We start from the raw sequence: 57278 nt of genomic DNA on the forward strand, positions 1-57278 counted from the left end.
CCATGGAGCAACCCCGGGAAGTAAGTGATTAGCAAAGTCCCAATTATTATCTCCTGTATGTGCTACTCCTAAGGCATGTGCCAATTCATGTTCGATAATTTGTGTTGTTCCTTGTAAATCCTTATTAGGAATAAGTAAAGTATTGCTAAACTTAATCTCTCCTGACGTATAGGTTCCTGCCCACCACTTACTCGGCAAATCATCGGAATCTTCAAACACAATATTAATTCTACTAGCAGGTGTTGATGGAGTAGCAGCTACAAACACTCCGGGAACTTTTTTATTCCACCAATCAATTGCTGCTTGAATTTGGGGAACCAATTTTGTTTTTGAAGAATCAAGATAATAAGTAATAGTCCCATCAATGCCATATAAATTTTTAAAAGTAGGAGAGGCAGAACTAATTCCTCTGGAATCAATCCAACACCAAGTACCATTCAAATTGATATGGATAAATGTCGTTCCCTCAGAAAGAAGTACTGATTTATCAGCTAAAACAACTGTACCATGCTGAATTTTAGCTTTTTGATTTGCATTATCTGCGGTATTATCTGTCGCATAAGGGGCAGAATAAAGACCATCATTACGTCCATTTTGATCAATTGCAAAAAGAGTATTCTGAGGATAAACATTCGTTGAGCTAATCGTTCGATAAGTCTGGAGGGGGTCATCAGGACTAATACAAGGATTTTTGCTTGTATCGACTGTGATTGGCAATGTTGAACCTTTTTTGACAAGTACAAGCTGCAAGGCTTGCAATCTCAGAGATTTACTCACCGTTCCACTTGCATTTCCATCCTTAGTCCAGCCAAGCCAGCCATAATTTTCAACTTGCGTCCGATAATAAATATTATAACTGGTTGCCAAATCCCCTGTTAGTGAAACTTTAATGGTTTCCATTCGCAAGGACTTTCCAACCGTACCAGCTATTTGCCCATCACTTACCGCTGGTTGCCAACCAAGACTTTGGCTTTGAGCTTGGTAGTTAATCCCGCCTGAAACAGGCCCTGTAACCGAAATTTTCATAGCTTCCACTCTCAATGTTGTGTCAACTATTCCAAGATTCAAAATTTGATTTTCATTGACTGTTTGACTTGTCTGCCAACCACTATTTTGCATATGTGCTTGACCTGTTAAAGTTTCAGCCTTTGCTTTAATTCCTGAAACAAGCAAAACTAGAAAAGCAAGCAAGAAAAATAATTTATTTTTCTTCATAACTCTATCCTCCATAGGCATGTTATCGCTTTCTTAAACAAAGCTTACACTTTTTCTACCAAAATGTCAATATTTTTTCTTTTTGATTGCTTTTGTAATTTTAAAACAATCTATGTAAAATAAAAAAACCACTTGTTGTTTCCAACTAGTAGTTTTTTTAGGAAAATCTTATCCACGTTTTTTAGTCACATAATCCGTCAATCTTGCCATTGCTTGCTCAATCATATCCATTGAAGCCGCATAAGATAAGCGGACAAATCCTTCACCGTACTGACCAAAAGCGATACCAGGAATAATGGCAACTGCATTTTCTTTTGCAAAATCCACAGCAAATTTGAATGAATCTTGTTCTAAATCAGCTGGAATTTTTGCAAAAATGTAGAAAGCTCCATCTGGTTCAATAATTTTGAAACCAAGGTCTGACATCTTTTCAATAATGTAATCACGACGTTTAAAATATTCTTTTTTCATCGGAAGAGCATCATCAGCGCCATTTTTCAAAGCTTCAATCGCTGCAAACTGTGACTGAGTTGAAGCCGAAGTCACCAAATATTGGTGAGTCTTAATAATCTGTGCCACTAATTCACGCGCTGCAAAGATTAATCCAATCCGCCAACCAGTCATCGCATGCGATTTTGATAAACCATTAAGTACGATTGTTTGCTCAGGTGCATATTCAGCAATTGACACATGCGGTTGGTCAGTATAATTTAGTTCAGAATAAACTTCATCAGCAATCACAAATACTTCATGCTTTTTCAAAACTTCAGCTAAAGCCTTAATTTGCCCCCGATTATAAGTTACCCCTGTAGGATTTGCTGGATAATTCAAAATAACGGCCTTAACTTTTCCCTCACGCTCGACAATCGCTTGTTCAAGCATCTCAGGCGTAAGAACAAAATCATTAGCTCTTGTATCAATTTCAACCAAAGAACCGCCAGCAAGCGTAATTAATGGCTCATAACCAGGATATGCAGGCGCGGGAATCAAAACTTCATCACCAGCAACCAAAATTGATAACAAAACACTAGAAATGGCTTCCGTTACTCCAACAGTAACTAAAATTTCATCTTCTGCTGCATAAGATAAACCATATTTTTTATTCATAAATTCACTAGCTGCCTGACGTAGTTCTAGTAAACCAGCCATTCCAGTATAATGACTTTGATTATTTTCAATCGCCGCAATCCCTGCTTGTTTAACATGCTCAGGCGTATAAAAATCAGGTTCTCCCAAAGTCAACTTAATAATATCAGGAATAGATGAAACCTGTTGGTCAAACTGACGAATCAATGAAATTTCAATTTTATCTAAATTAGGGTTAAATTTTTTTAATAAATCCATAAAACATCCTCTACTTACATCCTGTTCTACTGACAGAAATCTTTTGACAATATTATACACTATTTTCAGACTATTTACTTTACTGACAGATTTCTGTCAGTAAAAAAAGCACTCTAAACTTTTAAAAATTTAGAGTGCTTTTACTATTTATGGCTCGGCAGGGGCTCGAACCCTGGACCCATAGATTAAGAGTCTACTGCTCTACCAACTGAGCTACCGGGCCAACTTACTAGCTTATTATACCGATTTATAGACCAAAATGCAAGAATTTTTATTATTTAAGTCTTAAATATTGAGTTGCTTACAAAGAGTTTTAAACTCAATTGTTACTTAGTTAAAGGCTTCTGAGTAGTGAATTACTCCTGATTTTCCTTCTAAGCCACCGTCAGTTAATTCTTTAATCATGAAGTTCTCATCAGGAACTTCAAAAGGTGCTTTGATTTGATATTGACTTGCTGGTACATAACCAAACTTAGGATAATAAGTTTCATGTCCTAAAATACTAATAAACGGATAATCCAAAATTTTTGCTCTTTTTTCAAGTTCCAATAATACTGCTGCCCCAATTCCTTTACCTTGGTAAGTAGTTAAAACATCAAGAGGAGCTAAGACCAAACCTTTGAATTTTTGTGAGTCACTTACTATCTCTACCTCACTCAAAAGACCGTGACCAACGATTTTACCATCTTCAAAAGCAACAATTTCCAAATCTTTGATATAACCTTCTTCATTACGAATTTTATCAACAAGTTCAGCCTCATTACCATAACCATGTTCTGACTGACTAAAAGATTCACGAATAAGTTCAGTAACTTCTTTATAGTTTTCCAAATTTATTGTTTTAATTATCATTATCTTCCTCTCCTAATAAAATCTCTATCATCATTTTAGCAGTTATTCTTCAATTTTTCATTAGATATTAGTAATAAATTTATTTTCTGGTTTTTTAATTACAAGAAATTTATCTAATCTTGATTTCATTTCGATTCCGATAATTATTTGATATGATTACTCATCTCTGTTATCATAGAATATTGTGATAAAAAATTAAAGGAATTATTATGATTAAACAATTTTTAGGTATTATTAACTCAGAATTCAAAGACTACAACCGACGAAAATTCTTACAAGATTTGATGGCGGGAATTACTGTAGCTGCCGTTGCACTCCCTCTGGCCCTTGCCTTCGGTGTATCAAGTGGTACAACAGCCGCAGCTGGACTCATAACAGCCATTGTTGCAGGTGTAATTATTAGCTCACTTTCTGGAGCTTTCTATCAAATTTCTGGTCCAACAGGAGCAATGGCGGCTATTTTAATTTCACTCATTGGTAAATACGGAATGAATGGAATATTTATTGCTACTTTTATGGCAGGAATCTTTCTATTACTCGCTGGTATTTTCCGTTTAGGAAATTTAATTTCACTTATTCCCTCACCAGTAATCACAGGTTTTACTTCTGGTATTGCCATCATCATTGCCAGCGGACAAATTAAAAACTTTTTCGGAATAGAACATTTTACAGGTTCTTTTTTTGATTTAATGAAATTTATCTCTGGCTTACACATTGATTATCCTTCAACAATTATTGGACTTTTAACAATCTTATTAATGATTTTCTATCCTAAATCATGGGGTAAAAAATTCCCAGCTTCATTGTTGGCTATCTTGCTGTCAACTTTAGCAGTCCTTGTCCTAAAACTAGATATTCCTTTAGTAGGAAAAATTCCAACCACCCTTATTCCCCAAGCTCATCTACGTTTGACTGAATTGAATCTTCAAGACATGAAAACTCTACTTATCCCAGCCATAAGCATTACCGTACTTGGAATGACCGAAAGTCTCCTTTGTGGTGCCTCAGCAGGTCGTGCAACCAATCACCCAATGGACAATAACCAAGAACTTGTTGCTCAAGGAATCGGAAATATTTTCATTCCTTTTTTCGGAGGAATTCCAGCAACAGCCGCAATTGCTCGAACAAGTGTAGCTATAAAAGCAGGTGCTCAAACTCGCTTAACTGGTATTATTCACGCCCTTATTCTTCTCCTCTCAATGTTTCTATTTGCACCATTTATGACTCATATTCCACTAAGTGCCCTTGCTGGTGTTCTTATCATGACCGCCGTAAGAATGAACGAGTGGGAAGCCATTCGTTTCTTATTCAAAAATAAATTAAAAAGTGGAATCATCGAATTTTTTGTAACGATGATTATCACTGTTATTTTCGATTTAAGTACTGCAATATTAGCAGGAATCATTGTTGGTTTCTTACTCTTTATCGTAAAAATTTCCCAAATTGAGATTAATAGTTCACAAATTGAACCCGAACGAATCAGTCAAAATCATCATGAAGTATTTACTGACTGGACAGTTATTTATATTTCTGGCCCGCTCTTCTTTTTAAATAGTAGCAAGTTAAAACAAGCAATTGATGAACTTCCAGCAAATACTAATGTTGTTCTTTCTCTAAGAGGTGTACCGATGATTGACGTCACTTCTATAAAACTATTGATTGATATTTACAGTATTTTTCATAAGGAAGAACGCCAAATCGTCTTCGCCTCAATGAATCCTAAATTAAAAGAATCATTTAAGAGAACTGGACTTATTAGCATGGTTGGTGAAGAAGCCATTTACCCAAGTGTCAATGAATTCCTTTTAGATTTAGTTGATAAAAATAAATAATAAAAAATAGGCCAATAATTGGTCTATTTTTTATTTATAAACTCCTAAAAGAAATTTGAGAAAGAACTCAAATAGGTGAGCTTTTATCTAGAATATCCACCATTAATAAATGTAATATCTTCAGTATCGTTGTAAGTACTATAAGCCTTGACCAAGGCTACAATCCAATCAACAAAAGACCAAATGCCAAAAGTAGCCCAGTTGAATAACAATTTACAAATTCCCACTCCAATTTGTCCTCGCATAAAACGGTCAATCCCAAATCCCCCAAATAAAAAACTTCCTAACCATACAAACAAATGTTTGTTAACTGTTTTCGTTGTCATAATAACAATACTCCTATCAGCTTTTTACGTGGCTCAGTGCCTGCACGTTATTTTAAGTTGTTAAATAAACTCAACTTTATTCAACAACTTTTTTTAAAGTAAAGTTAACAAAATTTTGCCCTCGCAAGTGTACACAGTTCTTTTTTGTTTCTTTATAGCCCATTTTTTCAAAGAAGGGCTTAGCAGTAATAGATGAATTAACCATGAAGCTAATATAATTCGAACTTTTTTCTAAATCATTTAGAAGTTTTTGCCCTACTCCCTGCCTTTGATAATCTGCACTGACATAAAATAAATCAATATATCCTTTATCATCAATGTTACCAAATCCTACTATCTGCTCATGATTAGAAATGACTCTGGCGTAGGTTTTGCCAAGATTATCATCAAATAACTTTGTGTCAACGTCAACCCAAGCTTTAATCTGTTCCAAAGTATAATCAGAAATATTTACTTCAAAAATAGTGTTTTTAAACAGATTAATAACTTCATCTAAATCTTTTGTTTCATAATTTCTAATCAGCATAAATCTTTACTCCTTTTAGATTCATATCCTTTTACAAACAAAAAACTCATAGAAGTTAAACTATGGGCTTTCAAAATCGAAAGATAGTTTGAAGTACATATCTAGGTACAAACAAAGTTAGACTGACCTTTTATTATTCGTGTAAGGTCTACACATTTGAGGTATCTTTATTCTACAAAAATTATCCAACAAATAAATTAACAAAAATTGTTAACAAATGAATGTAAAAACAAATCTAAAGCTCTAAAGCCGTTCTATTTAAATATATGGTCCCGTAGCCTAGATTTATTATTGATTTGTCTAATTTTTGATACACAAAAAAACACTGATTGAATGCCGTATGTGTAATAAGAAAAACCTTGTAAAGCATTGACACTTCTAGCTCTTAAGAGTTTAACTTTTTGAAAAAGCTAAATTTATTACGAGATTTATTACGAGTAGCATTTTTTTACTAGAAATTTGCAATTGATTCAAAGCGTTCAACTGCTTTTATTTTATTGTCAGATTCAAGGTGGCTGTATGTGTCCATAGTCATTTTTATGCTTGCGTGTCCTAAGCGTTCTTGTATCTCTTTATAGGGAACATCAGCATTAAGTAAAAGGCTAGCGTGAGAATGTCTAAAACCATGAAAACCAACTTGTGGTAGCTGGCAAGCTCTCAACCATTTTATTAAGAATGGCCTCATAGTCTGATAGTCTAATACTCCCCCTGTTCGGTTGGGAAATACCAGTTCTTGCTTTCCCTTTCCAATACTCATGAAGTATTTCGCTTGAAATAGTTTCCAATGCTTTAAGACTTCTACTGCTTTGCTGTCTATTAAAACAATCCTATTACTTTTGTCAGTCTTTGGGGTTGATTGTATGACCGCTCTAAGCGTTGTTTTACTGACAGACACAGAACCTGTCTTAAAGTCAATATCAGACCAAGACAAGGCCACAGCTTCCCCAATACGCAAACCGGAGGCAACAAGCAAACGACAAAGTCCAGTCATCAGCTCATTAGTATATTTCTCTTTGGGTAGTGCTCCAATATACTCAAAAAATATTTTCAGTTGCTCCGCTGTAAGATGTTTTACTTTCTTTTCGGTGCTTTCAAGTCTTACTTTTGGTACAATAACATTAACACAAGGGTTATCTTTAACTAGCCCAAGAGATAAGGCATGCTTAAAAATACGCTCAACGATATTAAAGTATATTTTGAAGTCTTTGCCTTTTCCTTTTGGTCTGTGGTAAGCCCCATTTAATGGTTGACTAGCATTAATCATCCATTGATTAACAATTTGCTGAAGAATAATAGAGTTTACCTTATCTATTCTATACTCTCCAAGAGCTGGCAAAACATAATTATTTAAGCGTGTCTGCATGATTTGAACTGTTCGAGGTTTTACCCCTAGCTTATAACTATCAAACCACAGCATGGCAATATCTTTAAAATCATCTACACTTACTTTTCTGACTGTTTGGCCGTTCTTTTCAAACTCATTAATAGCTCTACTTATTTTTGTATTACACATCTTTTCAGATTTAGCCGTTATAACTTTTCTTACTTGCTTACCAGTTAGAGAATCAACCCCCAGATAAACATTAGCCCGGTACACCTTTGTACCGTCTTTTTTTATATATTCTTTAATATTCATATTTTCTTCCTTTCCATTTTTGTACTAATGTCAGGCAAGGCATGTACAAGGATTGAGAAATATTGTTATTAGAGCTTATACGATTAATTAGTTAACTGGTTTATTAGTTTATAGAGTTATTAATTCTCAACTGATATAGTATATTTTACGGTATCAACGGTAACAAAGTATTATAAAGCTAGTTATATCAAGGGTTTATGCTGTTACCTTTCTCTATATTAAGAGTAACAGTAAGGTATCAAGGGTAACAAGATAATTAGAGAGGAATCCCTAAACTAGAGCCAGTACCTGGAAATGCTGGTAGAATCTCTGCAAGAGTTTTGGGCAATGTACTATAAAACTCACTTACACTTGGGGAGAGGTTACTATTTATGGCATCCAACGTAAAATTTGTCTGCATACGCCTGATGACATTGGGAATATACTCTCCTTTTTCTACTAGATTCTTTGCTTTAGTCAGCACTCTACGTTCTTCTTCTTTTATATCCTCACTAAGGATAAGATTATAAAGTGTATTTAAAAAATCTAATTTTATTTGAGATGTTTTATCATTGTCTGCCATAAATATCTCCTATCAGCTTTTAACGTGGTTCAGGTTTGCACGTATTGGGGGTAATTAAAAAAGATTCAATAATTTACTTATGGAATTTGTGGAAAAAGGGGAATTTGTTATAAACGACTATTATTTTAATGAGTCCGCAAGCGTTAGAGTTTTTCTATCAACTACTCTTATATCTTCATTTTCTAGCCGTACAATATAGCAATTGGTCAAACTCGTTGATTCATCGCCAGTAACAATTGTGGCAGTTTGTCCGTCTGATAGTTTGATAACGTCGTCTTTTTTCATGGTGTAAATTCTTTCTAATTTTATAGTAAATATAAGCCACTTTGATTATATTGAGGAGTTTGAAATACTCCGTCACGGATGATATGAATTAAAAAATATATTCATACCTTTGGTTTTCACAGATATGAACTTTCGTAAATTTCCTATAGTTGAGGTAAAGTGAAAAGTTACTTGTCCTAATTAGATTGCGGCTATAGTCGTAAAATGCGACCTCAGGTAGTTGCATATAAAACTTGTAACAACCATGTCTCTATTTATTAATTTGAAAACCAATACAAAAAGGTGTAAGATGAAAGTATAATGATTTTGAGATGTCATTACTTTCAAGTATAAAGTTACTCTTTGGAGTGGCTTTTTAATGTAAAAATTATAGAATATGTTGTATAATAAATTTATTCCAAAAATATACTTTTTCATAAAGTTTATTCTAAGCGTCCTATTTCAAACTAGGGCGCTTTTTTTATTTTCCGAATTAAATCCAGTTGTTTCATTTTATGCAATATCTTCATTATTGCTGACCTCGGCAAAATTGGCTGTTATGCGTTTAGAGTAGTTTAGAGTAATTAGAGCGAACTTATAGAGATTTGTACAAAAATGTTCATATCCTATTATTGGTTTCAGAAAAAAGTGAAACCAAAAACATATAAATAAAATGAGATTTTGGCTAGGTAAAACTAGCAAGGTTTAGACAAGGTTAATCACAAAAATGTGAGAAAGTATCTGGCTATTTTGACCGCCCTAAAAAAAGGGTGTAACGAATCGTTACTACTTCGCAGGTAGTCGCGAATCACGACCCCCTTATTACCTAATGCAAGGATTGGTTGCGTCAGGATAACAACGAAATTTTCGTTTTTGCCACTTGTGGCAGAAAGTTGGGACGATTAACGGATGGAAAAATCACTTCGTTAATACTTAGCTTGTCAGTTACTTGCAAAATGTAAGCAAACTGACAGCGGTTCAGGGTGTAAAGATTTTAACGACCTCAAAATTGTGGAGGTTATCAACACTAGACAAAGTCTATACCGACATCACGTAGGGTCAGGGGGTAACTTTGAGGTGTACCCATTCAAAACAAAAATGTCATAGCTCCGTAGTTACAAATACACAGCAAATTCTAGCAACATACAAAATTTACATGTAGTTATTCCCCATATAAATGGGGAAGCCGTCAACCATTCCGCAACCAAACGACAACCCCAAAAACACTTGCTAATTGTTGGCAAATGTTGGCAGAAATTGACTTGGTACGTCATTTTACTTTTTATGATTTAAAAAAGAAAGTACTCTATGGCGGTATAGATTAGATATAGCACAACTACAAATAACAATAATACTCCAACCGTAGAGATATGTTTTTTATTTTTCATAAATTACTCCTACCAGTTTTTAGTGACTGGGAACACATAGATTTACAAGTTATACATGGCTCATGTCATAAACCATATCAAAACTGGGATTATCACTAAAATAGAAACTATTACCAAGAGTACCCAAAATAATATATTAATAAAATTTGATTGATCTTTATTTTTTTTATCCATATCTACCTCTCACACGACCAGGCGCTTTTTTCACTTTACATTAGTCAAACTTATGAATTTCATTTTTTCTTGGTTCGACATAAAAATGATGAATATTACCCCCGCCCGTCCCTTCATCAGAAAGAGATTTTACTATTTCACGCCCTAATATTTCTCCTCTAAGCAATTCTTTCGTAATCCGCCCGATATGGAGTAGATGATTCTTTTTGATTTCACTAATGTCTACCCAATCGTTATCGGGAAGGTTTTTAATTGCTTCATAGAGCTTCATTATGATGTCTCCTTGGAATATATATTTAGTATTTCACTTTTAATAAGATTATTATAGTTTTTTTGAACCTTAGATTTCTAAGCATAGGTTTATACAACAAAACAAATAAAAACTGAGCTAGAAGTTGACAAATATTGGCATGAAGTTGACTTGGTATATCTTTATGTTTATCCAATATTTATATATCATCAAAAAATGACATTTGATTAGGATTTGATTTATCTTTTAGAGATTTCTTTTCTTTTTTCTTCAAGTCTTGAATGCTCTCTTGAGGAGTTGGGAGATGTTCTGGCATTGTAGTGCCGAGTTCTTTCATCGTATTTCTAATTGTTCTCCCAACATTGAAATGTGTATCATTAGCTAATTGCTCATCTTTAACTTGTCTGTTGCGTAAAACTTCATCGGTTTGCGTTGCACGAAAAAGATTGGCCGCTAATTCAGCACTTCCCATATAATCTAAAATATCTTGGTTACGTTCCAATCCTTTACGGTCTTGTATGTTCTGTTTAGTCATGCCACCGTACAGACCTTTATAACCTGAATTTTGAAATCTACCATAATTATTAACCCCTGACATTTTAGCGGCTTCGGCTAATGATTTATTATGGTGTTTCATTTCCTGACGGATTGCAAGACGTTTTTTATTTTCATCGAGCTGATTGAAATTTTCCGCTAGTTCTTGCTGCCGTGTTTTAATAGCAAAATAACTTTGACCGAGAGCTATAACTTCCTTGCGGGGGTCTCCGTTTTGAACAATCAAGTAGCAAGCATAACGTGATAATTTTATATCATCAATTTCACGCTCACTAATACCTACTTTTACCATTTTGCCAACGTCGGCAAAATTGGATTTTACGGGGATTCCAGCGTTTTCACTTGCGATTTTCGCCCGTTCAATCGTTTCTGAAAATCTACGCCATTGAGAATACTCCAAAACAGGCTGTAACTCTCTTGCATACCAAAATTCTTGACCGTTTTCATCAACATGCTTGATATTTTCAAAAGTTAACTCATCATAATTTGTTAATTCCATTTATTCACACTTTCTAAGATCAATCGACCGATTTATTCACGCACCCAAGCGCTTTTTATTTTGCATTCCTAAAGTTTAGGGTTACTAATTCTAAACTAACGAGAATACCCATAAAATAAAATTTACAGGGTTAAGAGTTTTTATAAAAGTGATATGTAAATCCTTTTTTAATTCATGTTTAAACGAATCGCTAAATGATGACTTACTATTTATTGTTGCGTAAACTGCCTTGCAAATATCTAGAAATAACACTAAGAAAAAGACTACAACATATAATAGTAGAACTGCTTTTAGAATTATTAAGATAAAATTAAACACATTACTCATACTGAACTCCTCTTTTATTTTAAATTTTTTGCACTCCTAAATTTTAGTACTTGTTATATAGATTTGAACCTTAGCATTTCTAAGCATTGGTTTATCCGAAAAGCACTAAATAATACTAAAGGTATGTGCTTATAGTGAATTTCTACAACCCTTGTAACGCAGGCGATTTTCCCTTGGTTATTTTTTGAACTTTTAGGGCTATGTTAATAAATGTTAAGGTTCACAGCTATATACTGAAAAAAATAATTTCAAAAATAGCAAGGATTATAAACATTATTGATAAGATAATAACCATTATTCCTATATCTATTTTTTTCATAACCCACCATCCTTTTTTACCCCACCAACTCAAACCAGCACAGCTCATACAGCAACGCACACGCCTCGTCATAGGCGTTGTGATGATAGCCGTAGAAGTCTAAGAAGTTGTATATATTTAATGTGTCGCGTGTGATGATATCGAAACGGCTGATGTCGAACATTTTGGTCATTCTTGGTCTTCGTCTAATTCTTGAATTTTTAGTAAATCCTTGCCGTATTCCAGCCATTTCTCTCTATTCTTGTTATTTAAGTTGTTGTTGATTTCTTCTAACTCTTTCGCGTTTATGTTTGTAGTACTAACTTTTTTATTATAAGTAATAAAAACATCATCACGAGTAAGTTTTTCTAGTTCATTACTCATATAAGCTAGGAAGTCCTTATTATCTCCCAAAGTTTCTATGTATCTTAAAGCTTCTTCTCCGCTAAGTTTTTCTTTACCAGCGTCTTTCAGAAAATTAGAAAGAATAGTAGGGAAATATGGATCGGCTATTTTCTTTATATCTCCAGAGGTAAACCCCATTACATTAGTTATAGAAGTGTCAAAAATATCTGCTAACGCTGACCATATCTCCTCACTGCGAGGGGAACTTGTACCTTTTTCAAATTTAGAGAGTTGGCTTTCATTAACTTTTATTCCTTTTTTCGCCAACAATTCTACCAAGTTGTTAAGTGTTAATTTCTGAGCTTTTCTAAACTCTTTTATTCTGTTTTTAGCCATGATTAGATGACCTCCTAACAAATATTTTAACAGTTTCTATAAAAAATGTAAATATTTTTTTCTAAAATAAACAAAAATCACTTGACTTTCGAAATTAGATAAATTATAATGAATTTGTTGAAATTAAACAAAAAGGAGAAATGAATGGAATTAACGCTAGAAATCAAAACAGCTCTTCGTAAAAAAAGAGCTGAGTTAGATTTGCCAAAACATGTTATTGCTGAAAAGTTAGGATTGACTCCATTAACTTATGGACGTATTGAAAGTAATAAGCAAAAATTTAATGTACAACCTACTACTTATCAGAAAATAACGCAATGGCTTGCTACTGATACAGAAGAAATCACTAACAACTAATCATCAAAGAGAACAATCGTCGATAGTTATGAGTAATTTCTATCTAACGAACGTACACAAGGTATTCACGTCCTTGTCAGTATCTTTCCTGATTCTCATAGCCTACGCATGGCTATAAACTACTGACCCAACATGACCGCGATGTCTTTAAACGAAGTAGAAAAGAGGGAAAAATGACCCCATTAGTATTATTTGATAGTCTCGACTTGTCTAAAACAAGCAATGAAGATTTTTACACGACTACCGAAATTATTGCTGAACAGACAGGTATTACCTATGATTCAGTTTCTCGATTGGTTCGTAAATATAAAAAGAAACTTGAAGAAATAGCACCGCTGACATGGCACTTTGAAAGTTCCATGAAGAAAGGTTCACGCGGATTTGAAATCCGTGTAAACAACCGAGGAAACGCAAGAAAAGTTTATCATCTCAACGAACAACAAACTTTATTCTTTATTCCATTATTAGGAAATACACCAGCAGTTGTGCAATTCAAATTTGATTTAGCTGCTGCTTTTATAGCTATGAGAAATGAGTTACAAGCTCGCAAGATTGCAAGAGCAGTCGAGAAGCCAAAAGGTGTTACACTTCATCAGGCTATTTCAGAATGGGAACACTTTCCACGTCATGGCAATACATGGCACACCATTATTAGAAGTTTGCTTGCTACTACTGTGACAGGACTAACTAAAAAGCAGATTCAAGCTAGAGATACGGACTGGCGAAAAGAAAAAACGCTCCTAGACCTCTTAAATTCAGAGGAAATGGAACGTTATAAAATGCTTGAAAGTATCGCAATAGCAATGATTGAAGCTGGTTCTGATTATGAACCTATCAAAACAGCTATTAAAGCCACAATGACAACAAAAAAGCCGTAACTGATCCCCATCAAAACGACTTTAAATATTTAGTAAGGCAAGCCTTGCAGGGCTTTGCTTTACTCCATTCTAACAAAAATTATCAGCAAAATCAAAGCTGATTGACCTTTGAAAATTGAATAAGTAGCGAGTGCATTAAATATTTTGAAAAAAGTTATAGTTTTTGCTTGACATTAAATGTAAGACATAATATAATATAAAATGTAAGACATTTAAAGAAAGGAAGTGAGACTATAGCACCTTTTGCAGGAAAGGGTAGACCAAAATTAGGAGACCCTAGAAAAAAAAGCCTTACTGTTAGAATCAATCAAGAAACAGACGAATTTTTAGAAGAATATTCTGAAAAAGAAAAAGTTTCAAAATCTGAAACAGTAAATAGAAGTCTAGAGCTTTTAAAAGAAAACTGGAAAAATAAAAAATAACTAATATCCGCCCCGTCGAAAGTTTGGATATTAGTTATCACTCACGAGTAACCTCGCTACAAAATATTATACATTGTACGAGGCTACTTTTCAAGCCGAAACTAGGATTTTTAGTAATCCAGTGTTTTCGGTATCTGTAAAAGTGGCTTTTTTTGTATCCAAAAATACAAATTAGCCCTAGAAATTCAAAGGTAAAATCATGTTTGAAGAACTAGAAATTCATATCGAAGAAGTTGAGATGTATATACAAAACATCTACAAAGCTGTTAATGATTATGCAAGCGGAACTTATGAAAGTTTCGAGTTAGATGATAAAGGCAATCTCTTTATTACCAAAGGTAACGCACAGGACTTATTAGATTATGTCAGTGATTACCTTATGACCATTGCTAACATTATCGGTGTATCAATAATTGAATAGAATCGGAGCTAAAAATGAATAATACAATTGATGTAATTTACCCAACCCACGGCATACGCACAGGCGCACAAGTGCAGTTTGACCCAATCGCTCACACTTGGACGGTTTGGACGAAACAAGGCTTAGAGCGCACGTTTAAAAACGTAACTTCATACGCTAGATACATGACGAAAGGTTGATGGATATGATTGAAGATATTAATTTAAAAAATGCTGAGGTTTCAGCAATTCTAACAATGGTTTTTGATGAAGTACAAAGAATTTACGGACTCGAAAAAGGAGGTAGGGAATACGAATTGGATAGATTGAAAGATACTTTAATAACATCGTTTTTTATGATGAATGAACGAGTGGAAGACATCAATGAAATAGCTAGTTTGATTATGAAAAAAGAGAAGCCAAAGGAGGCAGGAAGTGAATGACGACACACTAACAACCCTTGTGGCGCATGGCTTAGTTGATTCTGTGATTACAGATTTTAACCAGTATGCAAATAAGCTGTTAGAACTAAAGCGAGACCGCAAATTGCCTTATATTTCTAGGCAAGAAGTGATAAAAGAAATGGATATATCAGACGGCACACTTGATAATTGGGAAAAGCACGGATTGAATCGCTATAAACCAAGATACAAAACCACACTTATTTACTATTTGATTGATGATATATGCAAGTTCATCATCATAGATACTTAGCAACTTGTCAGGCAAGGCAAATTTTATTAAAGGATTGAGAAAATGACAAATATTATTAGAGCTTGTCCTTATGTGGCTGGTATTGATAGCGTAGGAATGCGAAGTTTGAAAGCCTATCATACGGAGCTGACAGACAAGCAAATCGAAAAAATAGACCCATTGAATGCAAACACAGGCACAGTTGATTATAGCTTTAAAGTTCGTAAATATAAGCACGGTGTCCGCTTTGAGGGCGAAAAAGAGGGCGGAGAAATCAGCTTATTTGATGAGGTAGCGAGATGATAGAACACCACCAAGGCTACACGGCTTTAAAACGGTACGGACGGAATAGTTTTAGTCCAGCAGGTAAACACCCGTTTAAGATAATTCACAACGCACGAGCGGTCAAATATGACTTGATACAGCAGTTTGAAGCAAGTACAGGCATAATCTTACCCAGCGGAGTGAAAAGCAACTTATGCACGCAACCAGTGCCAATTCTAGGCAAAGAGCTGGCTGTTATGAAACTACAAATAAAGGAAACTAAACCATGAAAATTACTATTGATGTCCTTGAAAATGAAAGTAATAAGGACAATTTAGAGTATCTTATCAGCGATACAAGCAACGAAGCTATTACTGTTTTAATGTTTGCCTTGATTGGCGAAGCGAGACAGAGAGCAAGCTATGAGCAATTTTTAGAAACCGTGACTAGAATATGGGGTTATCTCAATGAAGATAACTAATCTACAAAAAATCGACCAAAACATTATTAAATTTCTTTCTGAACATCGAGGAATTGACCGAGCTGTTAAAGGCAAAATCTTAGCACAAGCGCTTGATATTGATTTTAGAACTTTACAGAGTAGAATTGAATTTTTACATAAGCAAGGTTGCGCCATTGGCTCAATTGATAATGGCTATTTTATTCCTCTTAATGAAGATGAGCGCAGAGCTGGCATTATCAAGAAACAACGGACAGGGATTGCAATTAATAACGCAGTCAACGGATATATTTTAGCCGAGCTTGATTGGATTGACCAACTCTTTGAGGAGGACTGACTATTGACACCAAAAGAACAAGCCCTAAACTGTATTAATCGCGGTTTTTCTGTTATCGCTGGTTTTCCTTCAGGCAAAAGTGAGAGGGCTGTTATCCGCGGGACTTCAAGCGGAACACTTGATGAAATCACAGTGAGTGAATGGTTTGATGAAATACCGAACCGCAACATTATGATTAATCTTAGAAATAGCGGTTTGATTTGTATTGACTTAGACCAGCACCAAAACGGACAGAATGGCAGAGCTGTATTCAGTCGATTGTGGAATGAAAACAGCGAGGGCGAAATATTAAGTACCTATGTTGAAAAGACACCCACAGGCAACGGCTTGCATGTTTTCTTTAAAGTTCCGAAAGAGCTATTTAATCAGCCGATTGTCAGTGAACTAGCGGACGGCGTAGAGATAAAAACACACTTCACACCCATATATCCGAGCAAACGGACAGACGGCGATTATATGCCTTTGAATGATACAGAAACTAACAAGCCTTTAACTTTTGATAACCTTTGCGATTGTCCTGACTGGTTACTTGAAATGATACAGCGACCACAAAAAAGACAGAACCCAACGCTAGGTAGTCGAACTTATGGCGCTGAAATGTGGGAATTATTCAACCAAGGCGCAAGAAAAGGGAATCGAAACAATGACACGAATCGTATTCTCCACTACTGGCGAAAGATTGGCATTGATAACAATAGTTGCATGGACTTATTGCGAACTTTTAACAACCGAACCAGTCCGCCCTTACCTGATGACGAGCTGGCGACCATTTGGAAAAGTGTATTCAAGATGAGATAGAAAGGAACTCATGACAGACCAACTAGAAAAACTTGTGGCAGAAACACCACAGGAAAACGTAAGAAGCCCAAAGCCTAAAATAGAGGACTTCACAGATTATGGCGAAGACGGCAAAAAAGTCGTTAATGTCGCAGGTTATCAGGACAGTTTGAAAGACTGGCTAGAACAAGAAAAAGAAATAATCAATCACCCTGATTATGTCAAAGCAAATACTCAAACGCTTAGAGCCGTTAGAAAACTATTCTTTGAACACCGTAACTTATTTTTAAGCACACCGAAAGCAGACGGTAACGCACCCAAGTCACTAAGTCCCTTAGATACGGCTAGAATCATCTATAAAACGCTCAAAGTCATCAAACTAGACCACCAAAGCGGACTGTTAGGCGTTTATAATCCTGAACTAGGAATATACGAAACAAACGAAAATTTCTTTCATCGACTCATTTATTGGCTAGAGCCGTCTTATAGTCAAGCACGGTCTAAAGAGGTTCTCTTTAAACTTGAAACCTTAGCAGAGGTTAAACAACAAACCGCAGAAGCTCATCTTATCCCAGTTGCGAACGGTATTTTCAATAAGAAAACGCAAAATTTAGAGCCATTTAGTCCTAAGTATGTCTTTACTTCAACCATTGCGACCAAGTACAACGCAAAGGCAAAAGTGCCCAACATTAACGGCTGGAATGTGGACGACTGGCTACTCGATTTAATGAGTGGAGACAAAGAGCTTGTCAGTCTCTTATGGCAGATTATTTCCGCAAGCACTAACGGCAACTACTCCTATCGTAAAGGCGTGTGGCTCGTCGGTAAAGGGAATGACGGCAAAGGGACTTTTCAGAGCCTCATCATGAACTTAATAGGACGTGAGAACGTCGCAAGTGTCAAAGCAGAACAGTTTTCTGAACGGTTCGCCCTTTCCCAAGTCGTTGGCAAAACTTGCATTATTGGAGATGACAGCCAAGTCAGTTACTTAGACAATGCAGGAAATTACTTTTCTGTAGTTACTGGCGACCCAGTACCGATTGAAGCGAAAGGAAAGCAACCAACTTTGGCAGTATTTAACAAGCTAGTTATTCAATCGACTAATTTCTTACCTAAGTTCAGAAACAAGTCAAACGGAACTTATAGGCGTTTGCTTATCGTGCCTTTTGAAAAGTCTTTCACCGCAGATAATGATGACTGGAAAATCAAAGATGATAATATTAAACGCAAAGACGTTTTAGAGTACGTGCTTAAAATCGCTCTCTCACTCAACTTTGATAAGTTTGATGAACCAAAAGCCACACAAGGGCTGTTAGATGACTTCAAAATCAGCAATGACAATGTACTGGCCTTTGTAAATGATATGTTTGAGGAATTCGTCAGTGATTTTCTACCGACTGCTTTTCTAAGTGCATTATATCGCGCATGGTGTGAAGATGAGGGTGTAAAGCCATTTACTAAGCGAGAGTTTGAGAATAAACTACCTGACCATATTAAAAAGGAATGGGAAAAAACAAGTAAAAGACCTCATACGGCAGGTTTTAATCGAGCCATTGATTTACACCGAGCAGAGGAGTACGAGCTTTTTAGGCGGTTGTTTCATTGGGACGAAGACAAACAAAAAAAGGTCACTAAAGGCTATTTGCGCAAGAAAAAATAAAAGTGTTACTGTACTACGGTAACACGTTACCGTTAGAGGTAACAACTTAAACCGCGCCATTAAGCTATTTGCGGAGTGTTGTTACCGTGTTACCGTATTTTTCCTACTTCGCTAGGAATTTATCAGAGGAAATAAAAACATGAAAAAAGTACGCTGTCCGACAAATTGAGTTGTTGACAGAGCCTGACAAAACCTGACTTAAAAATATAAATCGGAGAAAATAAAATGACCAACGAAATTACAGAACACTTGAACAAAGCTAAAGCACTTTTGATTGAAAAATATAGTAACAGCATTGATAATGAAGCCAGCCAAGAGGCACTAAAAAATATCAACAAAGATTTTGAAACTCTTGAAATCTATGCGGACGAACTGACAGAACCGCAAGAGTATGAACCACAGGAAACAGTAAAATCAATCATTGAGGAAATGCAACAACTGACCTTTGCACCTCATGAAACCTCAGGCAATGACGTGCAAGTATTTTCAAACTTACTGACTGATAATGTCGAGCGTTTGATTAAGGCGTTAGGATTGAATGAAATGAGCCTATCAGCAGAGAGCGAGAATAAACCGCATGAATTGGCACTCAAAGCACAGGTACAAGACTTATACTCACTTAACGATTCAATGATTACTGCAGACCCTAACCATATTCCAAGATATACAGACGGAACGATTATTAGCTTATCTGATTTAGTAGATATGAATGTACAAGCCTTAGGCAATATCGCGGAACTCATCGGATTTGAATTAGAAGATTAAATAAAAAAGGCTGTCAATAAGACAGACATAAGGAGAATAAGATGTTAAAGTTTAAACCACATTCTAACATTCAGCGATTGAGATTAGAGAATCAAAAGAAGCTGGATAAAATAGATAAGACAATTAATCAATCTAATCACACAAAGCGCCACGGATTCAACGCTCTGTTTGGAGGAGGGATTCCAGTCAGGCATAACCGCTTGTCAAAGTCTGATTGGGTGAGTATCAAACAGACATTAAATCATGCTGCTCAATTACATATAGAAGCTAAGCATTGCAATACAGTTGAACGTGAGGAATATATCCAGAAAGACATTGCGAAAGATTTAGATAAGATAATTAGAAACCTAGGGCTATCATAGTACTCCTTTCGATATATCTATTATATCATGGAGGAAGCAATGTATATCAAGAAACCAAAGGCGAACTACTTGGGATTAAGTCATGAGCAATGGTTAAAGCTCAGGGACATCTTAGCTATCATCATGAGACATAAGCCACAGCCTTATCAATCCAATCTGATTATGTCAGCTCTTAATAGGATTGAAGATAAACCACAACGAAGTATCTTTGAATGCTACTACTTTAAACGTGAGGGGATTGTTTCTATTGCTAAGAGTAGAGGGCTAACGGAGCGAGTGGTTGGTCAGCTCCTCATACGAGCCGTACAAGCGTTCATTGAACAGTATGACGACGGACACTTACTCTTAATGTTTAAAGATTCCGAACTAGAAAACGAAGAAACAGAATAAATCTTATCTTTTCTGTCAAATATACCCCCGGGTCTAAAAAAATCGGCTCTAATTCCGAATTTACCACAGACCGGTTGGGGTCTTTTAACCAAAAATAAAGCTATTTTTTTGATAGGGGGGTGAGAACTGAAAACAAAATATTAAACGAAACGCACTGTTAAGCCATTTGCTCTTGTTTCATTGAAAACATTGCCGAAAACGCTGAAAACAGCCATTATCTGAATTAACTCAAGGCTTAGAGAGGGTTTAAGAGAACTAGAAAAATATAGGGAAAAAGCCTTTTAAAACAGCCGAAACTGAGAACGGTGCTGAGAATGCTGAGAACACCCTAAAACCCTAAAAAGCGATTGAGGAGACTTTGTAATTCTAAAAAATATAAGGGAAAAACCGCCCTAAAATGGTCAATATTGTTAAAATAACTGTTAAAAAACAGCTAAATGTTAACGAACTGAGAACAATTATTTAAAAATGAGGAGAACTAAAATGTTAGAAAACACACAAAAAATTTATCAATTAATTCTAGAGACAGAAAAGAAATTTAACGATGAAAAGGCGAAGCTGGTCAAAAGACGAGAAACGCTTCAGAAGAAAATTGATAGCAAGGTTCCTTTTTCAAGTGCAGCCAAAAAACGTGAAGCAAGATATGAACTCGAGGAAATTGATAGTTCACTCGAGGAGCTAGAACGAGATAAAAAACAAGCCGTCCTTGATTTAGAGGTATTGCCTCAGTTGAAAAAAGCTCATGATGAAGATAGTAAGACATGGGAAAGCTCAAATAATAAAAAAATCGATAAGCTTTTAAATGACCTTGATTCTAAAATTATTCCACTTATGAAAGCCGCGGAGGAAGAAACTAGTGAATACAGAAGTTCAGAACGTGAACTTAGTAGCAACTTAGAAAATAAATTGAAAGAATATGATTTAGAACTTTTACCCTTACAATCTTATAAAGAAGCTCATGGAGAGCGGCATGTATCTGAAAGACTAAAAGGCATTCTTCGTGCTGTTCACAAAGATTTTGATCCGAGACTCATCGCGATGCGAGAAGTGCAAAAATATAACGCTGAGATGAATCAGTATCGTGAAGAATATCGACAAAAGGAAATTGAAGAGACGGGAGCTTATCATGATGATGGGGGTGGTCTTATCATTCTAGAAGAAACTAAATATAGAGCATGGCTTCGTAAAGAGTATGGAGAATAGACGAAAGAAAAATGATATAATAGGAGTGTACTTTTTAAATAAAAAAACCGCTGAGACAACTCTTGGCGGTTTTACTATAGCGTTATTTCATCCTTTCATATATAAAAAAATAGCTTAGACATATTTCCAAAAACAAGAATCGCTCAACCGTGGGAATAGAAAAATCATTTTATTACGAGTTCCTAAAAAAGAGACAAAATAAAAAAGCCGTATATCCGAGATATACAGCCCCTTGCCTGACAAAAATTTACTATTTTTTTATTACGAGATTTATTACGAGTTCGTTTGGTTCTAATGGGTTCTGGTGGGTAACGTTTTTTTAAGAATCGCTTAAAACCGCACTTCTTACCCTCTATTGGGGTCTGCTGGGTAGCAAAAAAACACTGATTGAATGCCGTATGCTCTTCCGTGTATTGAACCCGCTAAAACGCCAGGTGGGTGTTCTCGCTTCGCATCAGCTTCCCCTACTTTCGTTCGAGGTATTACGCTACCGAATGTCTCATGAACCCCTATGCAATACAAATATAGTCGGTCAAAAAAATGAAAGAGCTCGCACATTCCAGTGCTTTTTCTATGATTCTATAATAACACTTTTTATCTTTTTTTTCAATAGAAAGCGGTTAAATTTTGAATCATAAATTGTATTAATAAAAAATCATCATCTCTCCCAAATTTTATTTTTTATAGTGATTAATAACCTTTTCGATTTCCAAAATCAACTTTTGATTGCTTAGACCAGTCACTTCTTCAATGAGCATTGGGAGTTCTGTTATTTTTAGTTTTTCTTGGAGTTGAATGGCTTGAGCATCATTTTCATCATGGTAAGCAAAAATTTTTCCAACAATATCTAGATGATTTTGATAAGAAAGCTTACGATCGTTTAATTCTCTTATTGGACGAATAAAACGTTCATCATATCCTAATTTCCGGATAGGTGTTCTTGCCACGCGTGACACTTCATCAATAATTTCTGGATTAGAAAAGCGAGAAATGATTAGTTCATGATATTTAATTAACTCATCTTGCTTAAAATATTGAGCCCATTTTGCTAAAAGTAAAGCGCGTGTTTCTTTTTGAACTGCTTTTAGGATATTCAAAATTTCTTCATCCTGTAAACCTTCTAATATTGTTTTATAACCTTTATATGCGCTAGAATAGGCAACTGCAGCATGTCCTGAGTTTACAGAAAAAAGTTTACGCTCAATAAATGGTTCGAGGTCAGTTGTATAATGAACTCCTTCAAGTTTGATTTCTTTATTTTTTAAATGACTTGCATCTATTACCCACTCACTAAAAGGCTCTACCTCAACATAGAGAACATCTTTATGTTTTTGAGCAGGAACAATACGGTCAACTGCAGCATTAGGAAAACCAATAAATTTAGAAAGATAAAGTTTATCAGATTCCGACAGATAATCGGACACTTTTTCTTCCAAAAATTCAGAGCCCCCTATCATATTCTCACAGGCAATAATATCTAACGGGCTCTGAACCTTTTCTTCCTTACGTTTCTGAAGTCCTTTTGCAATAAGCTCAGCAATATAAGGCAAGACATTAGGACCAATCGCTGTTGTTAGAATATCAGCTTTTGCAATTGCTTCAATGACTGCCTCAGGATTCTCACTATTGTTAATACCAGAGACAGCTTTTACAGAAATTTTTTCATGTTCACTACTTGCAATCCCAATTTCATAGGAATGCCGATTATTAAGTTCGTCAATTATAGATTTATTTGTGTCAACAAAGTGAATATCAAATCCATTTTTACTCAAAATTTCACCTATGAAACCACGTCCAATATTTCCTGCACCAAAATGTACTGCTTTTTTCATCTTACTTACTGCTCCTTTATTTAGAAAGTAAAAGTTCAAATAGAATTCTCTAAAATCCCTCTATATAAGCAATTGTAAGCTTTTACATTATGCTGGTAAATATAAAAAATGGCACTAAAAGCTGTGCCATTTTTTAATTAATTTTCAAAGTATTTTGCAATTTCTTCGATTGTTTGAGCATCAGCAAGTTTTACAACATTGTCAACGTCCGCGCAAAAAATTGAAATCTTTTGAATCAGCTCAAGATGCTCCTCTTTAATCCCCGCAATTCCAAATAGCATTGTTGCTATCTTAGGATTTTCTACTGTTCCAAAGTTTACACCACGAGGAACTTGAACAATGGCTACTCCTGTTTTTAAAACTTCTTTTTTTGATTCATCAGTTCCATGAGGAATTGCAATAAAGTTTCCCATATAGACTGACAATTCTTTATCTCGTTCAATCATCGCTGAGATATAGTTAGGTTTGACATAACCTCCATCAACCAACAAACTTCCACAATATTTTATGGCCTCTTCTTTATTTGAAAAGTTTTGATTAATTTTAATCAGACTTTTTTGAATTTCCATTTAAAAACTACCTTCCTTGGTTTACTAGGTTTACAACTTATGTAAACCTAGTCATCATAATGTTTAACAGCTTCAATAATTATCTCTCTTAGTAACTCACTTACAATTTCATAATTTCCGGAATCGTATATCCTAGTATAAAGCTTGTTTTCAATAATTGAACTTGAGATTTTACCTAATAAAAAGGAAACATACTCTGGAACTTCTGGAGGCGCTAATAACAATAGAACTCGTCCAATTTGAATAGCTTGATGATCCATTGCTACTCCTTCAATTGGCTGACTTAAGTCAAAGATTTTAAAAATTGGACTTGAGATTGATGAATGGACTGCGTGAAAGAGAGCAATTTTTGTTTCTGGAATTGCTAGATGTGTTTCTTTAAATCTTTCTTCCACCAAATGAACGAGTTCTCCACTATCCTCTGGGTTTACTCGCTGAATAATTTGTTTTACAGTATCATGTAATTCTGCCTTATTTTCAAGAGATAGGATTTCAAAAGATTTTAATATTTCATTGCCTATTGAAAATAAGTCATTGAGATTTAAAAAATTCTTTTCTTTTTCTGAATCAGAGGTAAGTGCTCGTGATTTTTGTTGAATCAACCTCAGCTGGTGACGAATATTTTCCAAATTCTTTTGATCTAACATTGGGTTGATGTAGAGGTAATCTAACTCTTTCTCTGTTGTAAAAATGACGTCATATTTTTCCTGAGTGACATGGACTGAGCTTTGAATAAGTTCTATCTTTTTTAAGAAGGGAAAATTCTTTCTTAAATTACTCATGATAAATTCGCAAGAAATTCGTCCACGACTGCTGACAAGTGCCGCACTTAAAGGTAAAACTAAGTCACTGCGTTCAAGAGTTGCCACAAAGTGAAGACTTATAAAAGCAATTTCCATTTCTGAAAAATTCTTATCAAAGACCTCCCTTAGTGATTCTTTGACTGTTTTATAAATTTCAGGATTATCTTTATTTATTTTTTTGATAAAATCATTTTCTTTTTTAGGAAAGAGGACTGGTAACATCTCTGATTCTTTGAGATGAGCATATAGTAAACCATATAAACGGTCATCTTTCCCAAATTCTATCTCAAGAATTGTTGAAACTTTATCAATGAGTTGGCGAATTTTATAAGAAAAATCGGTATCAAATTTTTCCATAAATAGCAGCTCTCTTCCAAAGCCAAAATATAAAATATCATAAACTGATGCAAGATAAGTGATTTCAGAAACAACAAATTTTGTTACTGGTAACTCTGTCAGTAACTTATTGACAAAGTTTAAGGCTTGCTTACTTGGTCTGCCTAGGGTTTCACTACTGACAGAATACCCCTCATCCAAACGCAGCAAAACAACTAAGCAAAAAAGTTGCATTAAAACTTTGACTTTGTCAGTCATTTTTTCAGGTAAATCTATACGTTTAAAAGCCTCATTAACTTGCTTAAATTTATTTAAATCTATTATTCTTAAAATTTTATTGTTAGAAAGTTGATTAAGAAGTAGTTCCTGAATGCTTGCTGAATTATAAATCACTGCCACAAATACTGGACGAATATTTTCTTCTGCCCCTTTAAGTTTTAAGCCACGATCTCGGATTAGTACTAGTTCATTTTCAAACAGAGCTTGCTCAATTTGCCTCAAATCACTAGTTACTGTCGGTTGACTAATTCCAAAATAATCTGTTAGAGAAGCGATAGATGCTTTATTTTCAATTAATAAAAGCAACTCACCATACAAACGTTCACTTATTGAATAGTCTATTAATTCATGGACTTGAGCAAGTTGATTGATGTCCCCTTTCAAAAAATAGCCTTCATCAGTATTTTCCAAACTGAGATTTTCTGGTAAAGACTTTTGTAAATTGTTCAAATCGCGATAAAGCGTTCTGCGACTTGTATCTGTAATTTCCATCATTTCTGCTATCGTAAGCTTTCCACGTTTCAAAAATGTCTGGATTAATTTTTGCTCACGACTTGTTAAAAACATAAAAATTCCTTTTTTAAAATTCTACTCATAACTAGACTGCCAATTAACAGCTAGTATTTTTATTTGTTCATCCGTTTCACCATATTGATGTATTCAGGAGTAGTAATTAATGACTCAACAAAAAGATGTTGAGCATTTGGAGCTTCGTTTTTTACACTTGTCGTAAACTCTTTTGTTGAAACAATCATGATATTTTTGGCATTAAATGCTCCTAAACCAATAAATTCAACATCAGAAATAGGAATTTTAACACCATGCATTTGGAATATTGCTTTTAATGTTTCTTTACCCATTGTATTTGAACCAATATGTAAATCATCATGAGCAAAGACAACTTCATCAATTTGGTTCAAGTCTATCTCATTTTTACTGACAGGTCTGTCAGTGATTATTGTTTGATTTGTAGCATTGTCAGTAGTCAATAAATTACTGATAATTTCATCATAGCGAGGTGAATTGAGGAAATTAGCCACTGAGTATCTGATTGCATCAGGAGCCATTGTCGCAGCTCGTGGAGCAAGTTCATCTTGTGTCACAACAATTGTGTCAGAACCTGCTTTTAAGTTAGCTATAGCGACATTAGTAACATCTTGTAGCAAACCTGCTTTCTTAGCTTTATTCCTCAAAATAGAGGCTCCCATTGCTGATGAACCCATTCCTGCATCACAAGCAAAGATAATATGATTAATCGTAGAGAAATCGACTTGGTCAGTAATATTATTGCTAACAGAAACTTGTCCTTTACTGACAGCTTTATCTGCAGCTACACCTACTTTTGCATTCTCAAAAGCAGAATCATCAATCATCGATTTATCTCGTTTTAAAATAAAAGATGCAACTAGAAATGAAACAATTGCTGCCACAGCTATTCCTGACCAGACACATAGGACATTTACAAAACCACCCGCTGATTTAGCTGATGCCATCCCCGTGATTGCAATAATTGAACCAGGTGAAGCAGGAGCCGCAAGACCCGAGCCTAGTAAATTATTTGTCAAGGTTCCTGATACCCCACCGGCCATCACAGCAAAAAAGAGCGCAGGTTTCATCATGACATAAGGAAAATAGATTTCGTGTATACCACCGACAAATTGAATCAAAATCGCACCAGGTGCCGTCGCTTTAGCTGAACCCTTACCAAAAAGCATAAAAGCAATCAGAATTCCAAGTCCTGGTCCAGGATTTGCTTCTAGTAAAAATAGAAGTGATTTTCCATTTTCAGAAACTTGCTGAATTCCCAATGGCGATAAAATCCCTTGATTGATTGCATTATTTAAAAATAATATTTTTGCTGGCTCAATAAAAAGATTAGCAAGGGGAATCAAATGATTAGCAATTAAAAAGTCGACCCCATGTCCCATCACGTCGGTTAGCCAAGCTACAAGTGGACCAACCACTTTTACAGCAAAAAGTGCAAGTCCAAATCCAACTAAACCAGCTGAGAAATTATTAATCAACATTTCTAGACCTGCTTTAATATGCGGTTGAACATAGTCATCAAATTTTTTTATTACCCAAGCACCCAAAGGACCCAAAATCATTGCACCTAAAATCATAGGAACATTTCCTTTAGTGTTTAGACCTCCTAGAGAAAGACTAGCTGTGGCAATAATTGAACCGAAAGTCGCAATTGCACCAACCACTCCTCCACGATGTTCATAAATATTTTTTCCACCAGTGTAACCAATCATTAGGGGAATAAGAAAAGCAAGCATCGGACTAACCATTGCTGCAAATGTTTTATTAGGGGTAAAACCATCAGGAATGAAGAACATCGTCAACACCCCCCAGGCAATCAAAATAGGAATATTTGGCATTACCATATTTGATAATGCGGTACCAAGTTTTTGCACTCGTACTTTTAAGTTTACAGTATCAGTCATTTCAGACTCCTTTACATAGTAACTAGTATAATTATATTGTAACCGCTACCAATAAAGCTGTAAATAAAAACCTTGACACAAAAAGGTGTGCCAAGATTTATTGATGATATTTATAAAATAAAAAAAGTCACCCTTAGGTGACTTAGTTACTGCGGATGTCAGACTCGAACTGACGACATCATGATTAACAGTCATGCGCTACTACCAACTGAGCTAATCCGCAATGTAAACTTGGCATCGTCTTTATCTCCCAGGGGGCAACCCCCAAGTACTTCCAGCGCAACAGGACTTGACTTCTGTGTTCGACATGGGAACAGGTATATCTCCTATGCAATAAATACCAAATATGGGAATTCCAGGATTCGAACCTGGGACCCCTGCGTTATCAACACAGTGCTCTAACCAACTGAGCTAAACTCCCAAAATATTAAGTTAAGCGGATGACGAGAATCGAACTCGCGTAGCCAGCTTGGAAGGCTGGGGTTCTACCATTAAACTACATCCGCTAAATAAGGAATGGCGCGAGACGGAATCGAACCGCCGACACATGGAGCTTCAATCCATTGCTCTACCAACTGAGCTACCGAGCCAAAATTGCGGGAATAGGATTTGAACCTATGACCTTCGGGTTATGAGCCCGACGAGCTACCTAGCTGCTCCATCCCGCGATAATTAAAAAGGAGGATGTGGGATTCGAACCCACGCACGCTTTTACACGCCTGACGGTTTTCAAGACCGTTCCCTTCAGCCGGACTTGGGTAATCCTCCAGATATAGTCCGTACGGGATTCGAACCCGTGTTACCGCCGTGAAAAGGCGGTGTCTTAACCCCTTGACCAACGGACCATATATTGTTGTGCTGTCTCAAACAGTACTTTTCTATTATACACTTTTATATTTTTTTGTCAAGAATAAACTGTGTTATCTTTTCAAAATAATATTTTAGATGAATAATAAGAAAGTCAGTCGTCTCAAACGACAACTATTTAATTATATCAAAATATTATTTTTTGTCAAGAATAAACTAGACTACTTATTCTAAAACATAAAAAAAAAGAAAAACAGCCTTATTCGGCTGTTTCATCTTCTGATTTTTCCTTATTTTCTTCTGGTTTAGAATCTTTTTTTTCATCACCATTATAGATATTAATGTTTGAAAAATCATCAACATTCGCATTTGCATCTTTGAGAGATTCTTCAAATGTTTTTGGTTCTGGTACTTCTGCTGCCGCTGCTTCATCAGGCATTTTTCCTGTTTTGAAGAGTGACATGATTTGTTTCGCATCAAGTGTTTCATATTTAAGCAGAGCTTCCGCAATTGCTTTATGTTGCTCACGGTGTGTTTCAATTGCTTCTTTAGCACGGTCATAAGCTTCACCGAGAATACGACGCACTTCATCATCAATCATAACAGCAGTTGCTTCTGAGTATGTCTTAGTTTGACCATAGTCGCGACCAATAAATACTTGATGGTCTCCTTCATAAGATACCATACCAAGTTTCTTAGACATCCCATATTCAGTTACCATTGAACGAGCAATGTGTGTTGCTTTTTCGATATCATTTGATGCCCCTGGAGTAGCTACACCAAAGACAATTTCTTCACCAAGTCGTCCACCCATAAGGCTGGCAAGTTGGTCTTGAAGATGGAAATTAGTTGGTTGCATGATTTCTTCATCTGGAAGAGCAAGCATGTAACCACCGATGCGTCCTCGTGGAACAACGGTAACTTTACGAACAGTAGATCCATTTTCAAGAACGAGTCCAACAATAGCGTGACCTGCTTCGTGGTAAGCCACGATTTCACGTTCGCGCATTGATTGAATACGATCTTTCTTAGCTGGACCAGCCATTGCACGATCCATTCCTTCATCAATGTCAGCAGCATTGATTTCTTTTTTATTTTGACGTGCAGCAACAAGTGCAGCTTCATTCAAAACATTTTCCAAATCAGCTCCGACATAACCTGGAGTTTGTGTAGCAACATTGTGCAAATCAACATCACTTGCTAAAGGTTTGTTTTTAGCATGAACTTTAAGAACGGCTTCACGACCTTTAACATCTGGAGCTCCGACCAAAACTTTACGGTCAAAACGACCTGGACGTAAAAGCGCTGGGTCAAGCACATCTGAACGGTTAGTTGCAGCAATAACGATTACTGAGTTGCCATCATCTTGGAAACCATCCATTTCAACGAGCAATTGGTTAAGGGTTTGTTCACGTTCATCGTTACCACCACCAAGACCTGCGCCACGTTGACGACCAACAGCATCAATTTCATCAATAAAGATAATTGATGGTGCAGTTTTCTTAGCATTTTCAAATAAGTCACGGACACGTGAGGCACCGACACCGACAAACATTTCAACGAAATCAGAACCTGAGATACTATAGAAAGGAACTCCTGCTTCACCGGCAACAGCCTTAGCAAGCAATGTTTTACCTGTACCTGGAGGGCCTTCAAGAAGAACACCTGCTGGGATACGAGCTCCTAAATCATGATATTTTTTCGGATTTTTAAGGAAATCAACAACTTCTACAAGCTCTTGTTTTTCCTCTTCAGAACCGGCAACGTCAGCAAAACGAACTTTAGATGTTTTACCATCTTGTTGTTTAGCACGAGATTTACCGAAGGACATCGGATTTCCACCGCCGCCTCCGCCACGAGCGCCCATTCCGCCCATCATGAGCCAGAAGATACCAACAAATAGAAGCATTGGAATGATATATGAGAGAATTTGAACCCACATACCACTTGATGAAGCTTGAACAACACTAAGTTTTACATCATTACTTTTAGCTGCATTTTGGATATCCTTGACAACACTGTCAGTTGGAATAATATAAGCTTGGAAGTTTTTAACTTCACTACTAGAATTACCTAAAAGTGGGAAATTATTTGTTCCTTTTACTTTTACAGGTTCTTTATATTCACCTGTTACAGTAATTAAGCTATCAGAAGGTTGCATTGTGACGTTTTCAATCTTGTTACCGTCAAGTTTCGTCATCAATTGTGAATAGCTAATTTTATCCACGCTTGATTGATTACTACTGAAGAAGAAATTGAAACCGACAACAACAACAATAGCCAAGATTACCCACATCAAGATATTTTTTACAAAATTTCCTTGTTTTGGTTGTTTGTTGTTATTCATATTTTCCTTATCTTTTGTTTATTTATTATTAGAAAAGCCAAGAATTTACTTCTTAGTATCACTGGTAATAAAGGATACAGGCTAGTCAATAACAGCTATACCTAGTTATAGCATATTTCCTTTTGGAATGCTAATAGTAAGTATTGGTCAGAGATTTTTTCATACTTTAGTCTGAGAAAAATTTTAGATGACTAAAATCAACGAATTATTTGTTATAAACTTCTGGTTTTAAAACTCCGACATATGGAAGATTACGATAATTTTCTTCGTAGTCCAAACCAAATCCAACAACAAATTCATTAGGAATTGTAAAACCTGAATAATCTGGTTTAATTTCAACAATTCGTCCTTCTGGTTTGTCAAGAAGTGTTACAATTTTTACGTTTGCTCCACGATGTTCCAAAAGTTCTTTTAGATATTTTAAAGTACGACCAGTATCGATAATATCCTCAACAATCAAAATTTCACGACCTTTGACTGCTGTATCAACATCTAAAATCAATTTTACTTCACCAGAAGATTTTGTACCGCCGTGATAACTTGATACAGTCATAAAGTCAGTTTCTAAGTGACAATCAATATGTTTGATTAATTCAGCTAAGAAAGGAACTGAACCACGAAGAATTCCTAAGACTAATGGATTTTTTCCTTCGTATTCTTTTGTTAATATTTCTCCAAGTTCTTTGGATTTTTCTATAATTTCTTCTTCTGAAACTAATACTTTTTCAATGGCCTTATCAAGATTTTTTTCGAGCATCGTTGATTTCCTCTCCTATACTGGGTTTAACCCATAATATTCTTCTAATTTTATCATTTTTGAGCATTTTACTCAAATCAGAACACGCAAGACCGACAATGGCATAGAGTTTTTTATCAACGAAGATAAGTGGATTCTCTCGGGCCTTTAATGGAACTTTGTTATCAATAAAAAACTTGCGTAATTTTTTATGATGACCATTGATTAGAATTTGATCCCCAGGCTGGCGTTTACGAATTTCAATTTCCCCTTCAAGAGGCAAATAAACTTCCATAAATGATTCATCTTGCGGATTTTCATTTACAATCTCTACTGAATTCTCCCTTTCAAGTTGAATTTTTTCAAGATAAAAGAAATCTTTAGTCTTCACAAAATAAAATTCCTTATTCAATTTTGCGAAATATTGTTGAGGACGATTGATAATATGAAGTAATTCTGCAAATTTTTTCTTACTTACTTCTATTTCTGGATATTGAGCAAAAAATGCTTGTAAGATAAAATGTTGTAATTCTTTTGTTTGGGAGATAAATTTTTCAGATGATATTTTTTCATCAACAATTTTAAGTTCCGAAATTTTTTGATTAATTACTGCCAAAGCCATTTTAATTTCCGAGCTCAAATCACTGATTGATTGTGAAAATTGAGGATTTTCTTTTGTTAATTCTGGAATTAGTTGATTACGTATTCTATTTCTAAAATAATCTAATCCTTGATTTGTTGAATCTTCATAATAGGTTGGTGCATCAAGTTCTTCTTTTGTAAATTTCAATAATGGTCTGATTAATTGCCCACCTGCAAAAGGTTGACGGTCAGCAATGCCCTGAAGACTTCTCAAAGGACGTCCTGTAATTTGACGCATTAATACCGTTTCAACAAGGTCTCCTTGATGATGAGCTGTCAGCAAAATATTGTAATTTTCTCTTATCATTAGCTTTTCAAAAAACTGATAACGGAAATCACGTGCATTTTTTTCTGTAAACTCTCCTGTAAACTTGTCAACATAAATTGGTACTTTAAGTTTTGTTGCCATTTCTCGAAGAGCAATTTCTTCAAACTTTGACTCTTCTCGTAAGCCATGATTAATGTGAGCCAGTCCCAGTTCAATACCGAGAACTTCTTTTAAATCATAGAGCCAGTTAAAAAGAGTCATTGAGTCTTTACCACCTGATAAAGCCAATAATATTTTTGAATCTTTATCAAAATAGTGTTCATCTTTGACTATTTTTAAAAATTTACGTTGAGCTGGTGTCATTTCATAACTCCATAAACATCTTGAGAAATTGCTTTTATTTCATCATCTGTTGCCCCATCAGTTTCAATGACCAAAAGATATGGTTTACTTGCAAATACAATGGCTGCATCATGATTATCTGTATCTGCACCACCAATTTTGTGAGCAACCGATATATTTTTAGGAACGCCTGCTCTAATTTTAACATCATCAAAAGAGGTATCAAATAAAGCGTTAAAGGAAGCCCCTCCTTCATTATAAAGAGCTTCTAGCATTCTACCTACCATTTGAGCTGAGGCATTTCGCTCTTTTGGATTCCACTCTTGTCCAGCAATCCTATTTATTTCTTTTTGATAGTTTGGATTAAACTCTTGGGTTTCATAATAGGCGAGCATATTACTTCCGACATTGTCTGAGAGTTTGGCTGTTCTATTGATGACATCCTGAAGACTGTAATATTTATTATCTGCTGTTTTTGGTAAATTTCCAGTTCCTTCTGGCTTATAGCTTCCATAAAAAGTATTAATGGCTGGGGTGTACAATAGTTTGTCATCAAGTGAAGCCAAACCTTCATTAAGTCGTTTTTGAGTCCAATAAAGAATTGGAATTTTAGAAAGACTTGCTGAATACATTTTCTGTTCTTGGTTTACACCAGCTGTAAACTTATCGTCAAGTTCTTTGACATAGATTGAATACTTTTTGTCATTGTATTTCTGATTCAATAATGCCTGAACTTGCTTGATTTTGGGATTTTCCAAAGAAATATCATTTTCTGAAACCCAACCCGTTTGGCCATTATCTAAAGATACTTCGTAGTAAGTTCCCCAGTTAGTCTTAGCGATTTTGTCAGCAGAAAGTTGATGACTGCCACTTAAATTTGTCATTATTTGATTATCATAAGTGGTTACGGGGTTGTAAAATACATTGACACTTTTATCAGTATATATTGTTGTATTTGTTGACTCTCTAGAAATTGTAAGATCTGATATCACAGCTTTTTTGTCGGTAGAAATATACTTCCCTGTCTTTAACTTAAAGGATTTTCCAACAATTTCGACAATATCTAATTGTGTCTTAGCTGGAATTTTACCAACTGATTTGGTAAGGTTTGGGTCCTCATAAGTTGTTAATTCTTGATAAGCCACTGCTCTTTGGGGGATTGAAGTCCAAGTTTCAGTTTCTTTTTCTTTGTCTGTAACTTTGTCAGCTACAACAATATTTTTTGATTTACTGACCTTTTTGTCAGCAAAATATCTTGTTTGTGAAAAAGCAAAAAAGCCTGGGATAATCATTAAAAGCATCACCAAGGCCACTCCACTATTAATTTTTGTTCTCTGTTTTTGCATGATTAAAACCTTGCCCAACATCTTATCCATTCCATAGAATAATTTCTGTTGTAATCTTTATCTTTTTAATTCCTAGAATTTTTCATAAAATAGATGCTATTTTTAGTCAATAGAATAGTCAAAGAAAAAACTAAATAATATTTTTTCTTTTTAATTATTTAGTTCAATTCACGATTTTTTTGCTCAAGTTCTGTAAGTCTTTGGTGACTTGTTTCTAAAAATTCGGCATAGACATTTTTAAAATTTTTTTCTTGATAATTTAAATCAACCTTACCATCTTCGTGTATTTTTGAAATTTCAACACCAATCAAATCTCCAATTTGTACTTTGGGTACATTTTTAGGGATTTGTGACCAACGCAAAAGTCCTCTATTTTTACTGACAGCTTTGTCCGCAAGTTTTTCTGTACTTTCGTCAAGTTTTTCAGTAGAAATTTTTACAAAAAGTCCAAATCTTGTAATGTTTTCAACTTGTCCAATCATTATTTTGACCCGTTACTTCCAATCAAAGGACTGTCAGTAGTAAAAACTTTTTCATCACTTTGTGAATATTCTTGACCGTCACTCCGAGCAAATTTTTGGAGATAGTTAGGATCCTGAAGTTTTGATATTTCTTCTTTTTTAATCGTTACTTCTTTAGAAAGACTCTCATATTGTTTCTTTGCACTTTGTTCTAAAGCTACTTGATTGTGCAAAGTTTCATATGATTTTATCAAACTCATACTTGCTAGACTAAAAAGTAAAATTGCCACGATCAAAATAAGCCCTAAATGTTTTCTTTTTGGTACTGGGTTTAAATTTCTTTTTTTATGCTTCTGAGTGTACTTATTATTTAGTTGAATCACTTGCTTTGCCATGACAACCTCCAATCTATTTTGATGATAATTACTCAACTTCTTCTGTAATACGAGTTTCGCTAATCATTTCATACATTTTATCAGCATCTTCTTTACGTGTAAACTCTTTTAATTCAGCAACCCGAACTTCAACAATTTTATTTCCGAAACGAATTTCAATTGTGTCATTAAATTTTACATCAGATGAAGATTTCGCTAATTTTCCGTTAATTTTAATCCGACCTTTGTCGGCAACTTCTTTCGCAACTGGACGACGTTTAATCAAGCGCGAAACTTTTAAAAACTTATCTAATCTCATGGTTTGATTATAACATATTTCATTTTGTTTGAAAATGCCTTTATTTATAATAATAAGGCTCCATCATTAGTGACAGAACCTTATTAATTTACTGACAGCCCTGTCAGTAATTTTTTTATTATTTTGAACGTCTAAGTTCTTGATATTCTAGCCTTGCTGCTTTGGCGTCTTCTTTCATTGTTGGATAAGCTTTTTTTATATCATTAGCTGAAATAAAGAAGAAAACAATCGCAATAATTTCAATTGGAAGTAGAATAAGACTTGAAAGTCCTAAAGCAATATTTCCTGTCCCACCCGCTGAAACTTCGGTAACTAATAAAACCATAAGAACAACTCCTAATCCTTGAGTTACATACATTAAAATTGGTGCCACATGTTTTCTTTTTCTTACTAAATCCAGTTTACTTGCCCAAACATGAGCAAAAATCACAAAAACAAAAACGATTGTTCCAAAAATTCCTTTATTGTACCCCACTAAAGATAATAGAAAAACAAGAATAATAAAGATTGGAATAATAAGATAGTAAGAATAAGTTTGATAGGGTCGGCTTTTTTCTTTCAACTCCGCTTTTGCTGCTTTTAAATCCACTTTTATAAATCTCCTTTAAGATATGAGTTTAATTTTATAAATTACATCTTGAGAATTTTTTCTCTTTATGTTTTTTATTTCCATAAAATTATTAAACTCTATTTTTTATGGCTTTATATAAAAGTATTGTATCATATTTATCTTTTTTTACAAAAAAATTACTTGTTTTCGTAACTGTCTCGTATTTTTGATAATTCTTCAATAAAATTCATTATTTCGCTCAAAAGAACAACTGAGTTTCGATTTTCAATTTTAAAGCGGAAAGTCATTTTACCATATTTTTCCCCCACAGAAGCTTTCATGCTTGTTTTAGCCAAAGCTTTGAAATAATCTTGCGGGTCATAGGTGGTATTAGCCACTTTTTCCAAAGTAACAGTTGCTTCAAACCTCGATTTTTCAATTTTTTCAACTAAGGCATTATCTGCAAAGTGTTTTAAGAGACCAATTTCCAGAAGATAAGCAACTTCATCTGGATATTCTCCAAAACGGTCAACCAATTCTTCTTGTAGTTCTTCATAAATCTCACGACTATCAATTTGACGAATTCGTTTGTAAATTTCAATTTTTTGACGTTCATCAGAAATATAATAAGCAGGAATAAAGGCATCCAATTCCAAAGAAATTTCCACATTTGAAGTCCGTTTTTGCTTACTTGTTCCAAGTTTAGCGTGAATGGCTTCTTCCAACAGTTGTGAGTACAAATCGAAACCAACAGAATCAATAAATCCTGATTGCTCACTTCCCAGTAAATTACCAGCACCACGGATAGACAAATCACGCATGGCAATCTTGAAACCTGAGCCTAATTCTGTAAATCCTTTAATAGCTTCCAAACGTTTTTCCGAAACTTCAGACAATATTTTTTCAGGTCGATACATGAAATAGGCGTAAGCCACCCGATTTGAACGCCCCACTCGCCCTCTTAATTGATAAAGTTGTGACAAGCCCATCATATCCGCATTTTCAATAAAAAGCGTATTCGCATTTGGAATATCAACCCCAGTTTCAATGATTGTCGTTGCAACAAGCACATCATAATCACCCGCGATAAAGGCAAGTAAAGTATTTTCAAGTTGTACTTCAGTCATTTGGCCGTGTATAAAACCAATTCTTGCTTCAGGAATTAATTCTTCTAATTGAGAAACTTTTTGCTCAATCGTGTCAACCCTGTTGTAAACATAGTAAACTTGTCCACCACGAGAGATTTCTCTCAACACGGCATCACGAACCACACCGTAGTTTGTTTCCATGACATAGGTTTGAACTGGATAACGGTTTGTTGGTGGTGTTTCAATAACTGACAAATCCCGAATTCCAAGCATTGACATATGTAGAGTCCTAGGAATAGGTGTGGCTGTCAATGTCAAAACATCAACCTGGGTTTTTAATTCTTTCAAACGTTCTTTATGCTTAACCCCAAAACGTTGTTCTTCATCAATAATCATCAAACCTAAATCAAAAAATTCAACATCTTTTGAAAGTAAACGGTGGGTTCCAATAATTAAATCAACTCGTCCTTTTTTCAATTTGGCTAGAATTTCAGTTTGCTGTGTTTTTGTTTGAAAACGACTGAGAACTTCAACATTTACACCAAAGTTGATAAAACGTTCAGTAAAATTATTAAAATGCTGCTCAGCAAGAACAGTCGTTGGCACAAGAACTGCGACTTGTTTCCCGTCATTTATGGCTTTGAAGGCTGCTCGCATTGCAACTTCGGTTTTACCAAAACCAACATCACCAACTAACAAGCGGTCCATTGGCCGTTCAAGTTCCATATCATGCTTAATTTCATTGATTGAACGCATCTGATCTTCAGTTTCAACATATGAAAAACCAGAATCAAATTCTTCTTGACTGGTGTCATCCGGCGAGAATGCAAATCCTTTTTTCGCCTGACGTTCAGCATAAAGTTTAATCAAATCATCTGAAATATCTTCAACTTGTTTACTGACAGAAGACATGGTTTTACGCCAACGCCCATCATTCAGTTTATTGATTTTAGGACTTTTTCCTTCACCAGCTGTATATTTACTGAGTAAATCTAGGTGATCAACTGGAACAGAAATTGTATCCCCATTTTGATATTGAATGGTCAGATAATCACGATGCATTCCGCCGACTTCAAGCGTTTGTAAACCTAAATATTTCCCAATCCCATGATTCTTATGGACTACAAAATCACCAACAGCGAGTTCATTGTAATCTTTTAGTCTTTCTGCATTTGTAATATTCAGTTTGCGTGCCTTTTTCTTACGCATTTTACCAAATATTTCATGCTCAGTCATGACGACTAATTTTTCATCAAGGAAATTAAAACCATTGGATAATTGCAAATCAATCAGATTGACTTTCCCCACTTGAATAGATTTTCTGTCAACCTCTTGTAAACTTAAATCTAATTCATGGAGTGATTTGCGGAGTTTTTCTGATGATACAGCTAAAACAACTGTAAACTCTTGCTTAATAAATCGTTCAACTTCAGTGTAAAAAAGTTCTAATTGACCGAAAAATTGTTGCATTGAATGTTGTTTGAAATTATAAAGTTGTTCAAATCTGAGATTTCCAAGCCCTTTTTGGAAATTTGAAAAGAAGGTAGCAGGCTTATAATTTCTAACTTTTGCCATTGTATCTAGCAAATAAGTCTGCCCTTCAAATCCTCTTTCCATTGCTTTTTCAGATAAAATGAAATCTGCTAATTCCATTTCTAACTTATTATTCATTTCATTTACTTTTTGAAAATCATCAATGAATATTTGAACATTTTTTGGAAAATAATTTAAAAGTGAAGTTTTTTTATCATAAAAATACTCCGCAAATTTTCGTAAATATTTGTGATAATAGTGATTTTGAGCTGCTGAAATCACTTCTTCCATATATGATTTTGCTGACGGGTCTGTCAGTAAATTTGTCATTTCTGTCAGTGATTTTGCACCCTTGTCAAATTCTTTGTCAGTCAAAATAAAATCACTGGCCGGATATATTTCCAAACGTTCAAGGCTTGTCAGTGAACGTTGACTCTCCACATCAAATGAGCGAATCGTATCTACTTCATCACCAAAAAACTCTAAACGTACCGGATTTTCCGCATCTAAAGGATAAATATCAACGATATCTCCTCGCATTGAAAATTCACCTGGCGTCATCACGCGCTGTGTCTTTTCATAACCAGCTTTTGATAATAAATTAACTAAATTTGATAAATCATACTCATCCCCAGAGGTCAGTAAAAGATAATTTTCTAAAAAATTTTCGGGTCTTGGTAAATAGCTCCGTAATGCCAAAAAAGGTACGACCAAAAATCCTGTTGACTTTTCGTCAAGTAGGAAATTAAGTGCCTCAAGTCGATAAGCAACTCGATCTTTAGATGCAAGTGCGAACTCTGCGTAGATGTTATCGTCAGAAAAAAATTGAAAAACTTTTTCTTCACCAAGCAAAGTTGACAGTTCATCATAAAGTTCATTCGCATGAAACTGGCTGTCAGTAACAATAATATATTTGTCAGCAACATTTTCATAAGCATTTGCCATCACTAAGCTCTTTGCTGTTCCTGACAATCCTGTCAGTAAAGTTCGCTCACGCTTTGAAAAACCTTGTTGCCATTTTTGTAGTTGCCAATTTTGGTCAAAAAATTCAATAATATTCATTTAGTTAAATTTATTCATTGTCTTTTGAAAATCACCATTTTCAAGATAGAATTTCATTGCATCAACAGCTTTGAAAATTCCATCTTGAGCGATTTCCTTATCTTCATTGTCAAAACCAGAGAGTACATGATTCACAACTGTCATCCCATGTTTTGGACGGCCAATCCCAATTTTTACACGGTTAAAAGTTTGACTTCCCACATGTGTAATGACTGATTTTATCCCATTTTGTCCACCAGATGACCCTTTTTGTCTTAGACGCACGCGCCCAACCGGTGAATCCAAGTCATCATGCATGACCGTTAAATCTGCCTCGTCTATATTATAATATTTCAAAAGTGGCGCCACCGCACGCCCAGATTCATTCATAAAAGTCAGAGGTTTCACGAGAAACAATTTTTCACCATTCACAAATGTTGACGCGACAAGCGACATAAAAGGTTTTTCTTCTTTAAAATCAACATTCAGTTCTTTTGCCAGTAAATCAAGTGCCATAAAGCCCATATTATGTTTTGTTTTTTCATATTTATCGCCTGGGTTTCCCAAGCCAACAATCATTTTTGTCATTTTCTATTCTTTCTTCTCTATTTTTGAAAATTTTTTATAAATTGCCGAATTTCTCTTTTATTGTGTAAAACAATTTTATTTTTTTGAGCATTTATCAGTTCACTCCGGCCAATTTTTTGCCAGATAAACATCTGTTTTAACATCTGTAAACTTGGTCGATAAGTTGATTTTTCAAGTCTCAATTTTTGTTTTACATAGCGCTTAATTATCCGATATTTCAGTAAGTTTTTAGGTAAATCTAAATAAATAATCTTGTCAACTTTGTCTAACAATGGAATAAATCGTTCGCGTAATGTATCTTCAATGATAAAATGCTCATTCTTAAAAATACACTCAATTGACTCGAAAACTTCTTTATCTGTTCGATTTCTTTCACCTTCATGAACGATATTATCCAAGTGAAACACGCGCATTGAGTTTTTTTCACTTAATTTCCTAGCCAACGTTGATTTTCCAGAACCAACTGTTCCGACAATATAGATTTTCATTAGTTTAACCTACCAAATTTACTGACAGACTTTTCAGCTGTCCTATTTTTATCTGTCAGTAAATATTTCAATAAAAGCCAAAAGGCCGATTCATAAAAATCAGCTTCTGAGATTATTATAACATGTTTATTTACCTAGAGGAGAAAAAAAAAGACCCAATATTTCTATTGAGCCTTTTTAATTTTCATCACAGATCATTCCCCAATCTCAATAACTAAATCACTAATTTCTTTCAGATAAGAATCATGTGTCACAATGACAACCGTCTTTCCCTTATCAACTTCTTGACGCAAAAGAGCAATCACTTCATTTCTATTTTCTGTATCAAGCGAACCTGTTGGTTCATCTGCCAAAATCAGCTGACTTTCTTTTAATAAAGCCCGTGCAATTGCTACTCTTTGTTTCTCTCCACCAGAAAGACTATAAACTTTTGTATTTAATCGATGATTTATGCCTACTTGGAGTAACAATTTCTTCATCTTTTTTCGTTTTTCTTTTTTTGAAATTCTAGAATAAATCAGTGCTATCTCTAAATTTTTTTCGATTGTTTCATCTTCTAATAAAGCAAAGTTTTGAAAAAGATAGGAAATATGGTGACGGCGCAGTTTTAAGGCAGCTGTACTGTCGTAAGCTGGAGCAAATCTATTCTCAAAATAATATTTTCCATCGTCATAATCTTCAATCATGCCGATAATATTGAGTAATGTTGATTTTCCAGCACCACTAGCACCATATATAGCTGTCATCTTTCCTTTTGGGATTTTCAAATTGAAATTTTCAAATATTTTGTGACCTTTATAACTTTTTTCAAGATTTATTAACTCAATCATTTTATTCTCCCTTCAATACATCTAACAATAAATTTTTCTTAAGATGTCTCAAAACAAGCGCAATAATTGAGATTTCAATAATAAAATAAATCCCTAGTGCTTCCGCAGTCACTAATTTGTCACTTTGAGTCATTGCATAGGCTAAAAATACCACCGCTTGACAAAAAACTAGTGTAAACAAGGATTTATAGATATTGAAAAATGATGCACCGTAAAGATTTTTCACCGCAATTTTCTTTTTATAGGTCTCAAAATAGAAAATAGTGGTTGCTAAAATCATGGATATAAAGATGAGAAAGACTAAACCGTTAGTCACTGCATAACTGTATGGGTTGCCAACAGTACTTAAATTATCAACTTTATTTATATCAGCTACTCTTACCATTGACGGATTACTTTCAAGAACATTATATTTTTTAAAAATTGGAATCAAAGGAGCATAGGACTTCTCTATTGAACCATTAATTTTATATTTCATCACTGGTGAATTTAAAAAGTTAATATTGCCATTGTCCACTATGTTTTTTGAAGTGTAAACTTCTATAATATCTGGAGTACTTTTAGAATCTAAACCATCCAATAATTCTAATTTTTGATTATTCTTGATAATATAATACTTAAAGGTTGAAGCTTGGAAAGAAGATAGTGAATCCGATGAAGCATAATATTTCTTAATTTGAGGAAGTTGAGATTTGTATTTTTCCGAAATAAGCACAACTCCTGAACTCTGATCAGCATCTATTTTTATCTTCTTATTTTCTGTAGATAGTACAGTAAATCTTGATAAGTAGTTAGTATTTACTTGTAAATCACTTAGGGTTCTCACCTTATCGATATTTGCACTTAGTACATTAACATAAAGCCCCGCATGATTTTCTGCATAATAGAATAAATCAAGAGCAGAGGGATTAGAAAAATTATTTCCCTCATATCCTCCTATGGCAGGATAAATCACACCATACTCATAATCCAATTTTGTATGCGTGGAAAATCCAGTATTTACAAAATAAAGTAAAGAAGCTGTGGTAGAAACAGTGACTAGAAAGACAAAAGCCTTTATCCCATAAAGGATATAATGGCTGTACTTAAAGAAAGATTTGGAATTAATCTGATTGGCAAGTGAAAAACTTGAAACAATACCGATTGATATATAAGATAAGCCAATCACTAAGAAAGTCATAACAAACATAAGAACGCTGTAGTCAAAATTAAAACTTTGAAAAAGCAAAAGGCTAGAAACCAAATAAACTACTACGCTCACAATTAAAAATTCTTCCAGGAACAAACGTTTCCCAATCATAAAACTCCCTGCACCGTTTAGCCGATAAGTGGCAATAGCTTTATTGTTTCCGACTAGCCAAACAAAAAGAAATACAGCAAAAAATACGAGGGAAATACCAATGAATAAAATTAAATTATAATTAGTGTATAAAAATCCACTTGCAGTATCTGGCATGTAACCTTCTGGTTGGACTATCAAACTCTGAGCATTTGTTTTTACATGGTAGGTCTGATTTATTTTTTTTACAAATTCTTGGAGTGCATGTCTATCATTTCTACTTTCAACAAAAATATCAGCGTTTTCTAGTTGAACTTTTGAAATATCTTTAAGCGGAGCATTCCAAAAATTATATTTAAATCCATGCGATAAATATGTTTTTTTATTCTTTTCTTTGTAATTCGTCTGGTAAAAAACAAAATTATTCTTACTAGACGATAAATCAATCTCCCCTTTTCCATTTCCAGCATACCCTCCATAGCTACTTCTGAAAACAAAAGATGCACCAATTTGAGATGACACATCTTCTGCTATAGAGGCTATCTTTTCATTGTCAACAATGGAAGAAGGAAGATAAATTTGCCTATAACCTTGCACATTAAAATTTTTTGCAACTTGTTTGTCCGCCTCATTATTTTTAATGATATTAGCAGTTGATAAAGAGATGACTGAGAACAAAATCAAGAGAACGAATTTAATAACCTTATTCATCATGCTTCTTATTTATACCATCCAGATACTGGGGCATTCCAGGCACCAACTTGTGTAGCATAAGAAATTTTGTTCGCTCCTGTGACCGAGCTATAGACTGGTTTTATATTTTTACTACTCCCAACTTTTACCCAACTTTGATGTTTACGATTAATTTTTGCATTATCATGTCCCGTTGCCTTACTAATTTTAGGATTAAATCGTTCAACATAGCAAGTATTCCAACCACCAGAAACGAAAACCTGTGCCGAAGCAAAAGCTGTTCCAGAGATAAGTGCAGTCCCCAGTACTAAAACCGATACTTTTCTCTTTAGATTTCTGCGTCTAATCAGAGCGCGTGTCATTGTAAGTTCCATTGTGTTCCTCCTTTAAATATTAATAAGCTAGCTAAAGTCTCCATCAGAGCGCTAGTGCTTTTTTTCTGATAAGACAATGTAACACTTTTTGTTTGCGCTTTCTTTATTGTGATTATAGTCTTAATTAACTTTTTTGTCAATATTTTAATTTTATAAACACTTTTATTTATTAAATGTAATTTATGAACAAGTGTAGTATTCAATCAATTACTTTCGCTAAACAAAAAAAGACCAAAATGGCCTTTTTATTTTCATCAAAATAAATGTAAAATAAATTTTAAAGTAAAGAGAAATGGAATGATAAATCCCCAACCCACTTTATAAATTAACTTCAAAGTCCGTTTGTCATCAATCTCATGTTTTGCTTTTTCTTCCATCTTTTTGTCACCTTTGAGCAACGTGTCCAAAGAACAATCGAAAATTTCACTAAGTAAGATAATTTGGTCTGTTGTTGGTAGTGATTTTCCTGTCTCCCATTTTGAAATTGATTGACGAGAAATATGCATTTTTTTCGCCAATTCTTCCTGACTGAGATTTTTCATTTTACGATTTTCTTTGATTATCTGAGAGATTTCCATGTTGCCTTCCTTTCATGCTTTAAGAGTATCGTTTTTTATTCTTCAACTCAAGCATTTTTAGGTTGCAAAAATGCACCAATTCGGTGCATTTCTTCATTTCATTTACAAGGTTTACACGTTGAAACGGAATTCCATAATGTCGCCATCTTGACCAACATATTCTTTTCCTTCTTCACGCAAGCGACCGGCTTCACGAACAGCTTTTTCTGAACCGTATTTAAGCAAATCATCATAAGACATAGTTACTGCGCGGATAAAGCCTTTTTCAAAGTCTGTATGGATAATTCCTGCCATTTGTGGAGCTTTCATTCCACGTTTGAAGGTCCAAGCACGGACTTCTTTTTCACCAGCAGTAAAGTAAGTGGCCAGGCCAAGAAGGTGGTAAGCTGCACGAGTCAACATATCAACACCAGATTCTTTTAAGCCAATTGCTTCCAAAAATTCTGCTTTTTCATCATCTTCCAACTCTGAGATTTCTTCTTCAACACGAGCAGAAATCACAGCAACTTCAGCATTTTCAGTCGCCGCAAATTCACGAATTTGTTTCACATATTCGATATTATCAGGTTCGCCTACTTCATCTTCTGAAACATTAGCTACATAAAGAACTGGTTTACTTGTCAATAAGAACAAGCTTTTAAGAACCTTTGTTTCATCTTCGTCAAAGTCAATTGTTCGTGCTGATTTACCATCTTCAAGTACCGGTTTGAGCTTTTTCAAAACATTAAATTCTGCGACCGCATCTTTATCTTTTGCCGTACGAGCAACTTTTTCAACACGCGCATAACGTTTATTGACTGATTCTAAATCGGCCAAAATTAATTCAAGATTAATTGTTTCAATGTCTGCCATTGGATCAATAAAGGCATCTTCACGATTATTTTCACGCATTACATTTTCATCATCAAAAGCTCGAACAACGTGAATGATGGCATCTACTTCACGAATATTGGCAAGAAATTTATTTCCTAGACCTTCTCCGCGTGAAGCCCCTTTAACAATCCCAGCAATATCTGTAAATTCAAAAGTTGTCGGAACAGTTTTCTTAGGTTTAATCAACTCTGTTAACTTGTTTAAACGTTCATCCGGTACTTCTACCATCCCAACATTTGGGTCAATTGTTGCAAAAGGATAGTTTGCAGCTTCTGCGCCTGCTTTTGTAATTGCATTAAAAAGAGTTGATTTACCAACGTTTGGTAAACCAACGATACCTGCTGTTAAAGCCATGTTTTATATTCTCCAAAATTAAGATTAATTAGTTCTAATTATACTGTAAATCGCCTAAAAACACAATAAAGGCAAGGAAAATCATAGAAAAACTCTAAGTTTACAAGTTTACACAAGACTCGTAAACAATAGAGCGTATCGTCACTAGCCTTTATTTTAAAGGTTTGCCACAAAATGTTACCCTAAAATACCACCTATGTTCTTGCTTTTAACTTCGCTTTAGTTGATAATGAAATCAGAAACAAATCACTAAATCACCCATTTAAATTTAAGGAGAAAAAATGCTCGGAGAAAATTTACAAAAAGCTCGTCTTGCCCAGAGGCTCACACAAGAAGAAGTTGCAAAAGAACTTTATTTTAGTAGACAAGCCATTTCACGTTGGGAATCCAATAAAACTGAACCAAATTTTGAAACATTGATTGCCCTAGCCGAATTATATGAATCAGATTTATCAGCTTTTGCTCAAGGAATTGAACCACAAAAAAGAAAGAAACATATCAACCTATTTGCTGGTTTTGGCTTAGTCTTTTTTAACTTCGTTCTTGGTTTCTGGTTGATAATTACTATTGCTTTGATTCTTTTGGCTCTCTATGCTATTATATTAGCTTTATTCCTTGCTCCATTTATTATGATTTTCGCTGTTGCTACTCATAACCCACATATTACTTTTGGCAATGCGAATGGAGCAACAGGTTTTGACTGGTGGTACTGGTTAGTTGCAATTATCGCTTGTTCGCTGATGGTTCTTGTTAGCCCTTTGATTTGGCGATTTACAAAGTTACTCTACTTTTGGCTTATTAAATACCTCAAATTTAATCTCAAATCGGTTTATAATTAAAAAAAGGGCTCACTTGAGCACCTTTTTTATTTTTTTATTAAAGTCAAAACGACTCATCATCACTTCATGATTGCAGTTTGTACATCTTATCTTGATATCTGCACCCAATCTAGTAATTTCCCAAGCATTTGCTTTTTTACCAGTCGCCTTAACAGTGCAGGCATGAGGTTTCTTCATCTCGACAATCGAACCTAATTCATATTCCAGCATTATCTATCCTTTCTATACAATCCCTGTCATTATAATCTAATCATCTAGTTTTTCAACAAAAACTTGCTGAGGGCCTCCTAATAAAATGAGATACTTGTCAACTTGGTTGACATCGTAGGCTTTTTTCAAAGCCTCACTATAAAGATTCATCTGATCTCTATAACGCTCTTTTATTTCAGAAATAGCTGAAGAACTTGTAAATCTATCTGTCTTATAATCAAATAGAACGATTTTATCAGTAAGTTTAACAAATCCATCACAAATTCCCCGAACAATATACTGCTCTTTAGCAAATTCATCTGTTCTCAACATTGAAAATGGTGCTTCTTTAACTGTTTTATCAACATTTTCTGATAAAAACTGACCGAAATCTGTATCAAACAAAGTCAAAATTTTAGCAATATCAATTTGATTTTTTATTTTTTCATCAAATCCCATTTCATCAAGTGTCGCTTGAAAACTAAATAAATCTACTTGAGAAAAATCTGCATACTGCATAAAACTATGTGTTGCCGAACCGATTTCTGCAGCAGTAACTTTCTTAGGACCAAAATCAGAAAAATCTAGCTTTTTGACCCGAGTAAATTCACTTATCGGTTGAATCTCACCCACTTGTAATTGTTTTTCGTAGCTTCGTTTTTTAACCTGACTTGGTGTTTGAATACTTGAAAGCTCTGTTGCTGCTTGATTTGGATATTCATAATTCATAATTTTTTGAGCTTTTTGTATTTCATCAGAATAGGCCATGATATTATCAAATTTTTCCGATTCTTCGACCAATTTTTTGAAATCAGGTTGACTTGTAAATTCAAGTTTTTCTACTTCCAACTCTTCTTTTGTGTAGACATTGAGTTTCATCGGAAGTTTTGTGGCATTTTGAAGCGCCAATATCCAGTGTTGAAAACCGCGACTTGAGTTACGAAATTTATCTTCTAAAGTCTTTCCTTCTAAACTTGCATTATCATAAAGGTCAAGTCCTGATTTCTTATCTGTTTCTTTTATTTTTCCGACAAGATAAAGTTTTTTCTTTGCTCGTGTAAATGCAACATATAAAACACGCATTTCTTCTGAGAGAGCTGCTCTTTGTTTTAAGTCTTTATTCACCATATAAGGGAATGTTTCCATTTTCACTAAAGCATAAGGGAAATCAGTTATAACATCTGCTTCATCCTTTAAATCAGCAATAAGCTTCATTCCTAAACCATTTTCACGACTTAGGATAACATCTTCTTTCAAATCACGATCGTTGAAACGAGATTGTAAATTCATTAAAAAGACATAATCAAATTCTAATCCTTTTGATTTATGGAAGGTCATCACTCGAACAGCATTTTGAGGAAGTTTTATATTAACAGAAGCTAAATCATTATTTTGTTCCATAAATTTGTTGATTAATCTTACAAATTTAAATAATCCTTTATAACCAGAACTTTCATATAATTCTGCTCGAACTGCTAAGGCTTGTAAGTTCGCTTGACGCATTTCACCATTTTTTAAGGCACCAACATAGTCGAAATAGTAGGTTTCAGTATATATTTTCCAAAGTAAATCATGAATTGCAACTTGGTTTACAAGTTTACGCCATTCTGTAAACTTCTTATAAAATGCTTTAAGCTTGTTCTCTAAGGAAGGATTGATAAGTTCTGGATTTTGTCCTTCTTTATTAAGTGACAAAAGAATTTTATCCCAAAATCGAAGGTCATGGCTTCCTTGAGTACTGATTCTCGTTAATTCATCTTCATTAAATCCAAATAACGGAGACCTTAACATCGCAACCAATGATAAATCATAGAGTGGATTATCGATTGCTCGTAAAACATCTAACATAATTAAGACTTCCATTGATTTCAAAAAATCAACTCGTCCTTCATCAAGAACGACCGGAATATCGTAACTAAGCAGAATATCCTCAATTTTATTATTATTTGATTTAGAACGAACCAAGATTGCTATATCTTTTGGTTCAACTCCAGCTTCAATCAATTTTTTTATTTCTTGAGCTGCTCCTTTAATCTCTCCATCCGAAATTCTTACTTCGGATTCATCTGTTTCTTCATCACTTGTATTTTCTTTGTATAAAAGAAGTTCTGGATAAAAATCTTTCTCAGATTCAACTGGATAATCAGTAATATTTCCTTGAACTAATGCTTCTTCTTTGCCATAAGTCATCTCACCTAATTTTTCATCCATCAGGTGTTTAAAGATATCATTTGTAAATGTTAAAACCTCACCACGTGAACGAAAGTTTTCTTTTAAGCGAATTAATTGATTTGGATTTTCTGTCTTGGCATAGTCTTTATATTTTTCTAAAAAGAGGCCAGGATCAGCTAAACGAAAGCCATAAATTGATTGCTTAATATCACCAACCATGAAGAGATTATGTCCATTTGATAAAAGTTCCAGCATTCGCTCCTGAGTGTGGCTGGTATCCTGATACTCATCAATCATGATTTCATCATAATGTTCTCTTAAAGTTTCACGTATATCTGGATTTTCCTCTAAAATTTCGATGGCAAAGTGTGCGATATCAGAGTATTCAAAGGCATTTTCATTCTTTTTACGTTCTAAATAACTTTGGTAAAACTCAATAACAAATTTTTGTAAGTTTTCTGCGATTTCAAATGCTTGATTTTGATATTTTTCAATCAACTGACCATGTTTTATTTTATCAACAAACTTCCGAATTTCTCCAGGTTTGGATTTCGAGCCGACTAAGTCTTGCTTTTGTGCTGAAAAATCTTTTTTCAGAGCCGAAAGTATTTCATCTTTTGAAGAACCCACCCGAATATCTGTATCTATTGATAAAAATAGTTCTGTGAAAGTTGCAAAATCTTTAGTGGTTATTGCTTCTAAGAGTTCATTTTTATTATCTAAAATAAGATTGGCCTTATCACGTCCAGCCCCTTTTTTAGCAATTACTCCATTGGTTAATGAAGTTTCTAGAAGTTCAAAAAATATCAGTAAATTCTCTTTTATATCTGCTGAAAAATCTGCTGACAAGTCTGTCAGTGATTTATATGTTTCAAAACCTTTTAAAAATTGATTTTCTAACCACTTTATTGGATTTTCAGTTGCTGACGCAAAACGGTAAATAGTGTAAACTACTTTTTGAAAACCAGCAATATTTCTGTCTTTAGAAAAATTTTTTATAAGTTCTTCAAATTTTTCTTTTGAAATATTCAATCCATCATCTTCTGATAGATAAGACTCAACCAATTGTTCAAAGACTTCTTGTCTAATTAAATCACTCTCTGTTTGATCAGCTAAGATTCGGAAATTCGGGTCAATATTTACTCGATTGAAATTCGTTTTTGTCAATTTTTGGGTGAAACTATCCATAGTTCCAATATCAGCATTTGACAGGTTCTGTAAAGCAAGTGTCAACCTACGAGCTTGATTTTCATCAGAACTTTCTTGTCTGGCTTTTTTTAAATCTCGCTCAAGCCGCATCCGTAATTCGCTTGCTGCTTTTTTTGTAAATGTGGAAATGAAAAGTCGATCAATTTCAATTCCTTGTTTGACTTTCTCGACAATTCTTTGAGCCATAACAAAAGTTTTTCCGGAACCAGCACTCGCTGAAACTAGAATATTCTTACCAGAACTATGAATGGCTTCATTTTGCTCTGGAGTTAATTTTACTTCACTCATTTCGCCCTTCTCCTTTTAATTCTGCTAAGATTTCTGCTTGGGATTTTTGACCAATTTCACGACTATGCTCATTCATGTGTAAATTTGCTTCAAATCGACAAATAGATTTAAGCGGACAGTAGCGACAACCTCGAACATTACCTGTTTGATCAATCCCTTCGGAGCGTTTCATAATTGGATTTATTGCAATCTGACCACTCTTAAGTCGCTGACCAGCATGCTGATAATGATTTTCATTCAATTTTAAAAGCTGTTCAAATTCTTCTTGATTGTAAATATTAGATTTTTTTACAGTAATATTTTCTATTGCTTTTATTTGGTCAGCTGCCTCTTCCAAAACTAAACCATCATAGCGCATTGATTCTTTCAATAAGCCAGCAATCTCTGATAAATGATTGATTTCTGATAAGTTAATTGGTTGATTTTTAAATTGTAAATAAAGAGCACCCCATATTTTTTGATTAGGAAAAGCTTCTTTAATTACGTCTAAATAGGTCATAAATTGTAAACTCAGACCGTCATAAGCATCCTGTAATTTAAAAGAATGAGCACTTGATTTGTAATCTATAGCTCCTAAATAATCAGAAGAAAGTTGGTCCAAACGGTCAATTCTTCCTCGTAAGTAAATATCATCAACAGAAAAATTACCTAATTCACTTTTTGGTAAACCAAAACTACTTTCTGTCAGTAAAGTTTTAAGTTCATCAGTAGAAACTGTTTCCTTTAAAACTGTTGCAGTCTGTCTAACAATTTCTTCTAAATTGGTCCAAGTAAATCTTGCTGTTGCATCCTGAGTAAAATAACGAGAGTAATTACTGTCAACATCATGTAAAACTTTTGTCAATTTTTCATCAAAATTTTCAGCTGACAAGGCTTCTTCTTGCATGACTTTTTCAAAAACTTCATGGAAAAAGTTACCAACAATTTTGGAATTTATATCAATATTTTCAAAAGTTTCCAAACCCAAAGTGGTCTCTAAAAAGTACTGATATTCACAGTTATAAAAGCGTTCAAAAGAACTGACAGAAGCATAAAGTTTATCACCATAAATTTGGTCTAAGGTTTCTTTTGATAAGTTTACCGTATCAATATCTTTAGCTAAATCCAATAATATTTTTTGAAAATCTGGATTTGACTTAACTAAAATCCGGAAAATACTAGACCAAAAAACTCTTTTGTCATCATTTTTTTCTTCTGTTTCAACAAGTTCACGCTCAATTTTTCCAATCATAGAAATCACTGAACGACTGTTTCCAATGTGCTCTAAGCTTTCAAAAAGATTGACTTCTTGAATTTTTTGAAGAATTTTTTCATCCGCATGATTCAAAAATAATTGGAAAACTGGTGAAAATTCTCCTTGCTCATTTGCCATAATTTGTGGCATGGACAAAACTAAAGTTTCTTTTGCCGAATTCACTAAAGAAAGGACTGTAAACTGATTTTTTTGATAGTTGACAACGTTCAACTGTTCAATAAACTGATTTTCATCAGTTGTTTGATTAATTTCTAGTCGTTCTTCATCGGATAAAAGTGTTGAATTTTTCTTTATTCTTGGAAAATTAGTTTGACTCAAACCAATGGCATAGATATATTTATTAGTTTTAGGTTCAACAAGTTCATAATCTTTGATATTTACAACATCAACGTTTGCTGGAATTTGTCGATATTTCGCATTTTTCAATCCTACTAATAAAATATCTAAAAACTCCACACTTTTCAATTTTTCATCAGAAAAAACGGCCAAAAACTCATTCAATATCGAAATAAGCATTTGCCAAACTTGTTCATGTTTATCAGCCATTTGATGCTTATTTTCAGATTCTGCTTCTGAAAAATAAGTGTTCATATTGGCCATTACATTTCCATTTTCAAGTAAAACTTGTAAATCAGAAACCCATTTTTTTCCTGTTTTTTGTCGATTTGTCCCTAAAAAGACTTGTAAAGGAGAATCATTTCCCAATAAGTTTTCGCGAAGTTGATTCACTAATTCAATTTTAGAAAACTCACTTTCATTGAATGCTTCCGTAAATTTTTTTCGACCAGAAATCTTATATTTTTGAACATAGTATTCAAAGTAATCAATGACTTCTTCATCAAGGTTGACATCAGTGTAAACCTTGCTTTTTAGGAGATTGACAACATCATCTGTCCGATAATTATTCTTTTTAATTGAAAGTAAACTTTCAAAAAAGATAACCAAAGGATGCTGACTCATTGATTCTTCTTGGGCATAGAAAAATGGAATTTCATAAAGTTCAAAAATCTCTTTCAAAGTAATTTCATAAGCAGCTGGGTCACCTACTAAAACTGTAAAATCTTTGAAAAAAGCCCCCTGACTTATTTTTTGTCTAATTTCCTTTGCGACACCTTCAATTTCAACTTTTTGGTTTTCGGCTTCCCAAATTCTGAAATATTTTGCATCAGCAGAATTTATTTCAATATTTTGATCAGAAATGGCAAATCGTGAATCCAAATCGAGTAATTTTGTCAACTTGTTGTAAACTTCATTGACAGATGAAAAAGCCATTTTTCTTAGTTCTACTGGAAATTTACTGCGAAAACGCCCAATCATTTGACTCGTACTGATATAAATTGTTTCAGATCCAGCTGTCAGTGAATTTTCATCACTGTAAGTTCCAATGACAAAACGTGCCACTCTATCTTGAATACTTTCAATAAAAAGCTCTTCTTCCGCAGAAAATCGAGTATATCCATCAATGACAATTGTCACATCTTTGAGTTGAAAATCAAATTCCCCATCAGCAAGACGACTAGTAAAATCACCAAATTCTGAGTAGTTAGCATAGTCATTTGCTAATTTTTCTTCAAATCTACTTAAAATCTTTTTTAATTCTTGATTTTTAGGGCTGTCAGGTAAATTTTCTACTGACAGATTTGCTGTCAGTAACTCTGTTCTTAACTGAATTAGCATTTCCAAAAAACCAGCAGAATCCTGTAGAGAAAAATACAGCGGAATTTCTTCTTTTGAAAAACTCCTCAAAACACGTCGAAAAAGCATTGAAAGGCCTGCTGTGCCTAACTCTGTCTTTGTTGTCGCTTTTTCCCGCTTATCAAAATAATAAGGCAATTGCTTAAAACGAGTGACGAGTAAGTCAAAAACTGCTGCATCACTTCCCTTAGCCAAGCGCTCTAAAATTTCTTTCTCCTTCTCAAATGACATTGAAGAAGGCACAATGTAATAAACTTTTCGATTTTTTCCAAGTTCTTCAAGAGAAATCTCTAATAGTCCCTCTGTTAAATCTTGTGTAATTTCAGTATATAAAATTTCCATAAAAAATAGACCTAACTTTCGTTAAGTCCATTATAACAAAATCTAAATTTACTGACAGACATTTTCGTCAGTAAATCTAAGCTGACAAAAGAGCTGTCAGTAAAATTAATTTGTACGTACTGGTGTAATCAATTGAACAAATCCAGATTCTTCATTACGTGGTTGTAAAGTGAACGGACGAACATTAGAAATAAAGCGAATACGAACTTCTGGTGCTTTAATCACTTTCAAAGCATCAATCAAATATTCAGGATTAAAGCTGATTGCTAAGTCATTTCCTTCTTTTGATAAGGCCGTCAATTCTTCATGGACAGAACCGACCTCAGGAGAGTTGGCTGTAGTTACTACAGAATCACCAGAAACCGTCATTTTTACAGTTCCATTAGTTGTCATTACTGTCAACAAACGCGCACGATCCATTGTATGACGCAATTGCGCAGCATCAAAAACTAAATCTAAAGTATAATCAGCTTCATTTGGAATTAAACGATTAGTATCAGGATAAGATCCTTCAATCAAACGACTATAATAACTAATTGTTTCATTTCTAAAAAGCATTTGGCTTCCACTAATGAAAATTTCAATCTCTTCTTCATCATTTGTGAAAACATTTTTAAAACTATTGATTGATTTACTTGGCAAAATAACATCAAATTTTAATTCTGAATCTTCTAAAGGCAATAAACGTTGACTCATCCGATGTGAGTCAGTTGCGACTGCTTTTAATTCTCCAGTTGATAAAGTTTCTAAATGAACACCTGTAAAAATTGGACGATTTTCTTGAGTACTTACAGCAAAAACTGTTTCTGTAAAAATTTCTTTAAGTACTTTAACTTTCATTTTCAATGAAGAGCCTTCGGAAATTTCTTGTAAATGCGGATAAATTTCTGAATCCAGGCCTTTTAAAGTAATTTCTGACTTACCAGAAGTTAACAAAACTTGCTTTTGTTCTTTTTCAGTAAATTCAAGAGTGATTTCAGGTAATTGACTTACCACATTTTCAAAGAAAGCAGCTTCTAATAAAACTGAACCAGTCCCTGAAATAAGCATACTTGCATCTTTATTATCAACAGGTAAAAAATTCTTGATTGAAATTTGACCATTTGAACCAATTAAAGTAATTCCATTTTCTTCAACTTCAATTTTTAACTTTGTTAAAGCAGGAATTGTTACTTTAGAACCAATTGCTTGTTTGGTAATTCTCAAAGCATTTTGAAACGCATTTTTATTAATTGAAAATTTAATCATGAGATTCCTTTATAATTTCTTTTTATAAATATAATAGTAATAGTAGTAGGTCCTGTGGATAATCTGTATAAGACAAATCCACTTAGAAGTATAAGCTTTTCCCCTGTGGATAATTAAAGAATAAGCATTTTATAAGTCCTTGAGTTTTCCACAGTTTTAAAATTTACGTTTAATGCTATCGATGTCTTTTTGAACATCCATATCATTTTTCATCTTATCCGAAATTTGTTTATAAGCATACATTACCGTTGTGTGATCACGGCCGCCAAAAGCAGTTCCAATTGCCGGAAGACTTGTACCTAAAAGTTCTCTGACAAGATACATCGCAATCTGTCTTGGAAAGGCAATTTCCTTAGGACGCTTAGGACCAACAAGATCTGAGAATGAAATATGATAATAATTAGCAACTTCATCTTGAATTTTTTTAATAGTAAGATTTGATAAAGATTGCTGAGCTGCATTTTTTAAAGAACGCAAAGCCTGACTTGCTGTCTCAATATCGACTACGGCAATGCCATTTGCTCGAGCCACAAATTCGACTCGATTTAGAGCGCCCTCGAGTTCGCGAACGTTTGAATCAATCTGACCAGCAATATAAGATAGAGTTTCACTCGGAAATTCTAAACGACTTGATTCAGATTTAATCAAAAGAATAGCCATCCGAGTTTCATAGTCAGGAGCCGTAATATCAGTAGTCAAACCCCAAGAGAAGCGTGAAACCAAGCGATCTTCCAAATTATTTAATTCTTGCGGAATACGATCAGAAGTTAAAACAATTTGGGAACCTTTATCATAGAGTGCATTGAAGGTATTGAAAAATTCATTTTTCGTCCCCTCTTTATCACTGAAAAATTGCACATCGTCCAATAGAAGTAAATCTAAATTACGATAAGTATTTTCAAAATTCTCCATTTGGTTTTTTCGCGTTGCATTAACATAGTCGTTAACGAAATTCTCCGAAGAAACATATTTAATTCGAGCAGTCGGATTGTCAGTCAAAATCTGATTTCCAATTGCATGCATTAAATGCGTCTTACCTAGACCAGCTCCACCATAAATAAATAGTGGATTATAGGTATCACCAGGTTTATCAGCAACAGCAATTGCCGCAGCCAAAGTCCAACGGTTACCAGGACCTTGCACAAAATTTTCAAAATTATATTTCTCGTTGAGACCACTAACCAAAGGAGAAGCGGGTTTAGTAGTAGAATGCGGCTGCTCTTCAATAGAAGATTGATTATTTAAACGATGAAGTTCCAGTTCAGTTAACTCATCATTTGCATAGAGTTCATAATCAATCATCCGACCAAAGACCTCAAATCCCGCCGTTGTGATCAAATCGGACTGTTTTTTCCAATAATCTTTTTTCATTCCACTATCAAGCAAGATATTGGCAGTATCTTGCTCGACAGACATTAATTGAGCAGGCTCAATAAAAAAATCATAAGCTTGTTTACCGATACTCTGCCGAGCTAGTTCGGTTACACGGGCCCAAAATTTTTGATTTTCATTAAGGGATGCCATATTACTCCTTTACTTTTTAGTTTGTTGATAACTCATTATATCATTTCACATTATATTTTTCCACAGTCTGTTGAAATTAACAAAAGAAAGTTTTCCACCATAAGAAAAAGTTATTAACAAAACTGTGGATAATGTGTAAAAATTTTTTTATCCACAGAAAAAGAGAAGGAATACCAAATGCATACGGACTTATCCACAAATCAAAAAAAGTTAAATTTATAGATTATTTGCTGTGGAAAAAGAAAAAAATAAGAAAAATTTACCACAGCTTTTAGACAGTCAGTTCTATCTTTGGGGATATTTTATCTCTAATGTAATAAAATCCAAGAATTTGAAAATAAATTGTTAAATTTTAAGTTTTCTACTATATAAAGACGGAATATAGAGACGAACTATTTGCTACAAAATAAGAGAAAGTTCAATTTTCTACTATCCATAATAAAAATTTACTTAAGTTTAAAAACATCATTTCTACATAAAAAATCAAAGAATTTTATTCTCAGAAGGTAAGAAAGACTAAAATAAGTACCTTATCTTATTAAAAAAAGAAAAAATAAAAACTAAAGAAAATCAGTTGTGGT

Annotated in this window: 52 protein-coding genes, 8 tRNA genes, 1 rRNA gene and 1 other RNA gene (1 of these 62 running past the window's edge); 16 read left to right on the plus strand and 46 right to left on the minus strand. The window is 34.3% G+C overall.

All coding sequences use genetic code 11. The features are described 5' to 3' along the window. The 4 genes from AB6B24_RS06850 to AB6B24_RS06865 all read right to left on the minus strand — a co-directional run. Positions 1 to 1215, minus strand: partial view of a GW dipeptide domain-containing protein gene (locus AB6B24_RS06850; protein WP_311929527.1) — the 5' portion only. It extends 207 nt beyond the left edge of the window; only the first 1215 of its 1422 coding nucleotides appear in the window; its start codon is at positions 1213 to 1215; its stop codon lies beyond the left edge, outside the window. Positions 1216 to 1383: 168 nt separating this feature from the next. Then, positions 1384 to 2559, minus strand: a complete 1176-nt coding sequence (locus AB6B24_RS06855; RefSeq protein WP_311805541.1) for a pyridoxal phosphate-dependent aminotransferase — start codon at positions 2557 to 2559, stop codon at positions 1384 to 1386. A 150-nt stretch (positions 2560 to 2709) separates the two neighbouring features. Continuing rightward, a tRNA-Lys gene (locus AB6B24_RS06860) sits at positions 2710 to 2782 on the minus strand. Positions 2783 to 2889: 107 nt separating this feature from the next. Continuing rightward, positions 2890 to 3411: a GNAT family N-acetyltransferase gene (locus tag AB6B24_RS06865; RefSeq protein ID WP_003132215.1), complete on the minus strand. Its 522-nt coding sequence runs from the start codon at positions 3409 to 3411 to the stop codon at positions 2890 to 2892. A gap of 209 nt (positions 3412 to 3620) precedes the next feature. Between AB6B24_RS06865 and AB6B24_RS06870 the strand changes: the two genes are divergently transcribed. Then, positions 3621 to 5243: a SulP family inorganic anion transporter gene (locus AB6B24_RS06870; RefSeq protein ID WP_311805543.1), complete on the plus strand. Its 1623-nt coding sequence runs from the start codon at positions 3621 to 3623 to the stop codon at positions 5241 to 5243. 83 nt (positions 5244 to 5326) lie between these two features. Here the strand turns inward: AB6B24_RS06870 and AB6B24_RS06875 are convergent, their stop codons facing one another. From AB6B24_RS06875 to AB6B24_RS06910, 8 genes are all read right to left on the minus strand, one after another. Continuing rightward, positions 5327 to 5569 carry a TM2 domain-containing protein gene (locus AB6B24_RS06875; RefSeq protein ID WP_153242053.1) on the minus strand — a complete coding sequence of 81 codons (243 nt, stop codon included), beginning with the start codon at positions 5567 to 5569 and terminating at the stop codon, positions 5327 to 5329. Between the two features lie 76 nt (positions 5570 to 5645). Next, positions 5646 to 6095, minus strand: a complete 450-nt coding sequence (locus AB6B24_RS06880) for a GNAT family N-acetyltransferase (RefSeq protein ID WP_021466355.1) — start codon at positions 6093 to 6095, stop codon at positions 5646 to 5648. Between the two features lie 451 nt (positions 6096 to 6546). Then, a complete protein-coding gene (locus tag AB6B24_RS06885; protein ID WP_369164366.1) occupies positions 6547 to 7731 on the minus strand; it encodes a tyrosine-type recombinase/integrase in 1185 nt (394 codons plus the stop codon). A 256-nt stretch (positions 7732 to 7987) separates the two neighbouring features. After that, positions 7988 to 8293, minus strand: coding sequence for a bacteriocin immunity protein (locus AB6B24_RS06890; RefSeq protein ID WP_012898670.1), 306 nt, complete (start codon positions 8291 to 8293; stop codon positions 7988 to 7990). 120 nt (positions 8294 to 8413) lie between these two features. After that, positions 8414 to 8578 (minus strand): hypothetical protein, encoded by a 165-nt coding sequence (locus AB6B24_RS06895; protein WP_012898671.1) that lies wholly within the window; start codon positions 8576 to 8578, stop codon positions 8414 to 8416. A gap of 1581 nt (positions 8579 to 10159) precedes the next feature. Further along, on the minus strand, positions 10160 to 10390 hold the full coding sequence (locus AB6B24_RS06900; RefSeq protein ID WP_012898672.1) for a hypothetical protein: 231 nt from the start codon (positions 10388 to 10390) through the stop codon (positions 10160 to 10162). Positions 10391 to 10568: 178 nt separating this feature from the next. After that, positions 10569 to 11423 (minus strand): DNA damage-inducible protein D, encoded by an 855-nt coding sequence (gene dinD, locus AB6B24_RS06905; RefSeq protein ID WP_270337997.1) that lies wholly within the window; start codon positions 11421 to 11423, stop codon positions 10569 to 10571. 814 nt (positions 11424 to 12237) lie between these two features. Beyond that, on the minus strand, positions 12238 to 12789 hold the full coding sequence (locus AB6B24_RS06910; RefSeq protein WP_195928041.1) for a helix-turn-helix domain-containing protein: 552 nt from the start codon (positions 12787 to 12789) through the stop codon (positions 12238 to 12240). Positions 12790 to 12933: 144 nt separating this feature from the next. Between AB6B24_RS06910 and AB6B24_RS06915 the strand changes: the two genes are divergently transcribed. The 14 genes from AB6B24_RS06915 (at position 12934) to AB6B24_RS06980 (ending at position 21756) form a co-directional block, all read left to right on the plus strand. Continuing rightward, a complete protein-coding gene (locus AB6B24_RS06915) occupies positions 12934 to 13146 on the plus strand; it encodes a helix-turn-helix transcriptional regulator (RefSeq protein WP_195928042.1) in 213 nt (70 codons plus the stop codon). Between the two features lie 173 nt (positions 13147 to 13319). Then, positions 13320 to 14024: a Rha family transcriptional regulator gene (locus tag AB6B24_RS06920; RefSeq protein ID WP_369164368.1), complete on the plus strand. Its 705-nt coding sequence runs from the start codon at positions 13320 to 13322 to the stop codon at positions 14022 to 14024. A 660-nt stretch (positions 14025 to 14684) separates the two neighbouring features. After that, positions 14685 to 14867: a hypothetical protein gene (locus AB6B24_RS06925; protein ID WP_369164369.1), complete on the plus strand. Its 183-nt coding sequence runs from the start codon at positions 14685 to 14687 to the stop codon at positions 14865 to 14867. 184 nt (positions 14868 to 15051) lie between these two features. After that, positions 15052 to 15288, plus strand: a complete 237-nt coding sequence (locus AB6B24_RS06930) for a hypothetical protein (protein ID WP_369164370.1) — start codon at positions 15052 to 15054, stop codon at positions 15286 to 15288. After that, a complete protein-coding gene (locus AB6B24_RS06935) occupies positions 15281 to 15559 on the plus strand; it encodes a hypothetical protein (RefSeq protein WP_369164371.1) in 279 nt (92 codons plus the stop codon). Before AB6B24_RS06930 ends, AB6B24_RS06935 begins: the two co-directional genes overlap by 8 nt. A gap of 42 nt (positions 15560 to 15601) precedes the next feature. Then, the gene (locus AB6B24_RS06940; protein ID WP_369164372.1) at positions 15602 to 15841 is read left to right on the plus strand and encodes a hypothetical protein; all 240 of its coding nucleotides are present in this window, start codon (positions 15602 to 15604) and stop codon (positions 15839 to 15841) included. 247 nt (positions 15842 to 16088) lie between these two features. Then, the gene (locus AB6B24_RS06945) at positions 16089 to 16283 is read left to right on the plus strand and encodes a hypothetical protein (RefSeq protein ID WP_369164373.1); all 195 of its coding nucleotides are present in this window, start codon (positions 16089 to 16091) and stop codon (positions 16281 to 16283) included. Further along, complete coding sequence (locus tag AB6B24_RS06950) at positions 16270 to 16599, plus strand: hypothetical protein (protein WP_369164374.1); 330 nt, start codon at positions 16270 to 16272, stop codon at positions 16597 to 16599. The genes AB6B24_RS06945 and AB6B24_RS06950 overlap by 14 nt, the downstream gene beginning before the upstream one ends. Positions 16600 to 16602: 3 nt before the next feature. Beyond that, positions 16603 to 17397 carry a bifunctional DNA primase/polymerase gene (locus tag AB6B24_RS06955; protein ID WP_369164376.1) on the plus strand — a complete coding sequence of 265 codons (795 nt, stop codon included), beginning with the start codon at positions 16603 to 16605 and terminating at the stop codon, positions 17395 to 17397. A 10-nt stretch (positions 17398 to 17407) separates the two neighbouring features. Beyond that, entirely contained in the window at positions 17408 to 19036 is a 1629-nt protein-coding gene (locus tag AB6B24_RS06960; RefSeq protein WP_369164378.1) for a phage/plasmid primase, P4 family, read from the plus strand. Between the two features lie 225 nt (positions 19037 to 19261). Then, entirely contained in the window at positions 19262 to 19801 is a 540-nt protein-coding gene (locus tag AB6B24_RS06965) for a hypothetical protein (RefSeq protein WP_369164380.1), read from the plus strand. A 41-nt stretch (positions 19802 to 19842) separates the two neighbouring features. After that, positions 19843 to 20163 (plus strand): hypothetical protein, encoded by a 321-nt coding sequence (locus AB6B24_RS06970; RefSeq protein ID WP_369164381.1) that lies wholly within the window; start codon positions 19843 to 19845, stop codon positions 20161 to 20163. Between the two features lie 123 nt (positions 20164 to 20286). Continuing rightward, positions 20287 to 20553, plus strand: a complete 267-nt coding sequence (locus AB6B24_RS06975) for a hypothetical protein (protein WP_369164382.1) — start codon at positions 20287 to 20289, stop codon at positions 20551 to 20553. A gap of 483 nt (positions 20554 to 21036) precedes the next feature. After that, entirely contained in the window at positions 21037 to 21756 is a 720-nt protein-coding gene (locus AB6B24_RS06980) for a hypothetical protein (protein WP_369164383.1), read from the plus strand. Between the two features lie 376 nt (positions 21757 to 22132). On the opposite strand, the gene ssrS is transcribed toward AB6B24_RS06980, so the two are convergent. From ssrS to ychF, 29 genes are all read right to left on the minus strand, one after another. Next, positions 22133 to 22325: non-coding RNA, 6S RNA (ssrS, locus tag AB6B24_RS06985), on the minus strand. Positions 22326 to 22430: 105 nt separating this feature from the next. Then, positions 22431 to 23588, minus strand: coding sequence for a mannitol-1-phosphate 5-dehydrogenase (locus AB6B24_RS06990; RefSeq protein WP_003132184.1), 1158 nt, complete (start codon positions 23586 to 23588; stop codon positions 22431 to 22433). A 137-nt stretch (positions 23589 to 23725) separates the two neighbouring features. Then, complete coding sequence (locus AB6B24_RS06995; RefSeq protein ID WP_311805546.1) at positions 23726 to 24157, minus strand: PTS sugar transporter subunit IIA; 432 nt, start codon at positions 24155 to 24157, stop codon at positions 23726 to 23728. Positions 24158 to 24204: 47 nt separating this feature from the next. Next, positions 24205 to 26142, minus strand: a complete 1938-nt coding sequence (locus AB6B24_RS07000; protein ID WP_311929525.1) for a transcription antiterminator — start codon at positions 26140 to 26142, stop codon at positions 24205 to 24207. A gap of 59 nt (positions 26143 to 26201) precedes the next feature. Continuing rightward, complete coding sequence (locus tag AB6B24_RS07005) at positions 26202 to 28025, minus strand: PTS transporter subunit EIIC (protein ID WP_311805551.1); 1824 nt, start codon at positions 28023 to 28025, stop codon at positions 26202 to 26204. Between the two features lie 149 nt (positions 28026 to 28174). Further along, positions 28175 to 28248: transfer RNA gene (locus AB6B24_RS07010), tRNA-Asn, on the minus strand. A gap of 6 nt (positions 28249 to 28254) precedes the next feature. Next, positions 28255 to 28370 (minus strand): 5S ribosomal RNA (gene rrf, locus AB6B24_RS07015). A 2-nt stretch (positions 28371 to 28372) separates the two neighbouring features. After that, positions 28373 to 28446: transfer RNA gene (locus AB6B24_RS07020), tRNA-Ile, on the minus strand. 14 nt (positions 28447 to 28460) lie between these two features. After that, a tRNA-Gly gene (locus tag AB6B24_RS07025) sits at positions 28461 to 28531 on the minus strand. Between the two features lie 11 nt (positions 28532 to 28542). After that, a tRNA-Phe gene (locus AB6B24_RS07030) sits at positions 28543 to 28615 on the minus strand. Between the two features lie 4 nt (positions 28616 to 28619). Continuing rightward, positions 28620 to 28693, minus strand: a tRNA-Met gene (locus tag AB6B24_RS07035). Positions 28694 to 28703: 10 nt separating this feature from the next. After that, a tRNA-Ser gene (locus AB6B24_RS07040) sits at positions 28704 to 28793 on the minus strand. A 5-nt stretch (positions 28794 to 28798) separates the two neighbouring features. Continuing rightward, a tRNA-Glu gene (locus tag AB6B24_RS07045) sits at positions 28799 to 28870 on the minus strand. A gap of 221 nt (positions 28871 to 29091) precedes the next feature. Then, complete coding sequence (gene ftsH / locus AB6B24_RS07050) at positions 29092 to 31179, minus strand: ATP-dependent zinc metalloprotease FtsH (protein ID WP_311805553.1); 2088 nt, start codon at positions 31177 to 31179, stop codon at positions 29092 to 29094. 205 nt (positions 31180 to 31384) lie between these two features. After that, positions 31385 to 31936 carry a hypoxanthine phosphoribosyltransferase gene (gene hpt, locus AB6B24_RS07055; RefSeq protein WP_021467019.1) on the minus strand — a complete coding sequence of 184 codons (552 nt, stop codon included), beginning with the start codon at positions 31934 to 31936 and terminating at the stop codon, positions 31385 to 31387. After that, positions 31917 to 33188 (minus strand): tRNA lysidine(34) synthetase TilS, encoded by a 1272-nt coding sequence (gene tilS / locus AB6B24_RS07060; RefSeq protein WP_311805555.1) that lies wholly within the window; start codon positions 33186 to 33188, stop codon positions 31917 to 31919. The genes hpt and tilS overlap by 20 nt, the downstream gene beginning before the upstream one ends. Continuing rightward, positions 33185 to 34534 (minus strand): serine hydrolase, encoded by a 1350-nt coding sequence (locus AB6B24_RS07065; RefSeq protein WP_311805577.1) that lies wholly within the window; start codon positions 34532 to 34534, stop codon positions 33185 to 33187. Before AB6B24_RS07065 ends, tilS begins: the two co-directional genes overlap by 4 nt. A 137-nt stretch (positions 34535 to 34671) precedes the next feature. Next, positions 34672 to 34995, minus strand: a complete 324-nt coding sequence (locus AB6B24_RS07070; protein WP_195936342.1) for an RNA-binding protein — start codon at positions 34993 to 34995, stop codon at positions 34672 to 34674. Beyond that, positions 34995 to 35369: a septum formation initiator family protein gene (locus tag AB6B24_RS07075; protein WP_015425603.1), complete on the minus strand. Its 375-nt coding sequence runs from the start codon at positions 35367 to 35369 to the stop codon at positions 34995 to 34997. Before AB6B24_RS07075 ends, AB6B24_RS07070 begins: the two co-directional genes overlap by 1 nt. A gap of 28 nt (positions 35370 to 35397) precedes the next feature. After that, a complete protein-coding gene (locus tag AB6B24_RS07080) occupies positions 35398 to 35667 on the minus strand; it encodes an RNA-binding S4 domain-containing protein (RefSeq protein ID WP_003132170.1) in 270 nt (89 codons plus the stop codon). A gap of 118 nt (positions 35668 to 35785) precedes the next feature. Continuing rightward, positions 35786 to 36256, minus strand: a complete 471-nt coding sequence (locus tag AB6B24_RS07085) for a hypothetical protein (RefSeq protein WP_162523723.1) — start codon at positions 36254 to 36256, stop codon at positions 35786 to 35788. A 158-nt stretch (positions 36257 to 36414) separates the two neighbouring features. Next, the gene (gene mfd, locus AB6B24_RS07090; RefSeq protein WP_311805559.1) at positions 36415 to 39900 is read right to left on the minus strand and encodes a transcription-repair coupling factor; all 3486 of its coding nucleotides are present in this window, start codon (positions 39898 to 39900) and stop codon (positions 36415 to 36417) included. After that, positions 39901 to 40467, minus strand: a complete 567-nt coding sequence (gene pth / locus AB6B24_RS07095; RefSeq protein ID WP_003132167.1) for an aminoacyl-tRNA hydrolase — start codon at positions 40465 to 40467, stop codon at positions 39901 to 39903. A gap of 17 nt (positions 40468 to 40484) precedes the next feature. After that, a complete protein-coding gene (locus AB6B24_RS07100; protein WP_311805561.1) occupies positions 40485 to 40955 on the minus strand; it encodes an AAA family ATPase in 471 nt (156 codons plus the stop codon). 194 nt (positions 40956 to 41149) lie between these two features. Then, positions 41150 to 41785, minus strand: a complete 636-nt coding sequence (locus AB6B24_RS07105; RefSeq protein ID WP_195936339.1) for an ABC transporter ATP-binding protein — start codon at positions 41783 to 41785, stop codon at positions 41150 to 41152. 1 nt (position 41786) lies between these two features. Then, a complete protein-coding gene (locus AB6B24_RS07110) occupies positions 41787 to 43778 on the minus strand; it encodes a DUF1430 domain-containing protein (protein ID WP_226898145.1) in 1992 nt (663 codons plus the stop codon). 5 nt (positions 43779 to 43783) lie between these two features. Then, on the minus strand, positions 43784 to 44131 hold the full coding sequence (locus tag AB6B24_RS07115) for a hypothetical protein (RefSeq protein ID WP_058217594.1): 348 nt from the start codon (positions 44129 to 44131) through the stop codon (positions 43784 to 43786). Between the two features lie 254 nt (positions 44132 to 44385). Next, positions 44386 to 44709, minus strand: coding sequence for a helix-turn-helix domain-containing protein (locus AB6B24_RS07120; RefSeq protein ID WP_010905027.1), 324 nt, complete (start codon positions 44707 to 44709; stop codon positions 44386 to 44388). A gap of 111 nt (positions 44710 to 44820) precedes the next feature. Beyond that, complete coding sequence (gene ychF, locus AB6B24_RS07125; protein WP_015425597.1) at positions 44821 to 45936, minus strand: redox-regulated ATPase YchF; 1116 nt, start codon at positions 45934 to 45936, stop codon at positions 44821 to 44823. A 281-nt stretch (positions 45937 to 46217) separates the two neighbouring features. Here ychF and AB6B24_RS07130 point away from each other — a divergent pair, with 281 nt between their 5' ends. Further along, the gene (locus tag AB6B24_RS07130; protein WP_311802244.1) at positions 46218 to 46775 is read left to right on the plus strand and encodes a helix-turn-helix domain-containing protein; all 558 of its coding nucleotides are present in this window, start codon (positions 46218 to 46220) and stop codon (positions 46773 to 46775) included. A 9-nt stretch (positions 46776 to 46784) separates the two neighbouring features. Here the strand turns inward: AB6B24_RS07130 and AB6B24_RS07135 are convergent, their stop codons facing one another. The 5 genes from AB6B24_RS07135 to dnaA all read right to left on the minus strand — a co-directional run bounded on the left by AB6B24_RS07135 (position 46785) and on the right by dnaA (position 56697). Further along, positions 46785 to 46985, minus strand: coding sequence for a DUF951 domain-containing protein (locus tag AB6B24_RS07135; RefSeq protein WP_003132155.1), 201 nt, complete (start codon positions 46983 to 46985; stop codon positions 46785 to 46787). A gap of 36 nt (positions 46986 to 47021) precedes the next feature. Continuing rightward, the gene (gene addA / locus AB6B24_RS07140) at positions 47022 to 50633 is read right to left on the minus strand and encodes a helicase-exonuclease AddAB subunit AddA (RefSeq protein WP_311929522.1); all 3612 of its coding nucleotides are present in this window, start codon (positions 50631 to 50633) and stop codon (positions 47022 to 47024) included. After that, positions 50626 to 53925, minus strand: a complete 3300-nt coding sequence (rexB, locus tag AB6B24_RS07145) for an ATP-dependent nuclease subunit B (RefSeq protein ID WP_311805567.1) — start codon at positions 53923 to 53925, stop codon at positions 50626 to 50628. Before rexB ends, addA begins: the two co-directional genes overlap by 8 nt. 105 nt (positions 53926 to 54030) lie before the next feature. Further along, on the minus strand, positions 54031 to 55173 hold the full coding sequence (dnaN, locus tag AB6B24_RS07150) for a DNA polymerase III subunit beta (protein WP_311805569.1): 1143 nt from the start codon (positions 55171 to 55173) through the stop codon (positions 54031 to 54033). A gap of 156 nt (positions 55174 to 55329) precedes the next feature. Continuing rightward, positions 55330 to 56697, minus strand: a complete 1368-nt coding sequence (gene dnaA / locus AB6B24_RS07155; RefSeq protein WP_311805571.1) for a chromosomal replication initiator protein DnaA — start codon at positions 56695 to 56697, stop codon at positions 55330 to 55332. Between the last annotated feature and the right edge of the window lie 581 nt (positions 56698 to 57278).

This window comes from Lactococcus sp. AK05 (assembly GCF_041026685.1).
Taxonomy (GTDB): domain Bacteria; phylum Bacillota; class Bacilli; order Lactobacillales; family Streptococcaceae; genus Lactococcus; species Lactococcus lactis.

Excerpts from the sequence above, each read along its gene's own strand:
- AB6B24_RS06895 (WP_012898671.1), bottom strand. The coding sequence starts at position 8,578 with ATGAAAAAAGACGACGTTATCAAACTATCAGACGGACAAACTGCCACA.
- ftsH (WP_311805553.1), bottom strand. The coding sequence starts at position 31,179 with ATGAATAACAACAAACAACCAAAACAAGGAAATTTTGTAAAAAATATC.
- pth (WP_003132167.1), bottom strand. The coding sequence starts at position 40,467 with ATGACAAAAATGATTGTTGGCTTGGGAAACCCAGGCGATAAATATGAA.
- AB6B24_RS06940 (WP_369164372.1), top strand. The coding sequence starts at position 15,602 with ATGACAAATATTATTAGAGCTTGTCCTTATGTGGCTGGTATTGATAGC.
- AB6B24_RS07100 (WP_311805561.1), bottom strand. The coding sequence starts at position 40,955 with ATGAAAATCTATATTGTCGGAACAGTTGGTTCTGGAAAATCAACGTTG.
- AB6B24_RS06970 (WP_369164381.1), top strand. The coding sequence starts at position 19,843 with ATGTTAAAGTTTAAACCACATTCTAACATTCAGCGATTGAGATTAGAG.
- AB6B24_RS07130 (WP_311802244.1), top strand. The coding sequence starts at position 46,218 with ATGCTCGGAGAAAATTTACAAAAAGCTCGTCTTGCCCAGAGGCTCACA.
- AB6B24_RS07080 (WP_003132170.1), bottom strand. The coding sequence starts at position 35,667 with ATGAGATTAGATAAGTTTTTAAAAGTTTCGCGCTTGATTAAACGTCGT.
- AB6B24_RS06965 (WP_369164380.1), top strand. The coding sequence starts at position 19,262 with ATGACCAACGAAATTACAGAACACTTGAACAAAGCTAAAGCACTTTTG.
- AB6B24_RS06880 (WP_021466355.1), bottom strand. The coding sequence starts at position 6,095 with ATGCTGATTAGAAATTATGAAACAAAAGATTTAGATGAAGTTATTAAT.
- hpt (WP_021467019.1), bottom strand. The coding sequence starts at position 31,936 with ATGCTCGAAAAAAATCTTGATAAGGCCATTGAAAAAGTATTAGTTTCA.
- AB6B24_RS06980 (WP_369164383.1), top strand. The coding sequence starts at position 21,037 with ATGTTAGAAAACACACAAAAAATTTATCAATTAATTCTAGAGACAGAA.
- AB6B24_RS06930 (WP_369164370.1), top strand. The coding sequence starts at position 15,052 with ATGATTGAAGATATTAATTTAAAAAATGCTGAGGTTTCAGCAATTCTA.
- AB6B24_RS06900 (WP_012898672.1), bottom strand. The coding sequence starts at position 10,390 with ATGAAGCTCTATGAAGCAATTAAAAACCTTCCCGATAACGATTGGGTA.
- AB6B24_RS06910 (WP_195928041.1), bottom strand. The coding sequence starts at position 12,789 with ATGGCTAAAAACAGAATAAAAGAGTTTAGAAAAGCTCAGAAATTAACA.
- AB6B24_RS06945 (WP_369164373.1), top strand. The coding sequence starts at position 16,089 with ATGAAAATTACTATTGATGTCCTTGAAAATGAAAGTAATAAGGACAAT.
- ychF (WP_015425597.1), bottom strand. The coding sequence starts at position 45,936 with ATGGCTTTAACAGCAGGTATCGTTGGTTTACCAAACGTTGGTAAATCA.
- AB6B24_RS06950 (WP_369164374.1), top strand. The coding sequence starts at position 16,270 with ATGAAGATAACTAATCTACAAAAAATCGACCAAAACATTATTAAATTT.
- AB6B24_RS06990 (WP_003132184.1), bottom strand. The coding sequence starts at position 23,588 with ATGAAAAAAGCAGTACATTTTGGTGCAGGAAATATTGGACGTGGTTTC.
- AB6B24_RS06890 (WP_012898670.1), bottom strand. The coding sequence starts at position 8,293 with ATGGCAGACAATGATAAAACATCTCAAATAAAATTAGATTTTTTAAAT.
- tilS (WP_311805555.1), bottom strand. The coding sequence starts at position 33,188 with ATGACACCAGCTCAACGTAAATTTTTAAAAATAGTCAAAGATGAACAC.
- AB6B24_RS07065 (WP_311805577.1), bottom strand. The coding sequence starts at position 34,534 with ATGTTGGGCAAGGTTTTAATCATGCAAAAACAGAGAACAAAAATTAAT.
- AB6B24_RS06870 (WP_311805543.1), top strand. The coding sequence starts at position 3,621 with ATGATTAAACAATTTTTAGGTATTATTAACTCAGAATTCAAAGACTAC.
- AB6B24_RS07110 (WP_226898145.1), bottom strand. The coding sequence starts at position 43,778 with ATGATGAATAAGGTTATTAAATTCGTTCTCTTGATTTTGTTCTCAGTC.
- AB6B24_RS07105 (WP_195936339.1), bottom strand. The coding sequence starts at position 41,785 with ATGATTGAGTTAATAAATCTTGAAAAAAGTTATAAAGGTCACAAAATA.
- AB6B24_RS07000 (WP_311929525.1), bottom strand. The coding sequence starts at position 26,142 with ATGTTTTTAACAAGTCGTGAGCAAAAATTAATCCAGACATTTTTGAAA.
- AB6B24_RS06865 (WP_003132215.1), bottom strand. The coding sequence starts at position 3,411 with ATGATAATTAAAACAATAAATTTGGAAAACTATAAAGAAGTTACTGAA.
- AB6B24_RS06920 (WP_369164368.1), top strand. The coding sequence starts at position 13,320 with ATGACCCCATTAGTATTATTTGATAGTCTCGACTTGTCTAAAACAAGC.
- AB6B24_RS06915 (WP_195928042.1), top strand. The coding sequence starts at position 12,934 with ATGGAATTAACGCTAGAAATCAAAACAGCTCTTCGTAAAAAAAGAGCT.
- AB6B24_RS07075 (WP_015425603.1), bottom strand. The coding sequence starts at position 35,369 with ATGGCAAAGCAAGTGATTCAACTAAATAATAAGTACACTCAGAAGCAT.
- AB6B24_RS06885 (WP_369164366.1), bottom strand. The coding sequence starts at position 7,731 with ATGAATATTAAAGAATATATAAAAAAAGACGGTACAAAGGTGTACCGG.
- dnaA (WP_311805571.1), bottom strand. The coding sequence starts at position 56,697 with ATGGCATCCCTTAATGAAAATCAAAAATTTTGGGCCCGTGTAACCGAA.
- rexB (WP_311805567.1), bottom strand. The coding sequence starts at position 53,925 with ATGGAAATTTTATATACTGAAATTACACAAGATTTAACAGAGGGACTA.
- dnaN (WP_311805569.1), bottom strand. The coding sequence starts at position 55,173 with ATGATTAAATTTTCAATTAATAAAAATGCGTTTCAAAATGCTTTGAGA.
- AB6B24_RS07070 (WP_195936342.1), bottom strand. The coding sequence starts at position 34,995 with ATGATTGGACAAGTTGAAAACATTACAAGATTTGGACTTTTTGTAAAA.
- AB6B24_RS06875 (WP_153242053.1), bottom strand. The coding sequence starts at position 5,569 with ATGACAACGAAAACAGTTAACAAACATTTGTTTGTATGGTTAGGAAGT.
- AB6B24_RS06925 (WP_369164369.1), top strand. The coding sequence starts at position 14,685 with ATGTATATACAAAACATCTACAAAGCTGTTAATGATTATGCAAGCGGA.
- AB6B24_RS07115 (WP_058217594.1), bottom strand. The coding sequence starts at position 44,131 with ATGGAACTTACAATGACACGCGCTCTGATTAGACGCAGAAATCTAAAG.
- addA (WP_311929522.1), bottom strand. The coding sequence starts at position 50,633 with ATGAGTGAAGTAAAATTAACTCCAGAGCAAAATGAAGCCATTCATAGT.
- AB6B24_RS06960 (WP_369164378.1), top strand. The coding sequence starts at position 17,408 with ATGACAGACCAACTAGAAAAACTTGTGGCAGAAACACCACAGGAAAAC.
- AB6B24_RS07135 (WP_003132155.1), bottom strand. The coding sequence starts at position 46,985 with ATGCTGGAATATGAATTAGGTTCGATTGTCGAGATGAAGAAACCTCAT.
- mfd (WP_311805559.1), bottom strand. The coding sequence starts at position 39,900 with ATGAATATTATTGAATTTTTTGACCAAAATTGGCAACTACAAAAATGG.
- AB6B24_RS07005 (WP_311805551.1), bottom strand. The coding sequence starts at position 28,025 with ATGACTGATACTGTAAACTTAAAAGTACGAGTGCAAAAACTTGGTACC.
- AB6B24_RS06855 (WP_311805541.1), bottom strand. The coding sequence starts at position 2,559 with ATGGATTTATTAAAAAAATTTAACCCTAATTTAGATAAAATTGAAATT.
- AB6B24_RS07120 (WP_010905027.1), bottom strand. The coding sequence starts at position 44,709 with ATGGAAATCTCTCAGATAATCAAAGAAAATCGTAAAATGAAAAATCTC.
- AB6B24_RS06975 (WP_369164382.1), top strand. The coding sequence starts at position 20,287 with ATGAGACATAAGCCACAGCCTTATCAATCCAATCTGATTATGTCAGCT.
- dinD (WP_270337997.1), bottom strand. The coding sequence starts at position 11,423 with ATGGAATTAACAAATTATGATGAGTTAACTTTTGAAAATATCAAGCAT.
- AB6B24_RS06995 (WP_311805546.1), bottom strand. The coding sequence starts at position 24,157 with ATGGAAATTCAAAAAAGTCTGATTAAAATTAATCAAAACTTTTCAAAT.